At 62.3% G+C, this 57671-nt stretch carries 53 protein-coding genes, 1 tRNA gene, 2 pseudogenes and 1 riboswitch (2 of these 57 cut by a window edge); of the genes and pseudogenes, 35 read left to right on the forward strand and 21 right to left on the reverse strand.

Annotated features, from left to right (window positions below; all coding sequences use genetic code 11):
• The 3 genes from AC1DVN_RS23150 to AC1DVN_RS23160 all read left to right on the forward strand — a co-directional run.
• On the forward strand, positions 1-339 hold the 3' end of the coding sequence (locus AC1DVN_RS23150) for a glutamate synthase subunit beta (RefSeq protein WP_020969747.1). The gene continues 1164 nt to the left of window position 1, outside the view; 339 of the gene's 1503 nt are visible here — the last part of the coding sequence; the start codon falls outside the window, past its left edge; its stop codon occupies positions 337-339.
• 82 nt (positions 340-421) lie between these two features.
• Entirely contained in the window at positions 422-1840 is a 1419-nt protein-coding gene (gene pyk / locus AC1DVN_RS23155; protein ID WP_003944038.1) for a pyruvate kinase, read from the forward strand.
• Positions 1841-2722 (forward strand): acyl-CoA thioesterase, encoded by an 882-nt coding sequence (locus AC1DVN_RS23160; RefSeq protein WP_019748651.1) that lies wholly within the window; start codon positions 1841-1843, stop codon positions 2720-2722.
• A gap of 33 nt (positions 2723-2755) precedes the next feature.
• On the opposite strand, the gene AC1DVN_RS23165 is transcribed toward AC1DVN_RS23160, so the two are convergent.
• Positions 2756-3259 carry an SRPBCC domain-containing protein gene (locus tag AC1DVN_RS23165; protein ID WP_003944006.1) on the reverse strand — a complete coding sequence of 168 codons (504 nt, stop codon included), beginning with the start codon at positions 3257-3259 and terminating at the stop codon, positions 2756-2758.
• 174 nt (positions 3260-3433) lie between these two features.
• Positions 3434-3514: riboswitch (ZMP/ZTP riboswitch) on the forward strand.
• 23 nt (positions 3515-3537) lie between these two features.
• Between AC1DVN_RS23165 and AC1DVN_RS23170 the strand changes: the two genes are divergently transcribed.
• Positions 3538-4443: a bifunctional 5,10-methylenetetrahydrofolate dehydrogenase/5,10-methenyltetrahydrofolate cyclohydrolase gene (locus AC1DVN_RS23170; protein WP_477994253.1), complete on the forward strand. Its 906-nt coding sequence runs from the start codon at positions 3538-3540 to the stop codon at positions 4441-4443.
• A gap of 166 nt (positions 4444-4609) precedes the next feature.
• Here the strand turns inward: AC1DVN_RS23170 and AC1DVN_RS23175 are convergent.
• Positions 4610-5242, reverse strand: a pseudogene (locus tag AC1DVN_RS23175) (AMIN-like domain-containing (lipo)protein).
• Positions 5243-5317: 75 nt separating this feature from the next.
• Positions 5318-5394 (reverse strand) — tRNA-Leu (locus AC1DVN_RS23180).
• Between the two features lie 107 nt (positions 5395-5501).
• On the opposite strand from AC1DVN_RS23180, the gene AC1DVN_RS23185 reads away from it, so the two are divergent.
• Positions 5502-6119, forward strand: coding sequence for an ANTAR domain-containing response regulator (locus tag AC1DVN_RS23185; protein ID WP_003944029.1), 618 nt, complete (start codon positions 5502-5504; stop codon positions 6117-6119).
• A 218-nt stretch (positions 6120-6337) separates the two neighbouring features.
• Positions 6338-7669, forward strand: a complete 1332-nt coding sequence (locus AC1DVN_RS23190; protein ID WP_003944031.1) for an ABC transporter substrate-binding protein — start codon at positions 6338-6340, stop codon at positions 7667-7669.
• Positions 7670-7725: 56 nt separating this feature from the next.
• On the opposite strand, the gene AC1DVN_RS23195 is transcribed toward AC1DVN_RS23190, so the two are convergent.
• Genes AC1DVN_RS23195 through AC1DVN_RS23210 form a run of 4 tightly spaced genes read right to left on the reverse strand, consistent with a single transcriptional unit; the run spans position 7726 to position 11855 of the window.
• The gene (locus tag AC1DVN_RS23195; RefSeq protein ID WP_007728720.1) at positions 7726-8532 is read right to left on the reverse strand and encodes an ABC transporter ATP-binding protein; all 807 of its coding nucleotides are present in this window, start codon (positions 8530-8532) and stop codon (positions 7726-7728) included.
• The gene (locus AC1DVN_RS23200) at positions 8529-9557 is read right to left on the reverse strand and encodes an ABC transporter ATP-binding protein (protein ID WP_029255470.1); all 1029 of its coding nucleotides are present in this window, start codon (positions 9555-9557) and stop codon (positions 8529-8531) included. The genes AC1DVN_RS23195 and AC1DVN_RS23200 overlap by 4 nt, the downstream gene beginning before the upstream one ends.
• A complete protein-coding gene (locus AC1DVN_RS23205; RefSeq protein WP_003944088.1) occupies positions 9550-10539 on the reverse strand; it encodes a branched-chain amino acid ABC transporter permease in 990 nt (329 codons plus the stop codon). The genes AC1DVN_RS23200 and AC1DVN_RS23205 overlap by 8 nt, the downstream gene beginning before the upstream one ends.
• Positions 10540-10544: 5 nt before the next feature.
• On the reverse strand, positions 10545-11855 hold the full coding sequence (locus tag AC1DVN_RS23210) for a branched-chain amino acid ABC transporter permease (protein ID WP_258955518.1): 1311 nt from the start codon (positions 11853-11855) through the stop codon (positions 10545-10547).
• 303 nt (positions 11856-12158) lie between these two features.
• On the opposite strand from AC1DVN_RS23210, the gene polA reads away from it, so the two are divergent.
• Positions 12159-14906 carry a DNA polymerase I gene (gene polA / locus AC1DVN_RS23215; RefSeq protein ID WP_019748643.1) on the forward strand — a complete coding sequence of 916 codons (2748 nt, stop codon included), beginning with the start codon at positions 12159-12161 and terminating at the stop codon, positions 14904-14906.
• A 42-nt stretch (positions 14907-14948) separates the two neighbouring features.
• On the opposite strand, the gene trxA is transcribed toward polA, so the two are convergent.
• Together trxA and AC1DVN_RS23225 are read right to left on the reverse strand one after the other, a co-directional pair.
• Positions 14949-15302 carry a thioredoxin gene (gene trxA, locus AC1DVN_RS23220; RefSeq protein ID WP_477994254.1) on the reverse strand — a complete coding sequence of 118 codons (354 nt, stop codon included), beginning with the start codon at positions 15300-15302 and terminating at the stop codon, positions 14949-14951.
• Positions 15303-15376: 74 nt separating this feature from the next.
• Entirely contained in the window at positions 15377-16372 is a 996-nt protein-coding gene (locus AC1DVN_RS23225) for a helix-turn-helix domain-containing protein (RefSeq protein WP_020969741.1), read from the reverse strand.
• Between the two features lie 213 nt (positions 16373-16585).
• Between AC1DVN_RS23225 and AC1DVN_RS23230 the strand changes: the two genes are divergently transcribed.
• Complete coding sequence (locus AC1DVN_RS23230) at positions 16586-17515, forward strand: DMT family transporter (RefSeq protein ID WP_070387004.1); 930 nt, start codon at positions 16586-16588, stop codon at positions 17513-17515.
• On the opposite strand, the gene AC1DVN_RS23235 is transcribed toward AC1DVN_RS23230, so the two are convergent.
• Positions 17460-18035, reverse strand: coding sequence for a 2'-5' RNA ligase family protein (locus AC1DVN_RS23235; protein ID WP_230544080.1), 576 nt, complete (start codon positions 18033-18035; stop codon positions 17460-17462). The genes AC1DVN_RS23230 and AC1DVN_RS23235 overlap by 56 nt on opposite strands.
• Between AC1DVN_RS23235 and AC1DVN_RS23240 the strand changes: the two genes are divergently transcribed.
• From AC1DVN_RS23240 to AC1DVN_RS23255, 4 genes are all read left to right on the forward strand, one after another.
• On the forward strand, positions 18001-19098 hold the full coding sequence (locus tag AC1DVN_RS23240; protein ID WP_477994255.1) for an isocitrate/isopropylmalate dehydrogenase family protein: 1098 nt from the start codon (positions 18001-18003) through the stop codon (positions 19096-19098). The two genes, AC1DVN_RS23235 and AC1DVN_RS23240, sit on opposite strands and share 35 nt — an antisense overlap.
• 206 nt (positions 19099-19304) lie before the next feature.
• Complete coding sequence (locus AC1DVN_RS23245; protein WP_024487476.1) at positions 19305-20177, forward strand: ABC transporter substrate-binding protein; 873 nt, start codon at positions 19305-19307, stop codon at positions 20175-20177.
• Positions 20177-21133 (forward strand): amino acid ABC transporter permease, encoded by a 957-nt coding sequence (locus AC1DVN_RS23250; RefSeq protein WP_019748635.1) that lies wholly within the window; start codon positions 20177-20179, stop codon positions 21131-21133. Before AC1DVN_RS23245 ends, AC1DVN_RS23250 begins: the two co-directional genes overlap by 1 nt.
• Positions 21130-21891, forward strand: coding sequence for an amino acid ABC transporter ATP-binding protein (locus tag AC1DVN_RS23255; RefSeq protein WP_477994256.1), 762 nt, complete (start codon positions 21130-21132; stop codon positions 21889-21891). The genes AC1DVN_RS23250 and AC1DVN_RS23255 overlap by 4 nt, the downstream gene beginning before the upstream one ends.
• 3 nt (positions 21892-21894) lie before the next feature.
• Here AC1DVN_RS23255 and AC1DVN_RS23260 read toward each other — a convergent pair whose 3' ends face one another.
• The gene (locus AC1DVN_RS23260; protein WP_007728737.1) at positions 21895-22740 is read right to left on the reverse strand and encodes a class I SAM-dependent methyltransferase; all 846 of its coding nucleotides are present in this window, start codon (positions 22738-22740) and stop codon (positions 21895-21897) included.
• A 337-nt stretch (positions 22741-23077) separates the two neighbouring features.
• Between AC1DVN_RS23260 and rpsA the strand changes: the two genes are divergently transcribed.
• Positions 23078-24565, forward strand: a complete 1488-nt coding sequence (gene rpsA, locus AC1DVN_RS23265; protein WP_019748632.1) for a 30S ribosomal protein S1 — start codon at positions 23078-23080, stop codon at positions 24563-24565.
• Positions 24566-24740: 175 nt separating this feature from the next.
• Here the strand turns inward: rpsA and AC1DVN_RS23270 are convergent, their stop codons facing one another.
• On the reverse strand, positions 24741-24956 hold the full coding sequence (locus AC1DVN_RS23270; protein ID WP_003944056.1) for a hypothetical protein: 216 nt from the start codon (positions 24954-24956) through the stop codon (positions 24741-24743).
• 159 nt (positions 24957-25115) lie between these two features.
• Here AC1DVN_RS23270 and coaE point away from each other — a divergent pair, with 159 nt between their 5' ends.
• Positions 25116-26330 (forward strand): dephospho-CoA kinase, encoded by a 1215-nt coding sequence (coaE, locus tag AC1DVN_RS23275; RefSeq protein WP_020969737.1) that lies wholly within the window; start codon positions 25116-25118, stop codon positions 26328-26330.
• A 4-nt stretch (positions 26331-26334) separates the two neighbouring features.
• Here coaE and AC1DVN_RS23280 read toward each other — a convergent pair whose 3' ends face one another.
• Positions 26335-26853, reverse strand: a complete 519-nt coding sequence (locus AC1DVN_RS23280) for a ribonuclease FAU-1 family protein (protein ID WP_477994257.1) — start codon at positions 26851-26853, stop codon at positions 26335-26337.
• A gap of 86 nt (positions 26854-26939) precedes the next feature.
• Here AC1DVN_RS23280 and uvrB point away from each other — a divergent pair, with 86 nt between their 5' ends.
• The 3 genes from uvrB to AC1DVN_RS23295 all read left to right on the forward strand — a co-directional run bounded on the left by uvrB (position 26940) and on the right by AC1DVN_RS23295 (position 30664).
• On the forward strand, positions 26940-29102 hold the full coding sequence (uvrB, locus tag AC1DVN_RS23285; RefSeq protein WP_019748629.1) for an excinuclease ABC subunit UvrB: 2163 nt from the start codon (positions 26940-26942) through the stop codon (positions 29100-29102).
• A gap of 45 nt (positions 29103-29147) precedes the next feature.
• On the forward strand, positions 29148-30023 hold the full coding sequence (locus tag AC1DVN_RS23290) for an SCO6745 family protein (RefSeq protein WP_029538185.1): 876 nt from the start codon (positions 29148-29150) through the stop codon (positions 30021-30023).
• A gap of 188 nt (positions 30024-30211) precedes the next feature.
• Positions 30212-30664, forward strand: a complete 453-nt coding sequence (locus tag AC1DVN_RS23295; RefSeq protein ID WP_019748627.1) for a universal stress protein — start codon at positions 30212-30214, stop codon at positions 30662-30664.
• Between the two features lies 1 nt (position 30665).
• Here the strand turns inward: AC1DVN_RS23295 and AC1DVN_RS23300 are convergent, their stop codons facing one another.
• The 3 genes from AC1DVN_RS23300 to AC1DVN_RS23310 form a co-directional block, all read right to left on the reverse strand.
• Complete coding sequence (locus AC1DVN_RS23300) at positions 30666-31127, reverse strand: DUF732 domain-containing protein (RefSeq protein ID WP_269577975.1); 462 nt, start codon at positions 31125-31127, stop codon at positions 30666-30668.
• 83 nt (positions 31128-31210) lie between these two features.
• Positions 31211-33493 carry a HelD family protein gene (locus tag AC1DVN_RS23305; RefSeq protein ID WP_070797305.1) on the reverse strand — a complete coding sequence of 761 codons (2283 nt, stop codon included), beginning with the start codon at positions 33491-33493 and terminating at the stop codon, positions 31211-31213.
• A 131-nt stretch (positions 33494-33624) separates the two neighbouring features.
• Complete coding sequence (locus tag AC1DVN_RS23310) at positions 33625-34557, reverse strand: DoxX family protein (protein ID WP_477994258.1); 933 nt, start codon at positions 34555-34557, stop codon at positions 33625-33627.
• Positions 34558-34774: 217 nt separating this feature from the next.
• Here AC1DVN_RS23310 and AC1DVN_RS23315 point away from each other — a divergent pair.
• A pseudogene (locus AC1DVN_RS23315) lies at positions 34775-35068 on the forward strand (DUF2716 domain-containing protein); the annotation flags it as partial.
• Positions 35069-35266: 198 nt separating this feature from the next.
• Here AC1DVN_RS23315 and AC1DVN_RS23320 read toward each other — a convergent pair.
• Positions 35267-35953 (reverse strand): MBL fold metallo-hydrolase, encoded by a 687-nt coding sequence (locus tag AC1DVN_RS23320; protein WP_477994259.1) that lies wholly within the window; start codon positions 35951-35953, stop codon positions 35267-35269.
• A gap of 174 nt (positions 35954-36127) precedes the next feature.
• On the opposite strand from AC1DVN_RS23320, the gene uvrA reads away from it, so the two are divergent.
• Positions 36128-39088, forward strand: coding sequence for an excinuclease ABC subunit UvrA (gene uvrA, locus AC1DVN_RS23325; protein WP_477994266.1), 2961 nt, complete (start codon positions 36128-36130; stop codon positions 39086-39088).
• Positions 39089-39160: 72 nt separating this feature from the next.
• Here uvrA and AC1DVN_RS23330 read toward each other — a convergent pair whose 3' ends face one another.
• Positions 39161-39871, reverse strand: coding sequence for an alpha/beta fold hydrolase (locus AC1DVN_RS23330; protein WP_019748620.1), 711 nt, complete (start codon positions 39869-39871; stop codon positions 39161-39163).
• Between the two features lie 80 nt (positions 39872-39951).
• Here AC1DVN_RS23330 and AC1DVN_RS23335 point away from each other — a divergent pair, with 80 nt between their 5' ends.
• Positions 39952-40662 (forward strand): helix-turn-helix transcriptional regulator, encoded by a 711-nt coding sequence (locus AC1DVN_RS23335; RefSeq protein ID WP_019748619.1) that lies wholly within the window; start codon positions 39952-39954, stop codon positions 40660-40662.
• A gap of 5 nt (positions 40663-40667) precedes the next feature.
• Here the strand turns inward: AC1DVN_RS23335 and AC1DVN_RS23340 are convergent, their stop codons facing one another.
• Positions 40668-41084 (reverse strand): DUF1801 domain-containing protein, encoded by a 417-nt coding sequence (locus AC1DVN_RS23340; protein WP_019748618.1) that lies wholly within the window; start codon positions 41082-41084, stop codon positions 40668-40670.
• A gap of 1 nt (position 41085) precedes the next feature.
• On the reverse strand, positions 41086-41454 hold the full coding sequence (locus AC1DVN_RS23345; RefSeq protein WP_020907885.1) for a DUF1844 domain-containing protein: 369 nt from the start codon (positions 41452-41454) through the stop codon (positions 41086-41088).
• Positions 41455-41824: 370 nt separating this feature from the next.
• Here AC1DVN_RS23345 and infC point away from each other — a divergent pair, with 370 nt between their 5' ends.
• The 6 genes from infC to pheT all read left to right on the forward strand — a co-directional run bounded on the left by infC (position 41825) and on the right by pheT (position 47850).
• Positions 41825-42517, forward strand: a complete 693-nt coding sequence (infC, locus tag AC1DVN_RS23350) for a translation initiation factor IF-3 (protein ID WP_003944008.1) — start codon at positions 41825-41827, stop codon at positions 42515-42517.
• A 43-nt stretch (positions 42518-42560) separates the two neighbouring features.
• Entirely contained in the window at positions 42561-42755 is a 195-nt protein-coding gene (gene rpmI / locus AC1DVN_RS23355; protein WP_003944043.1) for a 50S ribosomal protein L35, read from the forward strand.
• Between the two features lie 63 nt (positions 42756-42818).
• Entirely contained in the window at positions 42819-43208 is a 390-nt protein-coding gene (gene rplT, locus AC1DVN_RS23360) for a 50S ribosomal protein L20 (protein ID WP_019748616.1), read from the forward strand.
• 23 nt (positions 43209-43231) lie between these two features.
• Positions 43232-44062: a TrmH family RNA methyltransferase gene (locus tag AC1DVN_RS23365; protein WP_007736261.1), complete on the forward strand. Its 831-nt coding sequence runs from the start codon at positions 43232-43234 to the stop codon at positions 44060-44062.
• Positions 44063-44232: 170 nt separating this feature from the next.
• Entirely contained in the window at positions 44233-45303 is a 1071-nt protein-coding gene (pheS, locus tag AC1DVN_RS23370) for a phenylalanine--tRNA ligase subunit alpha (RefSeq protein ID WP_003944109.1), read from the forward strand.
• Between the two features lie 60 nt (positions 45304-45363).
• Complete coding sequence (gene pheT, locus AC1DVN_RS23375; protein WP_477994260.1) at positions 45364-47850, forward strand: phenylalanine--tRNA ligase subunit beta; 2487 nt, start codon at positions 45364-45366, stop codon at positions 47848-47850.
• 58 nt (positions 47851-47908) lie between these two features.
• Here pheT and AC1DVN_RS23380 read toward each other — a convergent pair whose 3' ends face one another.
• Positions 47909-48973: an Lrp/AsnC family transcriptional regulator gene (locus AC1DVN_RS23380; RefSeq protein ID WP_477994261.1), complete on the reverse strand. Its 1065-nt coding sequence runs from the start codon at positions 48971-48973 to the stop codon at positions 47909-47911.
• Between the two features lie 56 nt (positions 48974-49029).
• Here AC1DVN_RS23380 and AC1DVN_RS23385 point away from each other — a divergent pair, with 56 nt between their 5' ends.
• The 9 genes from AC1DVN_RS23385 to argF all read left to right on the forward strand — a co-directional run.
• Positions 49030-50349, forward strand: a complete 1320-nt coding sequence (locus AC1DVN_RS23385; RefSeq protein WP_477994262.1) for a flavin-containing monooxygenase — start codon at positions 49030-49032, stop codon at positions 50347-50349.
• Positions 50349-51260: a bile acid:sodium symporter family protein gene (locus AC1DVN_RS23390; RefSeq protein WP_477994263.1), complete on the forward strand. Its 912-nt coding sequence runs from the start codon at positions 50349-50351 to the stop codon at positions 51258-51260. Before AC1DVN_RS23385 ends, AC1DVN_RS23390 begins: the two co-directional genes overlap by 1 nt.
• Positions 51257-52192 carry an SDR family oxidoreductase gene (locus tag AC1DVN_RS23395; RefSeq protein WP_477994264.1) on the forward strand — a complete coding sequence of 312 codons (936 nt, stop codon included), beginning with the start codon at positions 51257-51259 and terminating at the stop codon, positions 52190-52192. Before AC1DVN_RS23390 ends, AC1DVN_RS23395 begins: the two co-directional genes overlap by 4 nt.
• A gap of 116 nt (positions 52193-52308) precedes the next feature.
• Positions 52309-52770, forward strand: coding sequence for a hypothetical protein (locus AC1DVN_RS23400; protein ID WP_416315361.1), 462 nt, complete (start codon positions 52309-52311; stop codon positions 52768-52770).
• Positions 52771-52808: 38 nt separating this feature from the next.
• The gene (argC, locus tag AC1DVN_RS23405; RefSeq protein ID WP_019748609.1) at positions 52809-53879 is read left to right on the forward strand and encodes an N-acetyl-gamma-glutamyl-phosphate reductase; all 1071 of its coding nucleotides are present in this window, start codon (positions 52809-52811) and stop codon (positions 53877-53879) included.
• Positions 53880-53899: 20 nt separating this feature from the next.
• Positions 53900-55150, forward strand: coding sequence for a bifunctional glutamate N-acetyltransferase/amino-acid acetyltransferase ArgJ (gene argJ / locus AC1DVN_RS23410; protein WP_051720865.1), 1251 nt, complete (start codon positions 53900-53902; stop codon positions 55148-55150).
• Positions 55147-56070 carry an acetylglutamate kinase gene (argB, locus tag AC1DVN_RS23415; RefSeq protein WP_019748607.1) on the forward strand — a complete coding sequence of 308 codons (924 nt, stop codon included), beginning with the start codon at positions 55147-55149 and terminating at the stop codon, positions 56068-56070. Before argJ ends, argB begins: the two co-directional genes overlap by 4 nt.
• Entirely contained in the window at positions 56067-57266 is a 1200-nt protein-coding gene (locus AC1DVN_RS23420; RefSeq protein ID WP_070797303.1) for an acetylornithine transaminase, read from the forward strand. The genes argB and AC1DVN_RS23420 overlap by 4 nt, the downstream gene beginning before the upstream one ends.
• Positions 57263-57671 carry the 5' portion of an ornithine carbamoyltransferase gene (argF, locus tag AC1DVN_RS23425; RefSeq protein WP_477994265.1) on the forward strand. It continues 542 nt past the right edge of the window, so only the first 409 of its 951 coding nucleotides appear in the window; its start codon is at positions 57263-57265; its stop codon lies beyond the right edge, outside the window. Before AC1DVN_RS23420 ends, argF begins: the two co-directional genes overlap by 4 nt.

The raw sequence follows: 57671 nt of genomic DNA on the forward strand, positions 1-57671 counted from the left end.
AATGGACAACGGACCCTGGTGGAGACCGGCGACACGACGGATCTGGTGTGCGAGATGGTCCTGCTCGCTCTGGGTTTCGACGGCGTCGAAACCGCCCCACTGCTCACCGACCTTGATGTCGGCACCGATCCACTCGGCAGAATCGAGTGTGATGTCGGGTGGCAGACCCGGACACCCGGCGTATTCGTCTGCGGCGACGCGCATCGCGGCGCGTCGCTGGTCGTGTGGGCGATTGCCGAGGGACGGTCGGCCGCACGTGCCGTCGACATGTTTCTCACAGGCGAGTCGGCGCTTCCGGCTCCGGTTCATCCAAAGGCATTTCCGCTGTTCGTGAGCTGACCAACTGAATCGAGTAAGTACAGAAAGTGCAGGTCGCAAATGCCGGATAGAAGTGCGGTGGGGTAGCGACTAGGCTCGAGCCGTGAACCGACGGACAAAAATTGTATGCACACTTGGACCTGCGACAGCTTCTGGCGACCGCATCCGTGAGCTCGTGGAGAGCGGCATGGACGTGGCGCGCCTCAACTTCAGCCACGGCGAGCATGCCGATCACGAAGAAAACTACATTCGCGTCCGCGCCGCGTCGGACGCCACCGGAAAGGCCGTCGGTGTTCTCGCCGACCTTCAGGGGCCCAAGATTCGCCTCGGCCGATTCAAGGACGAGCGGACCACCTGGGCCAACGGTGAAGAGGTTCGTATCACCGTCGACGACGTCGAGGGAACGCACGATCGCGTCGGGACCACGTACAAGGAATTGGCGCGCGACGCCAAGGCCGGCGATCGACTGCTGGTCGACGACGGAAAGGTCGGCCTGGTCGTCACGTCCATCGACGGCAACGACGTCGTCTGTCGGGTCACCGAAGGCGGTCCGGTCAGCAACAACAAGGGCCTCTCACTGCCCGGTATGAACGTCTCCGTTCCAGCCCTGTCGGGCAAGGACATCGCCGACCTCGAGTTCGCTCTCAAGCTGGGTGTCGACTTCATTGCACTCTCCTTCGTTCGCTCACCGGCGGACGTCGAATTGGTTCACGCCATCATGGATCGAGTCGGGCGCCGCGTTCCCGTCATCGCGAAGCTCGAGAAGCCCGAGGCCATCGACAATCTCGAGGCCATCGTGCTCGCGTTCGACGCCGTCATGGTCGCCCGCGGTGACCTCGGTGTCGAGTTGCCGCTCGAGCAGGTCCCGCTCGTTCAGAAGCGCGCAATCCAGATTGCTCGTGAGAACGCGAAGCCGGTCATCGTCGCGACGCAGATGCTCGAGTCGATGATCGAGAACTCACGTCCCACTCGTGCAGAGGCATCCGATGTCGCCAACGCCGTTCTCGACGGCGCCGACGCAGTCATGCTCTCGGGCGAGACTTCGGTGGGCAAGTACGTCATGGAAACCGTTCGCACCATGGCCCGCATCGTCGAGGCCGTCGAGAACGAATCAACCCGTGTCCCACCGTTGACCCACGTCCCGCGCACCAAGCGCGGAGTCATCTCGTACGCAGCACGCGACATCGGCGAACGTCTCGACGCCAAGGCCTTGGTTGCGTTCACTCAGTCCGGTGACACGGTGCGTCGACTGGCTCGTCTGCACACGCCGCTGCCGTTGCTCGCCTTCACACCGCTGCCCGCGGTGCGCAGTCAGCTGACGCTGACGTGGGGAACCGAGACGTTCCTGGTCGATGCGGTGGCCACCACCGACGAGATGGTGCGTCAGGTGGACAGTGCGTTGCTCTCCCTCGGGCGGTACGTCAAGGGCGACCTCGTGGTCATCGTTGCCGGATCCCCTCCGGGAACTGTCGGTTCCACCAACCTCATTCACGTCCACCGTATCGGCGAAGAGGACCACTGAGTGACCCACGCGAACGCGTCCACCGACCTCGGTACTCTTCTCGGTCTGTTGGATCTGGAGCAGATCGGTGACGACGCGTTCCGTGGATACCACCCGAAACAGGTAGGTTCGCGGACGTTCGGCGGCCAATTGGTGTCTCAGGCACTGATGGCCGCCGGACGGACTGTCGATGGTGATCGCCCCATCCATGCCGTGAACGCCCATTTCATTCGGGGCGGAGATGTGAAGGCGCCTATCGAGTACCGGGTGGAGCGTCATCGTGACGGGAGGGCATTCGCCAACCGTCAGGTGACTGCCTATCAGGGTGAGAACGAATTGTTCGTGATGCTCGCGGCGTTCCAGGACTCCGGCAAGGGGCTCGACCATGCTGTCGAGATCCCGGATGTTCCACTTCCGGAGTCGTTGCCTCCCATCGGCGATCATCTGGTGGGGTACGAGGAAAAACTGCCGCATTTCAGTGCGGCGCTCAAGCCGATCGACATGCGGTACGCCAACGATCCGGCGTGGATCCTCAAGGGCACCGGCGAGAAACTCAACCACAATCGGGTGTGGATGCGCCCCGACGGTGATCTGCCGGACGATTCGCTCATTCACGCTGCGACGCTGGCATATTCGTCCGACACCACCGTGCTCGATTCGATTCTGACCACTCATGGTTTGTCCTGGGGTCATGATCGTATCGTCGCGGCGACGGTCAATCATTCGATCTGGTTCCATCGCCCGTTCCGGTTCACCGACTGGGTTCTGTACGCCACCGAATCGCCGGTCGCCGCAGGTTCGCGCGGTCTGGCAACCGGACGGTACTTCTCGGTGGAAGGACTGCTGTTGGCGACGGTGGTCCAAGAAGGAATGATCAGGCATTTCCCGCGTAAAGGGGAATGAGATGCGGGCCCGAGACTGAACTCGGGCCCAGAATCAAGCAGACTTGCGATATTGCGGTGAGAGTTCGTCGGCGCGGTCCCACGGAGACCAGTCGACTTCGCGTCCATCGAGTTGGGCCGCAACAACTTCCAAGCCCGCGTGCCAGCCGGCGGCGTGGGCGTACGCGGACTCTTCGTCTTCCATCGTGTGGGTGAGGGTCAGCCAGCAACCGCCGGTGCCGTCCGGTGCCAGTTCCCAATGCAGAGTATCTGCGTCCCAGAGGAATTCGAGAATTCGGTGCGGGTGGACGCTGATGACCGTCCCGCGTGTCACGTGATCTGCGGGCAGTCCGAATCGCTCGACTTGTTCCGGGGTCACCTTGAACAGCAGATCCGCGCCTGGAGTGAGATTGAAATCGACGTCCGCCGGGAACCAGGCGTCGAGGTACTCGCGTTCCGTTATCACTTTCCAGACCTTGTCCGGTGCGTGCGGAATTGCCAGTTGGAAGCTCAGTGACACCCGACCGTCATAGGTCAGGTTTATCTTGCCGTTGTCCATCGGTGCCTCCAATGCTTGGTGCCCGTGCGGTTGCCCCCATCGTGCCATCTAATTGCTTAGGATGGAATAACTGCAGGTCAGATCGTTACCTATTGATAGGTTATGTCGATTTGTCTCGTTTTGAGAGCGGCGTTCCGGATGTGTTTCGTGGCAGTGAGACAAACGCGCGGTACGCTGACCACGCACGACTGGCGCGGGTGGGAATCACCACCGGGGAGTGCACATCGCGAGGCATCGACCGCCTGGGTGCTTCACACATCTTGTGTGAAGGGGGATTCATGTCTACCGAAAATCTGCCCAGCCAGAACGTGGCCGCTCGAATAATCGACGGACGCGCAATTGCCGATGCTGCGCTCGCGGACCTCTCAGTGCGCACGAGGCAGTTTCGTGATGAGACGGGGCACGTTCCTTGCCTGGCCGCCGTCATCGTGGGAGCGGACCCGGCCTCGAAGGCGTATGTACAGATGAAGGCCAAACGGTCTGTCGTCGTCGGAATGACGTCGCGGACGGTCGAACTCCCGGTGAGTACAACCACCGAAGAACTAGTCGACGTGCTGAGAGCGTCGTCGGCGGACCCTTCGATCGACGGCATACTGCTGCAACACCCGGTGCCAGGCCACATCGACGAACGGGCTGCGTTCGATGCCATCTCGGCCGACAAGGACGTTGACGGCGTTACCTCGGCAGCGTTCGCGGCAATGGCGTTGACCGGTGGGGGATTCGAATCATGTACACCGAGTGGCATCCTGCGCCTGCTCGACGCCACAGGCGTCGAACTCTCCGGAAAGCATGCTGTCGTGGTCGGCCGAAGCCCGATACTCGGATTGCCGATGGGAATGCTCCTCCTGCGTCGAGGCGCAACGGTGACATACTGCCATTCGCGAACCGTCGACCTGGCCGCCCACGTCGCTTCGGCAGACATCGTCATCGCGGCCGTCGGTGTTCCGGAACTGATCAAAGGGGCGTGGATCAAGCCTGGGGCAGTGGTGATCGATGCGGGGTACAACGCGGGCAACGTCGGAGATGTGGAGTACGCCGCCGCGCTCCCACATGCCGGTGCGATCACACCGGTGCCGGGTGGCGTCGGCCCCATGACGGTTGCCGTCCTGCTGGAACAAACACTGGCAGCAGCAGTTCGCGCAGCGGAAGTTCGGGCATGCAGTGAGAGTTCGGGCATGCAGTGAGAATCATGACAGTCGTGTTGGACCGGACCCAGCAATCGCCTCGGATCGATTGTGAGACCTCGGTTTCGAGACGGAGTATTCATCCGCCCCTCGATAACCGAATTACCGCGTCGAGCACCGCTGCGCTGGAATGGCTGAGCTGAGCGCGCAATTGGGTATTCGACAGTCAGCTGTCTGCCGTGGGGATGTCGATCATCAACTGGGACGGTGAATCGGATGTCGATACGGTGTATGCCGGACGGATGTCGACCGTGCCGACAAACGACTGCAGGATCGCACTGTTCCTGGCCGCACTGTCTATGCGCGTGATGTTTTCGCCCTCGTGAGATACGGAGTTGAGCGACGAATCCGATTGGACTCCCATCAGGTCGACTTGAAGTATCGATCGACTTCCGACGTCCACGACTGTGCTGTCACCCGCTCGGATTGCTTCGCTGACGTATTCGGTTTTCCAGAACACTGATCCATTTCCGTCGAATCAGTAGGTGATTCGGGTGAAACCGTCGTGATCGGTTACGTCGATCTCGGTCACGTCGACGCGCGGATTCGGTGAAAAGATCTCCGTGTCGTTCGGGAGCGGAGCAAGCGTGGAGATCTCGGTTGGTAGGGCATCGATCGGGGGAGTGCCGACCTGAAGGGTGCCTGTCTGTGTTGCAGCATCGAGGACGGTCTGGGTGGAAGATTCGCCGGCAGTGTTGGATTCGCCGGCAGTGTCGGATTGGTCGTCAGTCTGACACCCGGGGAGCAGCGCGAAAACAGATATGGCTCCGAGCAGAGCAATCAGGCGACGACCGTTCATGGATCGAATCTAACTGCGGTCGATCTGGGGTACAGCCGAATGCCGAAACCTTGCGGTACGGCCAACTGCGGCAGGTGGTGCCCTCGGTGAGACTCGAACTCACACTGGACGGGTTTTGAATCCGTTTCCTCTGCCAATTGGGATACGAGGGCTTGTTGCGATGACTACATTAGAAGATGCGATTTCAATGTCAAACACCGGTACCCTCTAATCGTTCGCGTCTCGTGTCGGGGCGGTTCGATGGAGGAGGATGGTGGCCATGAATTCGCCGCAGCCGCAAGGCAATCAGCTCGCACCCCGTCGTGTTGTCGTCGCTGAAGACGAGGCGTTGATCCGCATGGATCTGGTCGAGATGCTCCGCGAAGAGGGCTACGACGTCGTCGGTGAGGCCGGTGACGGGCAGGTTGCGGTGGAGTTGGCCGAGTCGCTCAAGCCTGATCTGGTCATCATGGACGTGAAGATGCCCAGGAGAGACGGCATCGACGCCGCTTCGGAGATTGCCGCCAAGCGGATCGCTCCTGTTGTCATTCTCACAGCGTTCAGTCAGCGCGAGTTGGTCGAGCGCGCACGCGATGCCGGCGCCATGGCTTACTTGGTCAAGCCGTTCTCGATCAGTGACCTCGTTCCCGCTGTCGAATTGGCGGTCAGTCGTTTCCGCGAGGTGACGGCGCTCGAGCGTGAGGTCGCTGATCTTTCCGACCGGCTCGAAGCACGCAAGCTGATCGAGCGAGCCAAGAGTGTTCTGATGGTTCGCCAAGCGCTCACCGAACCTGAGGCGTTCAAGTGGATTCAGCGTGCCGCGATGGATCGGCGCTCCACGATGAAGGCGGTCGCACAGGTCGTACTGGAAACTCTGGGCGGTGAACCGGACGCTTGAGCAAAGTGTCCGGGTTATCCGGCTGCACTGAGTGGCTGCGTCGACCGTCGAAACGTCGCGCAGCGCTACAGCCGTGTAAACACTGTGCGCCTTCAGATAACAGTCAGGTCACAGGGCTTTCTTGAAGGATCGCGAAACGGTTCCAAGGTCTAGCGTCTGATCCCACAGCGAGCGCCAGTTCGGGTGGCGCGAGCACCGGCTGATCTTAGGAGCGTGGGATGGCTAGACGAACACTTGTGCGTACTGCTGCAGTTCTCGGCGCGGCATCACTGGCACTTGCAGGCTGTAGCTCGGACAAGTCGGATGACTCGTCTTCGAGTGGCTCTACGTCCGGCGCTTCCGCCGCGACGACATCCGTCACGACTGATTGCACCCCGGAGCAGGCCAAGGCCGGCGCCACCCCGTCCACGGAAGCGCTGCGTATCGGTACGCTTCTTCCTGATACAGGCAGCTTGTCGTTCCTCGGGCCGCCGATGGTCGCGGGCACCCAGCTGGGAGTCAACGACGTCAATGCAGCCGGAGGCGTTCTCGGCCAACCGGTCCAGCTGATTCCCGGCGATTCGGGTGACACCACAACGGACACCGCCAACACCACCGTCGACCGCGAATTGGCTGCAGGCACTCAGGTCATCGTCGGCGCCGCGTCGTCCTCGGTCTCGCTCAAGGTGATCGACAAGATCGCCAGCGCAGGCGTCGTGATGTTCTCGCCTGCCAACACTTCGGACCAATTCGTCTGCTACCCCGACAAGGGCATGTACTTCCGCACCGCTCCGACGGACGTACTACAGGCTCAGGCCGTCGCACAGCTCATTTCGGACGACGGTGGTCAGCGCGTAGCGATCATGGCCCTCAACGACCCGTACGGGACGGGTCTGGCGGACAACATCGAAAAGAATCTGATCGATTCGGGCGTCCCCTCCGATCAGATCGAGAAGATCATCTACGACCCGAACGCGCAGTCGTTCAACTCCGAAGTCGATCAAGTCAAGAACTTCAATCCGGATGCAGTGGCATTGGTGGGCTTCGAGGAGTCGGCGAAGATCATCACGCGCATGCACGAAGTGGGCATCGGCCCGTCGGACGGAATGGCGATGTACGGCGTCGACGGCAACATGGGTAACGCGCTCGGCGAATCCGTGGCGAAGCCGTTGCTCGACACCATGCAGGGAACCACGCCCCTGACGGACGTCGGAGCTGCCTTCCAGGATCGTCTCAAGGCTGTGAACCCCTCTCTGATCGACTTCAACTACGCCGGAGAGTCCTACGACGCGGTGGTGATCTCAGCGCTCGCTGCCGAGCAGGCGAAGTCGACGGCCGGTACCGACATCGCAGCCAACATCAACAGCGTCACCGAAGGTGGCACCAAGTGCACGTCCTACGTCGAGTGCCTGCCGTTGGTGAAGGCGGGAACCGACATCGACTACGACGGCATCACCGGTGAGTTGGACTTCAACGATTCGGGAGAACCGTCCATCGGTTCGTACGGAAAGCTCAAGTTCGGCCCTGAGAACACGCTGACCACAGAAGGATTCGTGGTCGTGGGCAAGTAAGCAGCCAACGAGAATGGGCCAGGGTCGCAAGACCCTGGCCCATTCTCGTGTCTGTTCTACTTCTCTTTGCTTCCGGCGAGCGTTCCCAAGTACAACTCGATCACCTTGGGGTCGTTCATCAGATTGGCGCCGGTGTCGGTGTACGCGTTCTTACCCTGATCGAGTACGTAGCCGCGGTCGCAGATCTGAAGGCAGCGGCGCGCGTTCTGCTCGACCATGATGACCGAGACACCCGCAGCATTGATCTTCTTGCAGCGGATGAACACCTCGTCCTGGAACATGGGGGACAGGCCCGCGGACGGTTCGTCGAGCAGCAGCACCGACGGATCCATCATGAGGGCCCGGCCCATCGCGACCATCTGGCGTTCGCCGCCGGAGAGTGCGCCGGCCTTCACCTTTCGTCGTTCACTCAGAAGAGGGAACAGTTCACTCACGAAGGCGAATCGTTCCGCGAATGCCTTGGGACGCAGATAAATGCCCATTTCGAGGTTTTCTTCGATGGTCAGAGTCTGAAAGACGTTCTGTGTCTGAGGGACGTACCCGACTCCCTTCTGAACGAGGACGTGCGCGGGCGCAGACGTGATGTTGTCCTCGCGTAGGGTGACCGACCCTTCGCGTACCGGTATCAGTCCGAACAGTGATTTCAGGAGTGTCGATTTGCCTGCGCCGTTCGGTCCGATGATCCCGACGATTTCCCCTTCCTTCAGGAAGAAGTTGCATTCACGCAGGATGTTGACGCCGGGAATGTAGCCCGCGACGAGGCTGTCGGCGCGGAGCAGGGCACCTGCCGACAGTCGCTGATGCTCCTCGGCCGTCGCGGCGAACTCTGCAGGCGTGAGTGAACGTGCGTGGTTCTCGCTCATGGCTTCTCGTGCCTTCCGCGCGGTTCCTCGGGACTCGATTCCAGCGTCGCGGCGAGATCGGCCGGAAGGTTGTCGACGTCGGGTTCCGACAGGTCCCCGCCCGACTCGAGGGTTTCGACCTCGGCTTCAGCCAGGGCGGCGGCCAGAACGGCCGTCTCGCCCACCGGATTTCCGTTGTCGTCGAACTCGAGGGCCTGGTCATGGTGGCTGCCCAGATATGCGTCGACGACGGCTGTGTTGGACGAGAGTTCGTCCGGGGTGGATTCGGCGATGACGCTGCCCTGCGCCATGACCACCACCCAATCGCTGATATCTCGGATCACGTCCATGTCGTGCTCGACGAACACGACCGTCATTCCGTCGTCGCGCAATGATTTGATGTGTCCGAGCAGGCTTTGCGTCAGAGCAGGATTGACCCCCGCCATCGGTTCGTCGAGCATCACCACCGAGGGCGAGGTCATGAGTGCGCGAGCCATTTCGAGCAGTTTGCGCTGCCCACCGGAGAGTGAACCGGCGAGGTCGTCTGCCTTGGTGTCGAGTTTGAATCGTGCGAGGAGTTCGTTGGCGCGTTCGGTGATCTCGCGTTCCTGGCCTTTCCAGATCCACGGAACGAGGGATGCAAAAATGCGTTCACCACGTTGGCCGGTGGCACCGAGACGTACGTTGTCCAGCACGGTGAGTTTGGAGAGCGCCTTGGTCAACTGGAACGTCCGTACCACTCCTTTCCTGGCTACCTGGTGGGGATACATGCGGCCCAGCGATTGACCGTCCATCGACCACGTACCGGTGTCCGGCCGGTCGAAACCGGTGAGGAGGTTGAAGAGCGTCGTTTTTCCGGCACCGTTTGGACCGATCAGACCCGTGATGCACCCTCGTTGAATCTCGAGGTGATCGACGTCGACGGCCTTGAGACCGCCGAACGTCCGCGAGACGTTGTCAGCGACCAGTACCGGGTCGGGTTTCGCCGATCCGGGAAGGTGAGGAACGTCGGCAAAGATCTGTGCTCTGGTATCGGCGTCAAGCATTGAGTTGCACCTCCCGCTTGTTACCCAGTATTCCCTGCGGTCTGAAGACCATCAGGAGAGCAATCATCAATCCGAGCAGGACATACCTGGTGGCCCCGACTTGCTGTTCCGTGAGTGAAAGCAGCGGATTTTCGCCGGAGATCGCCTGACGCAGCAAGGCATCAGGGATGGCGAGGAGGAACCAGAACAACATTGCGCCGACCACCGGGCCGAATACCGTTGCCGCCCCGCCCAGAATCAGTGCGCCGAACGCGAAGAACGTCTGCGCGGTCGAGTAGAAGTCCGGGTTGATGGACTTGGTCTGCAGGGCGTTGAACACACCGGCCAGGCCACCGATCACGCCGCCGAGAACCAGAGCCTGCATCTTGTACACGAAGACGTTCTTGCCCAACGATCGCGCTGCGTCCTCGTCTTCGCGTACCGCCTTGAGGACGCGCCCCCACGGACTGTGCGTCAACAGGTAGACAAATCCGCACAAGATCAAGACCAGCGTCCACCCCACGACCATCGACCAGAGGTCGTCTCCGTAGAACTTCACGCCGAGAAACGAGTACTGCTTGGCCGAGTCGAAGGGGCTCAGCGCGGTGAACGGGTCTGCGAAACCGAACAGGCCGTTGGTGGAACCGGTCACCGAATCCGACGCGGTCGAGCGGAAGATCAGACGCAGGATCTCCGAAGCGGCGATGGTGACGATGGCGAGATAGTCGGCGCGCAGACGCAGCGTCGGGATACCGAGCACGAGCGCGAGGAGCCCGGCTGCGGTAAGTCCGACGAGGATGCCGAGCCACAACGGCTGGTCGTAGGTCACGGTCATGATGCCGACCCCGTAGCCGCCGAGGAGGGCAAAACCGATCTGACCGAAGTTGAGCAGTCCGGCGTAGCCGAAGTGCAGGTTCAGCCCGATTGCCAGCAATGCGTAGAAGATTGCCGACGGCCCGATCAACTGGGCGAAGGAAACCTGGAAAGCTCCCATGATGTCCATGTTCGTCACCCGATCCTTTGTCTGGATCCGAGGATGCCCTGGGGGCGAACCACGAGGATCACGATCAAGACGAGAAGTCCGCCGATGTATTTGAGATCGGGGTTGATGATGAGCGTCGAGAGTTGGACCAGAAGTCCCACGATGACGCAGCCGAGTAGCGCCCCGTACGCGGTTCCCAGACCACCGAGGGTGATTCCGGCGAACATGAGCAGCAGCAGTTTGAAGCCCATTTCCCACTGGACGCGTCCGCCGAGTTCGGAGATACCGAACAGCACACCGCCGAGGGCGGCCAATCCGCCGCCGAGACCCCAGACGAACATGATCACGCGCTCGACGTTGATACCGGACGAAGCGGCGAGGTCACGATTGTCGGAGACGGCACGCATGGCCTTTCCGATGCGAGTCTTCTGCAGAAGCAGTGCGACGCCGACCAGGACGACCAGACTGACGATCATGACTATCGCGTTGGCGTCGGTCAGTGCGATCGGGCCCCAGTTCTTCTCGACCTGGCCCTGGTAGTCGTCGAACGGTTCGGCGCGGTCGGAGAAGAAGATCAGGATCAAGTAGCGCAATGAAATCGCGAGACCGATCGAGACCACCAATTGCGCGATCAACCCGGTCTTGCGCTTACGCAGTGGTTTCCAGACGATTCCGTTGGTCAGCAGGCCGATGCCGATGCCGACGATGATCGCGAGGATCGTGGCGGGAATCAGCGGAACGCCGAAGGACGTGTTGATCACCCAGGCAGCAACGGCTCCTAACGTCACCATCTCGCCGTGAGCGAAGTTGGTCAGGCCAGTGGTGCCGTAGATCAGGCTCAAACCCACACCGGCGATCGCGATCACGAGGCCGAACCGCAGACCGTCGACCGTTGTGCGGATCAGCTTCTCGCCGAAGCTGACATTCGAGGCGGTACGTACCTCGCCGAACGAGAAGATCACGGTGTTCGCGCGGCCGGCCACCACCTCGCGTTCGACAGCGGCTTGCACACTGACCCCGTCGGGAAGTGTGTCGGCAACGATCTCGAAGGTGTAGGTGCCCGGTGCCACGGCCAGTACCCAACGGCCGTTCGATGCCGATTCTCCGGTGGCGACTTCCGTACCGGAAGAATCGAGCGCACGGACGGTGACGCCCGCGAGGCGTGTGCCGCCGTTGTTGAGATTGCCGCTGACGGGGACAGCGTTGTCGGAAACCGGTGCTGTCGGTGTTTCGGATGCTGTCGCGGTCGGCGGTGTAGGGGAAGTGGTCGGTTCCTGAGCCGAAGCAGTTCCGGCCAGGCTGAGTAATGCGAAGAACGTCAGTAATGCAAAGGCCAGTAGTCGGCTGAGTGTCGCGAGGGTCTGCCGTTTCACTACGGGTGGGGCCACGTACGTCCTCCGAGCGGGTCGGGAATAGCGCGTCTGGACAAAGGTGCCGCGCAGCACAGGGATTGTTTCGTTGCTGCGATTTCCGGACTCTAACGGCTCCGTTCGCTTCAGATGGGGTTCTGAGATTTCCGGGATGTTTCGGTTCCGTATCGAAGGCCGAAGGCTGCATCAATTGTCTGATTCTTGTGTCTGTTCCTGCGTAAACAACGGCGAAGGCGTCGATGTCGGTCGCGATCCCTAGACTGATGAACCGTGAGCCCCGCAACCACAACTCGGTCCAGCACGTCCACCGCTTCAGCCGGCACCACCGGCAAGGCGGACGATCGCCCTCTTCTGATGCTTCTCGACGGGCATTCGTTGGCATTTCGCGCCTTCTATGCGCTGCCTGCAGAGAACTTCAAGACACACAGTGGGCAGGCCACCAACGCGGTGTACGGCTTCACGTCGATGTTGATCAACCTTCTTCGTGACGAGCAGCCCACCCACTTGGCCGCGGCTTTCGACGTGTCGCGTCAGACGTTTCGCGCCGACCTGTTCCCCGAATACAAGGCGCAGCGCGCGAAGGCTCCGGACGAATTCAAGGGCCAGATCGACATCACCAAGGACGTTCTCGGCGCGCTGGGCATCCCGGTCATGGCCGAGGAAGGTTTCGAGGCCGACGACGTGATTGCCACGTTGACCACGCAGGCGGAGGCACTCGGATACCGGGTTCTCGTCGTGACCGGCGACCGCGACTCGCTGCAGCTGGTGACCGACAACGTCACTGTGCTCTACCCGAAGAAGGGTGTCTCGGAGCTCACCCGATTCACGCCGACGGCCGTCGAGGAGAAGTACAGCCTCACTCCGTCGCAGTATCCGGATTTTGCTGCCCTGCGCGGCGACCCGAGTGACAACCTCCCCGGTATCCCCGGCGTCGGCGAGAAAACCGCTACCAAGTGGATCCGTGAGTACGGTGACCTGCAGGGACTGGTAGACAACGTGGACAAGGTCCGCGGCAAGGTGGGCGACTCACTACGAGAGAACCTCGCAAACGTCCTGCTCAATCGTCAGCTCACCGAGATGGTTCGCGACGTTCCGTTGCCGTACACGCCCGAGCAGTTGGTCTTGGCCCCGTGGGACCGCGAGAAGATTCATGCGTTGTTCGACGATCTCGAGTTCAAGGTTCTCCGCGATCGACTGTTCGCGACCCTGTCGTCGTCCGAGCCCGAAGCAGAGGAAGGGTTCGAGGTCAGCGGCGACGCACTCGCCCCGGGTGCGGTTGCCGCGTGGCTCGACGCCCACGCGCGAACCGGTGAGCGTCACGGCGTCACGGTGCTCGGAACCAGAACTCCGTTTGCCGGCGACGTCACTGCACTCGCGATCGCGGCCTCCGACGGTGAATGTGCGTACATCGCGGCGTCGACGGCAACACCGGAAGACGAAGCAGCTCTCGGTGATTGGCTCGCCGATGCATCGCAGCCGAAGGCGCTGCACGAAGCCAAGTGGGCGATCCATGCTCTGCGTGGGCGTGGTTGGACGCTCGGTGGACTGACCAGCGACACTGCTCTGGCCGCATATCTCGTCCGGCCGGGCCAGCGCAGCTTCAATCTCGACGATCTCTCGCTCCGCTACCTCAAGCGTGAACTGCGCGCCGAAACATCCGGCCAGGAACAGCTTTCACTGCTCGACGACACCGAACAGCTCGATGCCGAAGCAGCCGAGACCGCGATGCTCAGCGCTCAGGCCGTTCTCGACTTGGCAGCTGCACTGGACACCGAGTTGGAGTCGATCGAGTCCAAGTCGCTCCTCTCCGACATGGAACTGCCGTTGACGATCGAGCTCGCTCAGATCGAGGCCACCGGCATCGCCGTCGACAGCGCGCATCTGCACGATCTTCAGAGCCGTTTCGCCTCCCAGGTCGCCGACGCCGCAAACTCCGCGTACGAGGTGATCGACAAGCAGATCAACCTGGGTTCGCCGAAGCAGCTGCAGGTGGTCTTGTTCGAAGAACTCGACATGCCCAAGACGAAGAAGACGAAGACGGGCTACACCACCGACGCCGAGGCGTTGCAGGGTCTGTTCGACAAGACAGGACACCCGTTCCTCGAACACCTTCTCGCGCACCGTGATGCGACGCGTATGAAGGTGACCGTCGACGGTCTTCTCAAGGCCGTGGCCGAAGACGGTCGCATCCACACGACGTTCAACCAGACGGTTGCCGCGACCGGGCGTCTGTCGTCGACCGATCCGAACTTGCAGAACATCCCGGTGCGAAACGACGCGGGGCGCGAGATTCGCGACGGATTCGTAGTCGGGCAGGGGTTCGACGTTCTGCTCACTGCCGACTACAGCCAGATCGAAATGCGCATCATGGCGCACGTGTCAGGCGACGAGGGGCTGATCGAGGCATTCAACACCGGTGAGGACCTGCACAGCTTTGTCGGCTCGCGCGCATTCGGTGTACCGATCGAAGAGGTAACTCCTGAACTGCGTCGCCGGGTCAAGGCGATGTCCTACGGTCTGGCCTACGGGCTCAGTGCCTACGGATTGGCGTCGCAGTTGAAGATTTCGACCGAAGAAGCGAAGCAGCAGATGGATGCGTACTTCGCTCGTTTCGGCGGCGTGCGGGATTACCTCCACGCGGTGGTCGAGCAGGCACGTAAGGACGGCTACACCTCGACGCTCTACGGTCGTCGTCGCTACCTGCCGGACCTCAACAGCGACAACCGTCAGCGTCGTGAGGTGGCCGAACGTGCTGCCCTGAATGCGCCGATCCAGGGCACCGCAGCCGACATCATCAAGGTCGCGATGATCAATGTTCAGAAGGCTCTCGCCGAAGCCGGATTGAAGTCGCGCATGCTGTTGCAGGTGCACGACGAATTGGTGCTCGAAGTGGTCGCCTCCGAGTTGGAGGAAGTCACCGCACTGGTCAAGGACAAGATGGCCACAGCCATCGAGTTGTCGGTACCCCTGGATGTTTCGGTGGGAACCGGTCGAAGCTGGGACAGCGCGGCTCACTGAGTCGGCGTCAAGACAGTCTGGCTACGAAAAGAGGCCGCAACCCTAAGCTTTGATCTGCTTGCGGACCTCGTCCATGTCGAGTGCCTTGACCTGAGTGACGAGCTCTTCGAGCTGAGCGGCGGGAAGAGCGCCGGCCTGGTTGAACACGAGTACGCCTTCGCGGAAGGCCATGATCGTGGGGATGGAGCGGATGTTCGCGGCCGCTGCGATTCCCTGCTCGGCCTCGGTGTCGACCTTGGCGTGAACGACGTCGGCATGCTTCTCCGAAGAGGCTTCGAACGTCGGCGCGAACTGGCGGCACGGGCCGCACCAGGAGGCCCAGAAGTCCACGAGGACGACGTCGCTGCCGTTGATCGTTTCGTCGAAGTTCTGCTGGGTGAGTGTCTGGGTGGCCACAGGGGTCCTTTCCATTGTGCGGGCTGTTGGTGTGTGCAACGCCCCGGAACCGCTGATTCTTCCCTGAGCCGATTTCAGCTTGCGTTCTCGGTCGCCCGAAACGTCCGGCGGTAGGCCTGGGGCGTGGTGCAGCGAAGCCGGATGAAGTGCTGGCGAAGCACGGCGCCGCCGCCGAAACCGACGCGTTCTGCGATGACATCGACGGAGAGGTCCGAATTCTCCAGGAGTTGCTGGGCGGCCAGTACTCGCTGATCGCTGAGCCAGCGGGCGGGAGTTGTTCCCGTTTCCGCTTGGAAACGGCGGGCAAATGTGCGAGCGGACATGTTCGCTCGGGCCGCGACCATTCCGACAGTGAGGTCGAGGGCGAGATTCTCCGTCATCCAGTCGAGGAGTGGGGCAAGGGTTGCACTCGGCGTCGAGGTGAGGGGAGTGGCGACGTACTGGGCCTGCCCACCGTCACGGTGGGGTGGCACCACCATCCTTCTCGCGATGCCGTTGGCGACACGAGAACCCTGTTCCTTTCGCACGATGTGCAGGCACAGATCGATTCCTGCCGCGGTGCCTGCGCTGGTGAACACCGGATCTTCGTCCACGTACAACACGTCCGGATCGACCTTGGCTTCCGGATACGTCTGGGCAAGCCTCTCTGCGTGCCGCCAATGCGTCGTGCATCGCCTTCCGTCCAGTAGTCCAGCCGCGCCGAGGACAAACGCTCCGGTGCACAGGCTCGCCACCTTGGCGCCCCGGGCTACGGCCTCGTTGAGTTTGACCAGCAGGGGATCGACACTCGAGTCGGGACTCGGTGAGCACATGTACGCGTCGCCGGCGTCGTAGGTTCCGCCGGCGGAAACGACGATGAGGTCGGCGTCGTCGAGAGAATCGAGGTTGTACGGAACATCGATGTTGTAACCGAACCGCGTTCGGATCGGGCCCGGAACTGCGGCGATCAGCGAGAAGTCGTACGTGGGGAGGCCGTCGTCGGATCGGTCGAAGCCGAAGACTTCACATGCCACGCCGAGTTCGAACGCCTCGGTCATCGGCATCAGTGGGACCACCACTTTCGCGAGCATCTTTCGAGTGTGACAGAAAAACGGGAAAGTGGCAGAAAATCGTCCAAGTCTGGCTTTTCTGCCACTACTGCCACGTGGGACATTCCGTCAGGCTGGACACATGGCAATCATCGTCGTCAGCCTCTTGGTCCTACTGGTCCTGAACGTACTAGCTCTTGCCGGCCGAACGCCCGACACTCGTCACGACGTCAGTCCGCACGGAGACTTCACCCTTTGAGGGCAAGTCTGGCCTTTCAATACACCGCAGCTGCGGTGGTGTGGGGAGCCAGTTTCCTCTTCATGAAGATCGGGCTCGAAGGTCTGTCCTTCACGCAGGTAGTTCTGTGGCGCTTGGTCTTCGGTGCGCTCGCGCTGGTTCTCGTGTCAGCGGTCAGCCGGATCGGCCTACCGAGGGAATTTCGTGTCTGGAAGCACCTGGCTTTTCTCGCAGCGACGCAATGCATCGTGCCGTGGCTGCTGTTCAGTTGGGCGGAGCAAAACATGTCCTCGGGACTCGCGAGCATCTACAACGCCACCACGCCACTGATGACTATGGCTGTCTCCCTTGCCTTTCTGCCGGGGGAGACGCTGACGCGATACAAGTCGCTGGGGTTGCTTCTCGGATTCGGTGGGGTGCTGATCGTGTTGGCGCCGTGGAATCTCGGCGTTGGCGGAAGTGTGAGTGCTCAGGTCGCTTGCCTAGGAGCGACTGCGTCGTACGGAATTTCGTTTGTCTACCTCAGGCGTTTCGTGCTTCCTCTCGGCGTCGACACTCGTACGGTCGCGCTTGTGCAGATCAGTATCGGTGCTTTCGTGATGGTTCTGGCCTCTCCGGTCGTCGCAAACACGCCGATGCACCTCACGCCGGCAGTTGTCCTGTCGATGATCGCTCTAGGCGCACTGGGGACCGGGCTCGCATTCATCTGGAACACCAACGTCGTTCAGGGGTGGGGGCCGACTGCGGCGTCCACCGTCACTTATCTCAGTCCAGTGGTGGGCGTCGCTCTCGGCGCAATAGTCTTGGACGAAAGCGTTGGCTGGAATCAGCCGGTTGGTGCGCTGGCGGTGATCGCGGGAATCCTGGTGACCCGACGTGCAACCCGCTCTGTCACACCGGCGGTGTCAGTAACCATTCCGTCTTCTGTTCGCCGTCCCAGCGCCTGATCCCGCCGGTGCGCCCGTGAATCACGTCGGTGCCGAGCAGGGCGATGGCTTCACCCAGACGTGCAGGTTCGACGCGTCGGGCGAGCGTCACGTGAGGCGTCCACGCGCCGGGCTCGACGTGGGCGGGAAGTGCCGTCGAGCCAACTGTTGACTCGGCTATTTCTCGGTGCAGGTGAAGGAGTGCACGCGAAGGAACAACCGAGCGCGCCAAGACCATCTGTTTGCCGCCGAACACGACGTAGCCACCCAGCCGGACCTCGAAGTCCGGGGCCGAGAAGCGCCGCACCAACAGTTCGTCGATCTCCGCGGGGATCTCACGGGCGACGAACAGCGTGATGTGTGGACGGTTGGACGGGCTGTGATGAGAGGCCTGACTCGGTAATCCGGCGTCGGCGAGTAGCTGCCATTGTGCTCGCACTGCCGACTCACTCACCGGATCGAGGAGCAATTCCACCGACTGGACCATGGTGAGCAATGATTGCCTGATGACAGGTGCGAGCGCAATCGGTACTCCGGCCATGCGGCTGGGGCTCATGCACGGCGACGGAATCGGCCACGAAATCGTCCCGGCGACACGGCAGATCGTGGATGCGGCGCTGTCATCGGTTCACGCTCCGCCCGTCGAGTGGGTCGAGCTTCCGCTCGGGAGTACGGCCATCGACACTCACGGCACGCCAATTCCCGACGAAACCATCGATGGGTTGGGGCAGCTGCAAGGCTGGATCCTCGGACCCCATGACAGCGCGTCGTATCCCGAGAGGTTTCGCGGACAACTCACCCCCGGCGGCGTCATCCGGAAAAAGTTCGAGTTGTTCGCGAACATCCGACCGGCAGTAGCGTTCCCCGGCGTCAAGGCGATGGTCCCCGTCATGGATCTGGTGATCGTCCGCGAGAACACCGAGGGGTTGTACGCGGATCGGAACATGGCAGTCGGCAGCGGCGAATTCATGCCGACGCCAGACATCGCCCTGGCCGTCGGTGTGTTCACCCGCGCTGCATGCGAACGGATCGCACGCACTGCCTTCGCGTTGGCGTCGCGTCGGCGCAATCACGTCACGATCGTCCACAAGGCCAACGTCCTGACACTGACCACCGGCCTCTTCCGCGACGCCTGCAGAACCGTCGCCGCGGAGTACCCCCACGTAGTCGTCGACGACGAGCACGTCGACGCGATGGCGGCGCACCTCGTTCGACGCGGCGGAGACTTCGACGTCGTGGTGACCGAAAACATGTTCGGCGACATTTTGTCGGATCTGGCGGGCGAGCTGTCCGGTTCACTCGGAACCGCGCCGTCGATCAACGCTTCCGAGACGCAGGTCATGGCTCAGGCTGCGCACGGTGCAGCACCCGACATCGCCGGGAAGAACCGGGCGAACCCGACGGCACTGTTCCTCTCGAGTGCGATGATGCTCGACTGGCTCGGTGATGCGCGGGGAGATCGGTTGTTGTCTGCGGCGGCACGCCGCATTTCAGACGCGGTTCGTACGACCATCGCGTCGGGTATCGCGACCGCGGACCTCGGCGGTTTGGCATCGACCAGCGAATTTTCCGAAGTCGTGTACGCACACACTCTGCGTCGCTGATTCTTGTACGACAGGCCGGAATCTTGCGAAGTCGGCGACGGTGGAACTCCTGCCGTAACCTACCGTTCGACTGAATTTCGGATGGACGTTGCAAGTGCGGCGATCGACGAGTGGAGAGCAGAGTCGTGGTCGATGAAAACGCACGGGCACCAAGGCCACGTGGCGTGGGTTATGGCTCGAGCAGTGGCGGGCGTATCCGCACCAACGTGGTGCGAGTCCTGTTGGTGGGCTTGATCGTCGCACTGTGCGGCGGATGTGTCACCAACAACGAGGGTCTCGTTCCGGAAGGGCCGCCACTTGATGTCCAGAAGGTGCCCGAGATCGCCGCTCTTCTGCCGTCCAAGGTCACGGATTCGGGCAAGCTGCAGGTCGGCGTCAACATTCCGTACGCGCCAAACGAATTCAAGGACGCGGACGGCAACATCGTCGGTTTCGACGTCGACCTGATGAATGCCGTTGCCGCCGTGCTCGGTGTCGAAGCTGTCTTCAACCAAGCCGACTTCGACAAGATCATCCCCGCTATCCAGTCGGGAAGCTACGACCTCGGCATGTCTTCGTTCACCGACTCCAAGGAACGCGAGAAGACGGTCGACTTCGTCACGTACTACAGCGCAGGTATCCAGTGGGCGCAACGGCCGGACAAGCCAGTCGATCCGAACAACGCATGCGGGCTTCGGGTGGCGGTGCAGACCACGACCACCGAGGACATCGACGAGGTGCCTGCCAAGAGCGAGGCATGCGTGGCCGAGGGCAAGCCCCCGATCGACAAGATCAAGTACGACAGCCAGGACGACGCGGCCAACGCGCTCATCCTCGGTCGAGTCGACGCGCTGTCCGCTGATTCGCCAGTGACCGGCTATGCGATCAAGCGGAGCAAGGGCCGGATGGAAGCTGCCGGAGAACCCTTTGATTCGGCGCCGTACGGCTGGCCGATCGTGAAGGGTTCCGCCCTTGGTCCCGCCCTGCAGCAGGCAATGCAGTACCTGATCGACAACGGTGTCTATCAACAGATCGCGCAGACCTGGAGTGTCGAGGCCGGCGTCATCGAAGTATCCAAGATCAACGGCGCGGAAAGCTGATGAACATGACAACAACTGAGACCGGCGATCCGGTGCCGATCAAGGCGATTCCACTACGCAGACCTGGTCGTTGGATTGCCGCGGTCGTCGTCGTGGTCCTCTTCGGACTGTTCGTTTACGGCGCGGCGACCAACGAAGCCTTTGCATGGGGGACTTACGGTCAGTATCTGTTCGACAAACGGATCTCCGCTGGTGCGTGGACAACGATCCAGCTGACGGTGCTGGCAATGGTGATCGCGATCGTCCTCGGTGTGATTTTGGCAGTCATGCGACTTTCTCCCAACCCGGTGCTTCGTGCCGCGGCCTGGGGCTATCTGTGGATCTTTCGAGGAACCCCTGTCTACGTGCAGTTGGTCTTCTGGGGCCTGTTCCCGTCGATCTACAAGAGCATCGATCTCGGTATTCCCTTCGTACATCAGTTTGCGCACATCAATCTCCAGGACTTGCAGGCAGCGTTTCTGTTTGCGGTGATCGGTTTGGCACTGAACGAGGCTGCATACATGGCCGAGATCGTCCGTGCCGGCGTGAGTTCGGTCAACGAGGGCCAGACCGAAGCATCTGTTGCCTTGGGTATGACGTGGAGTCAGACGATGCGCCGAACCGTTCTACCGCAGGCGATGCGCGTGATCATTCCGCCGACCGGTAACGAAGTCATCAGCATGCTCAAGACCACCTCGCTCGTGACGGCGGTCCCTTACAGCTTCGAGTTGTACGGTCGAGCGCGCGATATCTCGGGCGCCAACTTCGAGCCGATTCCCCTGTTGATGGTGGCGGCAACGTGGTACCTCGCGATCACGAGTCTGCTCATGATCGGGCAGTACTACGTCGAGCGTCACTATTCGAAGGGCGCAACCCGAGCACTGACCACACGCCAGCTTCAGGCACTGGCCGACGCGCAAGGAAAAGCTACGGTAGTGGAAACGCTTCCGGATACCCCCGGAGGAGAACGCAAATGACACCCATGGTGAAAGCAGACCGAGTTTGTAAGAACTTCGGCGCACTGGAGGTCCTGAAAGGGATTTCGCTCGAAATCGACCCTGGCCAGGTCCTCTGCCTGGTCGGTCCGTCCGGGTCGGGCAAGTCGACGTTCTTGCGCTGCATCAATCACCTCGAGCAGGTCAACGCCGGCCGACTGTACGTCGACGGCGACCTGGTGGGCTACTCGGAGAAGTACGGCAAACTGTACGAACTCCACCCGCGAGCAGCGGCCAAACAACGCCGCGACATCGGGATGGTGTTTCAGCACTTCAACCTGTTCCCGCACCGCACCGCTCTCGAGAACATCATCGAAGCGCCGACGCAGGTGAAGCGCGTCAGTAAGAAGAAGGCTGTCGAACGAGCGAAGGACCTCCTCGATCAGGTCGGGTTGAGCGCCAAAGCCAACGCCTACCCGGCCCAGTTGTCGGGTGGTCAGCAGCAAAGAGTTGCCATCGCCCGCGCTCTCGCGATGGACCCGAAGCTCATGCTGTTCGACGAGCCGACGTCCGCGCTCGACCCCGAACTCGTCGGTGAAGTTCTCACTGTGATGAAGCAATTGGCCAAAGAAGGCATGACGATGGTGGTCGTCACCCACGAGATGGGTTTCGCCCGCGAGGTCGCAGATCAGTTGGTGTTCATGGACGGGGGAGTTGTGGTCGAGGCAGGCGAGCCCCGGGAACTCCTGGCCAATCCGCAGCACGATCGGACCAAGGCGTTCCTGTCGAAGCTGCTGTAGCCGTCAGGGTTTGACGGCGCTGAAAATTGCAGTGCCCGGAAAGAGTTGGCCGCGCAGGGGACTCCACTGTCCCCATTCGCGGTCCAACCACTCCGGCCATTCGGGCTCGATGATGTCGCGCACCTGAAGTCCGGCCGCGACGATCTCACGAACCCGGTCGCCGATGGTGCGGTGATGCTCGACGTAGGTGGGGACTCCGTTGTCATCGACCTCGACATACGGAGTGCGGTCGAAGTACGGGAGGGTCGCGGTCAAGCCCTTCGGCCCGGGATCGTCGGGGAAGATCCATCGGATCGGATGGTTGACGGCAAAGACCCACGATCCGCCGGGACGCAGAACCCGGGCGACTTCGTTCATCACTCGCTGCGAATCGGCAACGAACGGGACGGCGCCGAACGCGGAACAGACGATGTCGAAACTCTCGTCGGCAAACGGCAGGAGTTCCGCACTTGCCTGAATCAACGGGACTGCCGGTCCGCCGGCATTCATCGCGTCCTGCCCGCGGGCGAGCATCCCCATCGAGATGTCGAGACCGACGGCCCGAGCACCGTGTCCGGCGAGCCATCGGGCACACGGCGCCGAGCCGCAACCCACTTCCAATATGTCTTTGTCGACTATGTCGCCGAGTAAGTGGTGATCGCCCTCGTGCAGCCCTTCGGGGCACCAGACGAATTCACCTTCCGCGCTGTTCACGCCCAGAAACTCGCCGTGGGTTCGGTGGTAATCGTCGGCGTCGGCGTCCCACCACGCACGGCTGGCACGGTCGCTGGCACTGGAATCGACACGGACCCGGCCGACACCGCTGGTGCCGAGAATGGAATTGGCGGCAGCATGGCGCTCGTCAGACATGAACAACACAGTAGAACGGGCGATGCGGGCGCAGGGTACCCGGGTTTGCCCGGCAAGATAGCCGACGCGTAGTCTTACTCACGCGAGTGTCTGTCATCCGACCGATTGTCTATACGGGATCTTTACCAAGGTCTCGAATCAGTTGGACCGAGGGAGCTCGCGGTGCGCTTCCGTGGTGTGGAATGTGATCCGGTATTCGGTTGTTCGTTATTGATGCAGCTGGGTACTTCGATCTAGTACTTCACAAAAGTACTTCCAACATTTGTACGCCACAGTTGCGCATCTCGTCCGACAAAATCCATCAACCGACCACAACTCGTCCGGAGCAATTCAACATATGCCCTCCACAACCGTCACCTCGCCGCAGGTTGCCATTAACGACATTGGCTCCGCCGAGGACTTCCTCGCCGCCATCGATGCCACGATCAAGTACTTCAACGATGGTGACATCGTCGAAGGAACCATCGTCAAGGTCGACCGCGACGAGGTTCTGCTCGACATCGGTTACAAGACCGAAGGTGTCATCCCTTCTCGTGAGCTCTCCATCAAGCACGACGTCGACCCCAACGAGGTCGTCTCCGTGGGAGATGCGGTCGAGGCTCTCGTCCTCACCAAGGAGGACAAAGAAGGTCGACTGATCCTGTCGAAGAAGCGCGCTCAGTACGAGCGTGCCTGGGGCACCATCGAGGAGCTCAAGGAGAAGGACGAGGCCGTCAAGGGCACCGTCATCGAGGTCGTCAAGGGCGGCCTCATCCTTGACATCGGTCTTCGTGGCTTCCTCCCCGCTTCGCTCGTCGAAATGCGTCGCGTCCGCGACCTCCAGCCGTACGTCGGCAAGGAGATCGAGGCCAAGATCATCGAGCTCGACAAGAACCGCAACAACGTGGTCCTGTCGCGCCGCGCATGGCTCGAGCAGACTCAGTCCGAGGTTCGCAGCGAATTCCTGCACCAGCTCCAGAAGGGCCAGGTCCGCAAGGGCGTCGTGTCCTCCATCGTCAACTTCGGTGCATTCGTGGACCTGGGCGGCGTAGACGGTCTGGTTCACGTTTCCGAGCTGTCTTGGAAGCACATCGATCACCCGTCCGAGGTTGTCGAGGTCGGCACCGAGGTCACCGTCGAGGTTCTCGACGTCGACCTGGACCGCGAGCGCGTCTCCCTGTCGCTCAAGGCGACGCAGGAAGATCCGTGGCGTCAGTTCGCCCGCACGCACGCCATCGGCCAGATCGTGCCCGGCAAGGTCACGAAGCTGGTTCCGTTCGGTGCATTCGTGCGCGTCGAAGAGGGAATCGAAGGCCTCGTTCACATCTCGGAGCTCGCTGAGCGCCACGTCGAGGTTCCGGACCAGGTTGTCGGCGTCGGCGACGATGCACTCGTCAAGGTCATCGACATCGACCTCGAGCGTCGTCGTATCTCGCTGTCGCTGAAGCAGGCCAACGAGGATTACAACGCCGAGTTCGATCCGTCCAAGTACGGCATGGCCGACTCGTACGACGAGCAGGGCAACTACATCTTCCCCGAGGGCTTCGATCCCGAGACCAACGAATGGCTCGAGGGCTTCGACAAGCAGCGCGAAGAGTGGGAGAACCGCTACGCCGAGGCTGAGCGTCGCCACAAGATGCACACCACTCAGATGGAGAAGACCGCTGCAGACGAGGCCGCTGAGGCTGCCACCGCTGCTGCCGGCTACTCCTCGGAGACGGCTGCTGCAGACGATGCTGAGGCTCCGGCTGCTGCCGGCTCCGCTCCGGCAGAGTCCGCTGGCGGATCGCTTGCCAGCGATGCGCAGCTCGCCGCACTTCGCGAGAAGCTGTCGGGCAACGCATAAGGATTACCGCTTGATCTGATCAAGCGAGATCTGTGAAGAACCCCGTCCCTGCACTTGCAGGGGCGGGGTTCTTTCTAGGTCACGTATCACTGGCACGCGAAGAATTCAGTGAGTGAACGCAAAAATGACCGGCACCGAAGGGTTGCCGGTCATTTTTGTACGTCGTGAAGAGAACTCAGTTTGCGGGAGCAGGCACCCAGTAGGTGGCGGTCGCTTCGGCTGTGCGCTTACGCATCGATGCGAAGCTGTGTCGGCCTTGGCTCACGAGCATCGTGAACCACGTACGACGGTGCTCTGCCAGGGCAAAAGCAACTTCGGGAAACTCTATGCAGTGCACGCCGTTCGGCATTCCGAGGCGGTGCTGACCGTGATGGTCGCGATCTGCTCGCATGGCGTCCACTTTCTCGAGAAGGTGCAGGTACAGGTGCGTTCGCTAGAACATAACCGCACGGTCACCGAAATTGTGGTATTTGAGCCTCGAACGCCTCGGCGTGTTCGATCGGTAGGCGTGTCTCAATCTCTCGGGCGCGGAGATGAGAGACTGTCGAGTGTGTTGAGAGTAGGCCTCACTGGAGGCATCGGAGCCGGTAAGTCGACAGTGTCGAAAATCCTCAGCGAACTGGGAGCCGTCATCGTCGACGCCGACCTGATCGCCCGAGAAGTGGTCGAGCCCGGTACTCCTGGCCTGGCCGCTCTGGTCGATGCATTCGGCGACGGGATTCTGTCCGAGGACGGCAGCCTCAACCGCCCCGCGCTGGCCTCGTTGGCGTTTGCCGACGACACGTCACGCGGAACTCTCAATGGCATCCTCCATCCACTTATCGGTGCGCGGACGATGGAGCAGATCTCGTCTGCGCCGTCGGATGGAGTGCTCGTTCAAGACATTCCGCTGTTGGTCGAGGGTTCGATGGCGCCGGCGTTCAACCTGGTCGTCATCGTCTACGTCGACGAGGAGGAACGAGTTCGACGCTTGGTGGGCTCACGCGGTATGCCGGAATCCGACGCTCGTGCGCGCATCGCAGCGCAGGCACATGACGATCAGCGTCGTGCGGTTGCCGACGTGTGGCTCGACAACAGCGGAGAGCCGGGTTCACTCGACGACGTGGTCCGCGACCTGTGGGCGAATCGACTTGTACCTTTCGAGAAGAACCTCCGCGAGCGCACGGTAGTACGTGCACTGCCGGAGCTGGCTCCAGCTGACCCGTCGTGGCCGGCACAGGCCGAACGGATCATCGGCCGGTTGTCGCTGGCGTCCGGCGACCGCGCGCGCCGTATCGATCACATCGGATCGACCGCGGTGCCTGGTCTCGATGCCAAGGACGTGATCGACATTCAGATCACTGTCGAGCACCTCGGCGTTGCCGACGACCTCGCGGAAGATCTGGCCGCTGCCGGGTTCCCCCGGATCGAGCACATCGTCGCCGACGACCCGAAACCGTCGTACCTCGGTGGTGAAACTGATCCGGCGGTGTGGGCAAAGCGGATTCACGGCAGTGCCGATCCAGGGCGCCGCGCGAATATTCACATTCGGGTGGACGGTTGGCCCGGTCAGCAGTTCGCGATCCTCTTCCGCGACTGGCTTCGCGCCGATGCGTCGGCGCGTGCCGAGTATGCCGAACTCAAGGTCAAGGCAGCCGAGAGTGCCGCAGGCATCGACGACTACGCCGCTGCGATCGACGCCTACCTGGGAGTCAAGACGCCGTGGTTCGACGCCGCTTTCCACCGGGCGTGGGAGTGGGCCGAGAAATCAGGCTGGTCCCTCTAACCGCTCAGCGCCACGTGACCGGCATGCCCACCGAGGTGAGCCAGGCGTCGAGATAGTGACCGTGGGCGGCGATGCCGTCGATAGCACGGGCGGCGTTCAGCATCGCGCGCTCTGACGTCTTCGGGTCGAGAATCCCGGCGGTGTWCGCCTCGAGCAATTCGTCGACGTCGAGCAATTCGACGCTGCGTCCGGTCTGCACGATCAGGTCGAGGTAGTGGTCCTCGGAGGTCCAGACATGCTCGCCGCGGATGAAGTCGCCGATGTCGACATAGAAATCCCAGTCGCGGACATGCTCTGGTGTGAAGTGGAAAATCGATGCTCGAATTCCGAGTTCGGGAATGATCCAGGACTCCAGGTAGTGAAACCGGGGATGGTCGGCGTGGCGCGCCATGTACAGCCCCCACGGTTCTTCGCGGTAGTGCTCGACCGGGCGAACGAAACCCTTGGGATCGACGTTGGTGCGAGCTGCGATGTCGAAGGTTTCGACCTTCGGCCGGTGAATGTGGGGACGTTCCTCGCTCATGGTCGAAGAACCTACCGCCGAACTGCATTTTCGGCTGAACGCGGACGAGCAGGCATTGTGTCGGTGGGTGCGCCTACCCTGGTTTCATGGCGTTTGCTTCCGAACATCCCGTGGTCGCGCATTCCGAGTTTCGGCCGGTTGGTGACATCGAGCGCTCAGACGCGCGCTTCGAGGTCGTCAGCCCGTACGAACCGGCAGGCGATCAGCCGGCAGCTATCGCCGAGCTTGAAAAACGGATCAATGAGGGAGAGAAGGACGTTGTCCTCCTCGGTGCGACCGGTACCGGTAAGTCCGCGACAACAGCGTGGTTGATCGAAAAGCTGCAGCGCCCGGCTTTGGTGATGGCTCCGAACAAGACCTTGGCGGCTCAGCTCGCGAACGAGCTTCGGGAAATGCTTCCCAACAACGCGGTCGAGTACTTCGTCTCGTACTACGACTACTACCAACCCGAGGCGTACATCGCCCAGACGGACACTTACATCGAGAAGGATTCGTCGGTCAATGACGACGTCGAGCGGCTTCGCCACTCGGCAACGTCCAGCCTTCTGTCACGACGGGATGTGGTCGTGGTGGCCTCGGTGTCGTGCATCTACGGCCTCGGTACACCGCAGTCGTATCTCGATCGCTCGATTCAGCTCGACGTCGGTGTCGAGGTACCGCGCGATGCGTTCCTCCGTCTGCTCGTCGACGTTCAGTACAACCGCAACGACATGGCGTTCACGCGAGGTTCGTTCCGCGTGCGCGGCGACACGGTCGAGATCATTCCTTCCTACGAAGAGCTGGCGGTCCGCATCGAATTCTTCGGTGACGAGATCGAGGCGCTGTACTACCTACATCCACTGACCGGGGACATCGTTCGCCAGGTCGACACGGTTCGCATCTTCCCGGCGACGCACTACGTCGCCGGTCCTGAACGCATGGAGCGTGCAGCCAAGGACATCGAGGCGGAACTGGAAGAGCGGCTCGCGGAACTCGAGGGCAAGGGCAAGCTTCTCGAAGCTCAGCGTCTGCGCATGCGAACGCAGTACGACCTAGAGATGATCAAGCAGGTCGGATTCTGCTCCGGCATCGAGAACTACTCGCGCCACATCGACGGCCGTGGCCCCGGAACTGCCCCCGCAACTTTGATCGACTATTTCCCCGAAGATTTCCTACTGGTCATCGACGAGTCACATGTGACCGTTCCGCAGATCGGCGCCATGTACGAGGGTGATATGTCGCGCAAGCGCAACCTGGTCGAATTCGGATTCCGGCTACCGTCGGCAACCGATAACCGCCCTCTGACTTGGGAAGAATTCAGTAAGCGGATCGGTCAGACCGTCTACCTGTCGGCGACGCCCGGTAAGTACGAGTTGGGTCAGTCCGGCGGTGAGTTCGTCGAGCAGGTGATTCGCCCGACCGGATTGATCGATCCCGAGGTCATCGTCAAACCCACCAAGGGGCAGATCGACGATCTCGTTCACGAGATCCGCGAGCGTGCCGAACGTGACGAGCGTGTGCTGGTCACGACGTTGACCAAGAAGATGTCGGAAGACCTGACCGACTACCTTCTCGAACTCGGAATTCGCGTCCGGTATCTGCACTCGGATATCGATACACTCCGGCGAGTCGAGCTGCTCCGGCAGCTCCGCCTGGGTGAGTACGACGTGTTGGTCGGCATCAACCTCCTGCGTGAGGGACTCGACCTCCCCGAGGTGTCGCTGGTCGCGATCCTCGATGCCGACAAGGAAGGCTTCCTCCGTAGCTCCACCAGCCTCATTCAGACGATCGGTCGAGCGGCTCGAAATGTGTCCGGTCAAGTGCACATGTATGCGGACAAGATCACCGCATCCATGGCGCAGGCCATCGAGGAAACCGAGCGGCGGCGCGAGAAGCAGGTCGCCTACAACGAGAAGATGGGCGTCGACCCACAACCTCTACGCAAGAAGATCGCGGACATTCTCGATCAGGTGTACGAGGAGGCAGAGGACACTGCGGCGTCCGTGGACGTCGGTGGTTCGGGCCGCAATGCGACGCGTGGTCGGCGTGCGCAGGGTGAGGCCGGTCGTGCGGTCAGTGCCGGTGTGTACGAGGGGCGCGACACCAAATCGATGCCTCGGGCCGAATTGGCAGATCTGGTGAAGGAACTCACCGATCAGATGATGAACGCTGCACGCGATCTTCAGTTCGAGTTGGCTGGGCGATTGCGAGACGAAATCTCGGATTTGAAGAAGGAGCTCCGAGGGATGGACGCCGCGGGTCTCAAGTAGGTCGCCTCGCGTGGGTTCGTGCTCTCGACCGCTACGGTTTCAGGTATGGATGCACAGACTGCAGGCAAGACCGCGCGGACGCTCGAACTTCTCCACTCGTTGGCGTACTTCGTCCCGGAGACGGAGAAGGAGCTTGTCGGCGTCGGGTTGGAGCCCGGCCGAATGGTGTACTTCGCAGGGCGATCAGCACCGCTCGGCGCTCCACCGGCGACTGTCGTCACGGCCACCTTCTTCAACTTCAATCCCGAACTGATCGCCAGCGTCATCCCACGTGCCTGGGAATTGGCAAGGCCCACAGAGGTTGTCGCCGCGCGGTATCGGGCAATCGACGCGGCGTACGTCCGCCTGTTCGGTGCGGACGTGACAGGATCGGCAGACATGGCCGAGGCCGCCGAACTCGTGTCGATCGCGGCTCAGAACATCCCCGGAGTGGACGGCCGCCCCCTGTATGCGGGTTGGGCGTCGCTCGACTGGCCGACCGAACCGCACCTGCGTTTCTGGCACGCGCTGACACTGCTGCGTGAGTATCGCGGCGACGGCCACATTGCGGCTCTTCAGACCGCGGGATTGAACGGCCTGGACGCGTTGATCACGCACACCGCGACGGGAATCGGGTTTCAGCGCAAGTTCGCGCAGACTCGCCGCGGATGGTCGCAGGAACAGTGGGACGAGGCCGTCGAGAGTTTGAAGGACCGCGAACTGCTGGATCGTTCGTCCGGTGCACTGACCGAGGACGGGCAGGAACTGCGTGACGTCGTCGAAGACCTGACGGACGACCTCGCTTTGGCTCCGTGGGATGCGCTGGGTGAGGAGGGTGCCAAGCGGTTGCTGGAATTGGCGACGCCGTGGCGTACCGCCCTGGTCGAGCAGGAAGTTTTTCCGGCGGCGCTGTTCGGGCCCCGCTTCGGCAAACTTCGCTGAGTGGTCACCGCCGCACAAATGTGTCTGTGACGAAGAATCACATTCATTGTGGGCTTGTGGCGTGTACTGCAAATAACACTATCCGCGGCACAATCCCGCTAATGTCAGCGCAGCGGTTGTCGAGCGGGCGCAACAGCGTTGCGCCCGGTGCCGGCCGTACCGTCCGTCCCGTAACCATGGAGGAATGAATGAGTGCCTACCGGACCGTTGTCGTAGGAACCGATGGCTCCGAGTCGTCACTGAAGGCAGTCGACAGAGCTGCCGCCATTGCCAGTGGCTCGGACGCTCAGCTCGTCATCGCGTGTGCGTACTACCCGGCTGATCCCAAGGACGTGAGCGCTGCCGCTGATGCGTTGGGTAACGAGGCCTACCAGGTCACCGGTTCCGCTCCGACCTACGAGATCCTTCGCACCGCTCGTGAGCGCGCACATGCCCAGGGTGCCAAGGATGTTGTCGAGCGCGCTATCGTCGGCGCTCCCGTCGAATCGCTTCTCGCTTTGCTCGACGAGGTCAAGGGCGACTTGCTGGTCGTCGGAAATCGCGGATTGAACACACTGACCGGGCGTCTGCTCGGATCGGTGCCTTCCGATGCGGCGCGCAAGGCGACATCCGATGTCCTGATCGTGCACACCGTTCGCTGACCTACCGGCAGTAGTCGGCCTCGGCCGCATCGACGAACACTTCAGCCAGCTGATCGGCGCTGGGGGGCGTTGTCGATGCGGCCGAGTCGTTTCCGGTGGTGACCATCGGTTCGCTCGCGCCGTTCAGCGATACCGTCCGCAGATTCGCGATGATCATCGCTCGATCCGTGCCGGCCGCGAGCTGCTGGCAGACACCGTCACCGAGCGCCTGCAACATGTCGTCGGAAAAGGCTGGCTTGACCCCGGTAGATGCAAGCGCCGCCCGCAGCCGTTCTGCATCGTCTACCGGTTTTTCGGTCGGTGCGGCAGCAACGGCAGCGATGTCGTCGTTGCCTGCAGCAGCCGTTGAACTCGAATCATCCTCTGAACAACCGGCTGTCACCGCCGCAAGCATCCCGACACCGATCACCACGCGAGCGATCTTGCGGAAGGGTGCGGCGGAACTTGCGGGCAGGCCAAGCACGAGGGGTCATTCCTTCAGTCGTCGACACAAATTGGGGTGACACCACGATTCGTGGTGTCACGCACGAACCTACTCCGTGAGGCTCACGAATCGAAGGCCAACTCTGCTGCCGCGACGCCGTCGAGAACCGCGGGGAGCGACTCGACGTGAATGATGCCGAGCCTCTGGGTAGCGCGGGTCAACGCGACGTAGAGGTCGTTCATTCCGCGTGGTGACTCGTCGAGAATGTCGGCAGGTTCGACGATCAACACGGTGTCGAACTCGAGTCCCTTGACGTCCTTGACCGACAGGACACTTACGGTCTCACTCGCAATGCCCGCCAGATCGGCAACGACCTCGGAACCGGCGATCACTGCGGTGATACCGGGATGCGACTCGGACTCGATGCAACGGCGCACGGTCGATTCCAATTCTTCGGCCGTGGTCTTGAGTGCCCACGGCGCGAATCCGCTGTCGCGTACCGACCGGGGCACGGATTGCTCCGGGTCGATCTCTTCGAGCACACGGTGCGCGACATCCATGATCTCCGAGGGAGTTCGGTAGTTGACGGTCAGTTCGGTGAGCTTCCAGCGCTTGGCGACGTAAGGCTCGAGAATCTTCTGCCAGGACGAGGTTCCCGCGGGATCACCGGTCTGAGCTGTATCGCCGACCAACGTCATCCAGCGATTCGGTATGCGCCGCATCAGCATTCGCCACGCCATTTCGGAGAGCTCTTGGGCTTCGTCGACGATCACGTGACCGTAGGTCCAGGTTCGGTCGCCGGCAGCGCGTTCTGCCGTGGTCTGGCGCTGGCCCTGATCGTGGCGCTGGGCGAGTTGGCTGGCGTCGATCAAGTCGTACGCCATCAAGATCTCGGGGTCCATCTCGTCTTCGAGATCCTGTGGTGCAGAGCCGGTGAGGATGTCGAGGGCGCCCTGGGCGTCGGCGATCTGCGCGCGCCATTCACGTTGTGCGCGTTCGCGTTCGGCGGCATCGTCGACTCCGAGGATCTCGGCCAGTTCATCGAGTAGGGGAGCGTCTGCCGCACTGAAACCCGGTCCGACGCTCTGCAGAAGCTCGTCGCGTTGGGCGTCGTCGAGTTGCGGCGCTGCCTTGGCCAACCTTGCCGGAGAGGTCCACAGTTCCGCGAGGATTTGCTGCGGCGACAATTCAGGCCACAGCTTTCCGATGGCGGACATGATGTCCGCGTCCTCACGCATCTCGTCGCGAATGTCGGCGATGTCGTCGCGACTGAGGAGTGAGCCGCCGTCGATGAGGTTGCCGCCGATGAGTTCGGCCATCTGCAGTGCCAACGCCTCGATGACTGCTGCCACGAAGATCGGGCGCGCCAGGTTGTGTGGGCGACGCGACGACCGAGCACGTCCGCGAGCCTTCGTGACAGTCTTGCGATCCAGCTTCAAGTCGTACGTGTCGAATCGAAGGGTGATCGGCTTCGACGGGACTTCCTGCCGATCCCGGACGGCGTTCTTGAGTACGTCGAGGATCGCGAGGGAACCCTTGATCTCACCGGCGGCGAGGGAATCCGTACGAGTCGCACGCACTCCGGGGTACAGGTCCCCGATCGTCGAGAGCAGAACTCCGGTCTCACCGAGTGAAGGAAGGACCTGGCTGATGTAGTCGAGGAACGTCGCGTTCGGCCCGATGATGAGAACACCGGCTTTGGCCAGTTGCTGGCGGTAGGTGTAGAGCAGGAACGCGGCACGGTGAAGGGCGACTGCGGTTTTGCCGGTACCCGGACCGCCCTGGACCACCAGAACGCTTTTGTGCTCGGAGCGGATGATGGCATCCTGCTCACTCTGAATGGTCTCGACGATGTCGTTCATCTGACCCGTACGCGCTGCGTTCAGAGCGTCCAGGAGTGCGCTCTCACCGGCGACGCCACCGGCTTCGGTCACCACGCCGGCGGCTCGGGCAGCGTCGAGGTCCAGGTATTCGTCGTTGATTCCGGTGACTGTTCGGCTCCGACTGCGGATATGGCGTCGTCGCTTGACGCCCTCAGGTGCCGCGGGCGTCGCCAGATAGAACGGGCGTGCCATCGGAGCTCGCCAGTCGAGCAGTAGCGTTTCGTAGTCGTTGTCGGTGTCCAGAATTCCGAGTCGGCCGACGTAGCGTCGCTCGTCGTCGAAGTCGATGCGTCCGAAACACATTCCGTTCTCGGCTGCGTCGTACTTGGCGAGATCCTCGGTGTACATGGCATTGAAGGATTCGCGTTCACTGCGTGCTTGCGGGGTTCCGCCGGTCTCGAGGAGGACCGTGCTCAAGCGAGTTTGGGCATACTTTCGAAGATCGTCGAGACGGGAGTACAACATCGTCACGTACTGCTGCTCGAGCTCTTGCTCGTTCAGTGACGGGTCCGCGTCGGGCAAAGGATCTCCTAGGCTTGATGAGAAATTCACGCGCTGCAAAAGCGCCAAGACAGTCTAGTTCCCCCAGATGAACTGCCGCATAGATACAGGTCAGGCCACCCGAAGGTGGCCTGACCGTGTTTTCGGTGCACTCAGTGCGTCAATTCGTCCTTCTTGGCGCGAGCCTTTTCGAGCGCCTTCTCGGCGCGCTTTCGGGCACGCTTACCCAGCACCTCGGTCTGCTCCGACGCCGTTTCGGCCCACTCGTTGCTCTTTTCGAGCGCGAGTTCGGCGAACTCGGAGCTGCGCTTGCTCGCCAGCTCTGCCAGTTCGGCGCTGCGCTCGCGTGCGGTCTCGGCCAGTTCGGAGCCGCGCTTCTGCGCGACTTCGAGGATGTCCGGGCCGCGTTCTTTGGCGATCTCTCCGAATTCAGCGGCACGCTTGCTCGCGATCTCCGCGAACTCGGAGCTGCGCTCCTTGGCAAGTTCGAGCCAATCCGTGCCGTGCGCCTTCGCGGTTTCGGCAAGTTCGGAACCGCGTTCGGACGCCACCGACAGAGCGTGTTCGACGCGATCGCTCGTGTGATCGGTCTGCGATGCGACCAACGGAAGTGCCGCGGCGATAGACGCCTGAGCCTTCTTCGCGGCGCGGCGGCCACGCCAGCCGAGCGACGGCTTGCCCTCTGTGTCGACGGACGCGATCATCAGTCCGCCGAGCAGGCTGACGTTCTTGATGAAGTTGGTCCGCTGCATCGCTCGCAGTGACGGATCGGTTTCGTTCCAGAAGTCGTGACCGGCAAGCGTGGTCGGTACCAGGCTCCCCGCGAGGACCAACGACGCGAGACGCGGCGCCTTGCCGGTGGCCAGCAGGGCGCCGCCACCGATCTGGACGGCGGCGTTGATCTTGACGAGTGTTTCCGGATCAGCAGGCACCTTCTGCGTCACTGCTCCTGGCAGCGTCTCGACGGATTTGTCGATCAGCGGTGACGCTTTGGCTGCTCGCTGAGTGGGGTTGCGCAAAGCATCGATTCCCCCGGCGATGAAGATCGTGGAAAGCAGTGGACGAGCAATTCGACGTACCAGCATGTTTCAAGCCTCCCGATGTAGGTTCGTTTTCCACCCTAGCGATCTCACAAGGAATTGGTCCGGTTCGGCGATCCCGCGACGCCTGACCCGGTTGACGGATTCCTGGTCGCCGAAGCGCGCTGTACTGCGTCGATGACTTCTCCACCGATCCGGACACGCCGTTCTGAAGTATCCGTTACCGCGTATCCGCATACGGCGTGTTCGAAGGTGTCACACAATGCACACCGATCAACCACCATGGTGCGGTGACCACGAAGGTATCGCTGAGCCGACGCCGTCCGTGGTCTTCGATTTGGGTGCGGTGCCAGCTGCGACTCCAGGGGCGTGGGCCGCTCGAGTTGATGCGATAAACGCCGAAGCGTTGCGCTGTTTTGTCATCGATTGGAACGACGATCCCAACTTTGTCGTCCTGGACTGGCAGCATCCGGGCTACACCTTCGACGCGGAGGCGCATGCTGCCGCGAAAGAGTTGGCGGAGTGGCGTGTCCCGATCTATCCGAACGGCGACTACTACATATTCAGTCGAGACGACTTCACGGAAGGGACCTTCGGCCATCCGTGGGACGCACGCTGTGTGTGTTCGGGGAACGGATGGTCGAAGGACTCGGCCGGACTCTGTCGACCTGGCTTCCGCGACTTCGCGTCGACGGTGAACAGGTCGATAGTCAGGAAGTCGGTTAGCGGGGTCCAGTACGGAACAGGTGAAACGTCACCAACCGCGCTCGCGCCATTCCGCCAGGTGCGGGCGCTCGGTACCCAGCGTCGTGTCCTTGCCGTGCCCGGGGTAGACGACAGTCGCGTCGGCGTACCTTCCGAACAGCTTGTTTTCCACATCGTCGAGCAGGGAAGTGAACTTCTCGGGGTCGGCGGTCTTGCCTACGCCGCCGGGGAAGAGTGAGTCCCCGGTGAAGAGGTGAACCTGCCCGTTCGGTTCGGTCAGAGCCAACGCAATGGAACCGGGCGTGTGGCCGGACAGGTGGATGACGTCGAGGCTCAGATTGCCTACTGTCACCTTGTCGCCGTCTTCGAGGAGTACGTCCGGGGTGACGGGAAGGACCTCCGCGTCGAGAGGGTGAGCGGCGGTCGGCACCTTGGTGGCAGCGTGGACGTCCTGCAGAGCCAACCAGTGATCACCGTGTTGGTGGGTGGTGACGATGGAATCGAAAACAGGTGCTTCCTGTTCGATGAGCGCAATGATCTTCTCGGCCTCGTTGGCCGCATCGATCAGGAGAGATTTCCCGGTCGCGGAACAGACGACGAGGTAAGTGTTGTTGTCCATGGGGCCGACCGACATCTTCGTGATGACGGCACCGTCGACTGTGCGCCGCTGAGGGGCAGAATCGGGGGAGACCTGACCGGTGTAGGAGTCGTCGATCACGATGGGCTGATTCGTCATGAAACGCAGGCTACCTTCGAATAGGGGCAGGTAGAGCGATGGGCTCGCCTGGTGAGAAAAACGTGTCGGTGGCTCGGCCTACGATGACGATCGCTCGAGGACTCGCGTTTGCGAGGCCACTCGAGACTTCTCCGGGGGGACGGCCCCGGACGATTGACAATGAAGGGAATTGGTGTGGCGGATCGCCTGATCGTGCGGGGTGCGCGTGAGCACAATCTGCGAGGAGTCGATCTCGACCTCCCGCGAGACAGCCTGATCGTCTTCACCGGGTTGTCCGGCTCCGGCAAGTCCAGCCTCGCGTTCGACACGATCTTCGCCGAAGGGCAGCGCCGTTACGTCGAGTCACTCTCGGCGTACGCGCGTCAGTTCCTCGGTCAGATGGACAAGCCCGATGTCGATTTCATCGAGGGATTGTCGCCGGCGGTGTCCATCGACCAGAAGTCGACCAACCGCAACCCCCGTTCGACAGTGGGCACGATCACCGAGGTCTACGACTACCTCCGGCTCCTTTATGCCCGCGCAGGTTCGGCGCACTGCCCGGTCTGTGGTGAGAAGATCGCACGTCAGACCCCGCAGCAGATCGTCGACCAGGTGCTCGAGATGGAGGAGGGCCTCAAGTTCCAGGTCCTCGCACCAGTGGTCCGTACTCGTAAGGGCGAGTTCGTCGATCTCTTCGATCAGCTCAACACCCAGGGCTACTCGCGTGTGCGCGTCGACGGAGTCGTCCATTCGCTGGCCGATCCGCCGAAGCTCAAGAAGCAGGAAAAGCACGACATCGAAGTAGTGGTCGACCGATTGCAGGTCAAGGCGAGCTCGAAGCAGCGCCTGACCGACTCGGTCGAGACCGCACTTCGATTGGCCGAAGGCATCGTGGTCCTCGACTTCGTCGACCGCGAGGAAAATGCACCTGATCGCGAGCGTCGTTTCTCCGAGAAACTGGCCTGCCCGAATGGCCACGCACTCGCGATCGACGATCTCGAACCGCGCTCGTTCTCCTTCAACTCGCCCTACGGCGCCTGCCCGGAATGCACCGGCCTCGGTATCCGCAAGGAGGTCGACCCGGATCTGGTGGTTCCCGATCCTGACCTGAGTCTCGAAGACGGTGCAATCGCGCCGTGGTCGATGGGCCAGAGTTCCGAGTACTTCGGACGGTTGCTGTCCGGCCTCGGCGACATTCTCGGATTCGACATGAAGACGCCGTGGAACAAGTTGCCGGCGAAGGCCCGCAAAGCGATCCTCGAAGGCAGTGAGGAGCAGGTTCACGTCCGGTACAAGAATCGGTACGGCCGTACCCGTTCTTACTACGCGGAGTTCGAAGGTGTGATGCCGTTCTTGCACCGCCGGCTCGAACAGACCGAATCCGATCAGATGAAGGAACGCTACGACGGGTACATGCGCGACACCCCGTGCCCGGCGTGTGGTGGTGCTCGCCTGCGCCCCGAAATCCTGTCGGTAACTATCGCGGCGGGAGACTTCGGCAGTAAGTCCATCGCCGAGGTCTGTGAACTGTCGATCTCCGATTGCGCGGATTTCCTGAACAGCCTCACTCTCGGCTCGCGTGAAGAGGCCATCGCGGGTCAGGTCCTCAAGGAAGTTCAGGCGCGCCTCGGCTTCCTGCTCGACGTCGGCCTGGAATACCTTTCCCTCTCGCGAGCCGCGGGCACGTTGTCCGGTGGCGAAGCCCAGCGAATTCGCTTGGCAACACAGATCGGATCCGGACTGGTCGGCGTGCTTTACGTACTCGACGAGCCGTCCATCGGGCTGCACCAGCGCGACAACCGGCGACTGATCGAAACCCTGACGCGCCTGCGCGACCTCGGCAACACGCTGATCGTCGTCGAACACGACGAAGACACGATCCGTACATCCGACTGGGTGGTCGACATCGGACCGTACGCCGGCGAGCACGGCGGCAAGGTCGTCCACAGCGGACCGTACGAAGAACTGCTGACGTGTGAAGAGTCTTTGACCGGGGCCTACCTGTCGGGTCGCAGCTTCATCGAGGTTCCGGCCATTCGTCGGCCGGTGGATCGCAAACGCCAGGTCACGGTCGTCGGAGCTCGCGAGCACAATCTCGACGGCATCGACGTAAGTTTCCCGCTGGGTGTTCTCACCGCTGTCACCGGTGTCTCCGGTTCGGGCAAGTCGACGTTGGTCAACGACATTCTCGCGACCGTCATGGCGAACAAGCTCAACGGTGCACGCCAGGTGCCTGGCCGTCACACACGAATCAACGGTCTCGATCAGCTGGACAAGCTCGTGCAGGTCGATCAGTCTCCGATCGGCCGGACTCCGCGATCGAATGCGGCGACGTACACCGGTGTGTTCGACAAGATCCGAACCCTGTTCGCGGCCACCACGGAAGCGAAAGTCCGCGGTTACCAGCCCGGCCGATTCTCGTTCAATGTCAAGGGTGGACGCTGCGAAGCGTGCTCCGGCGACGGAACCTTGAAGATCGAGATGAACTTCCTGCCGGACGTGTACGTGCCCTGCGAGGTATGCCACGGCGCTCGGTACAACCGCGAAACGCTCGAGGTCCACTACAAGGGCAAGTCGATCGCCGAGGTACTCGACATGCCCATCGAGGAAGCCGCCGAGTTCTTCCAGCCGGTCACCTCTATTCACCGGTACCTCAAGACGCTGGTCGACGTCGGACTGGGCTATGTCCGACTGGGTCAGCCGGCACCGACCCTGTCCGGTGGTGAGGCGCAGCGCGTCAAGCTGGCCGCCGAGTTGCAGAAGCGGTCCACCGGTCGCACGGTGTACATCCTCGACGAGCCCACCACGGGTCTGCATTTCGAGGACATCCGCAAGCTCCTGATCGTGATCAACGGTCTGGTCGACAAGGGCAACAGCGTGATCGTGATCGAGCACAACCTCGACGTGATCAAGACGTCGGACTGGGTCGTCGACATGGGGCCCGAAGGTGGATCCGGCGGCGGAACCGTTGTGGCGCAAGGTACCCCGGAGGACGTTGCCGCGGTCCCCGAGAGCTACACGGGCAAGTTCCTCAGTGAGGTTCTCACCGCACAGCACGCGCCCGCCAAGGCCAAGCCGATCACCAAGAAGCGTGCAACGAAGGCAGTTGCCGCAAAGAAGGCGGCGCCACGGAAGAAAGCTGCTTCCGTGAGCTAGTAGAAGGTGAGCAAGTAGAAGTCGGTCAGTGATGCCGGGTCGGAATCCGATCCGGCATCACTGCTTTGTCGATCAGGAAGCGGCGGCCTCGAGGATCACCTGGGCGACGTCTTCGGGGCGCGACCACATCGGCCAATGACCGGTCGGGAGGTCGACGTACGTCACGGGGAGTTTCGCCAGTTCTGCGGCCATCGGATGACCTCCGTCGGCCATCTGGGCAATCACCGCGGACGGGAACGTGCTGCAAACGACGGTTGACGGCACCTGGTAGCGCTTTTCGTTCGTCAGGACAATCGGCTCACGCGCCGGCCCGGCCGGTTCGGGGACGGCGTTGGCGCGAAACGCCTCGAGAGCCTTCTCGTCGAGTCCTTCGAGGCTGCTGCCGTCTGCTTCAAGTTCTGCCCACGTCGGCAGCGGTATCTCGACGACGTCAGCGGCCAGATCCGGTCGCAGCGCCGCGCCGTCGGGCATGGGACCTGAATCGACGTAGACGATCCGCGCGACCCGATCCGGGATGCGATCGGTTACCGCGTATCCCACCGGGCCGGCGCCGCTGTGCACGACCAGGACCGTACGTTCGTCTGAATCCGATACAGCGTCGATGACTGCGCGGACGTGGGCGTCGAAGGTGACCGCTGATCTATCTGCATCGACGGCGTCGAGTCCGGGCAGCGTCAGGCTGGTCACGCGGGTGGTGTCGGAGCGCTCGAGGTGGGGGAGGACTGCGTCCCAAGCCCATGAGCCGAGCCAGAATCCGGGAACAAGAACGATGTGAGTTTTCATGGACTCACTGTGCAATCAGGTTGGTGACAACAGAGTGTCACCAATTATGTCACTGTTTGGTATCGAAATCTGCGACACTGGTGAACGTGAATCGAGCTGCGAGATTGCACGCTCTCGTCGAAGAGCTTCGGCGACAGGGCGATCGAGGGGCTACGTGTTCCCGATTGTCCGAGGAATTCGGTGTCACCACCCGGACGATCAAGCGGGATATCGAGACTCTGATGATGTCGGGCGCGGCGATCGAGGCGCGCTCGGGCCCCGGGGGTGGATACCGACTCGTAGGTCGCGCCACGCTACCGCCGGTCAATTTCACTGTTCCGCAAGCAGTTTCAATCGCGTTGGCCTTGACGGCGGCCGGTGACGCCCCGTTTGCGCCGGACGGACGAGCAGCTCTGGCGAAACTGCTCGACGTGATGGACGAGGAGAGTCGTCGTAAGGTCGCCGAACTCGGTGGCCGTGTGTGGATTCGCGGCGACGGCGGGGTAGTAGCGGATTCGCGCACGAACCGGCGGGCCGTCGAGCAGGGGCTCGAACAGAGTCGCGTCGTGTCGTTGCACTACGTGGATGGGGACGGTGCGGAGACGGTGCGGGCAGTTGAGCCGCACATTCTGGCGCAGGACCGTGGGCAGTGGTTTCTCATCGGCTGGTGTCGCCAGCGCGACGCGGTGCGGTGGTTTCGACTCGATCGAATGCGTCGGGCCACGCTCACGAACGATCACTTCACACCACGGGATTCGACCCTGTTCGGCCAACCGCCCGAAGACGCTCGGCCTGTAGCCCCACGAAGGTGACCTGTTCAGTCGATCATGTTGCGGGCTGCGGCAACGGAATCCGCGATCAGTTCGGTCAGGACTGCCATGTCGACGTCGCTCAGCCGTTTGACGTACAGGCAGCCCTTGCCGATCTTGTGCTTGCCGAGGCGCGCCAGTGTGTCGGTGTAGTCGTCGAAGTTCAGCGACAAATACAACGTGAGCGCGGTGGCCCTGGGGGAGAACCCGATCAGTGGGGTGTCACCTTCGTGGCCACTCGCATACCGGTAGTGCCGTGCCCCGAAACCGATGATGCTCGAGCCCCACATGACGGCAGGCTCGCCGGTCGCGGCCGACAGCAAGGAGATCAACTCCACGCTGTCGGCACGCTTGCGGTCGTCGACGCGTGAAATGAATGCGTCGACGTCCTCGGGCGTCGGTTGAGTCTTGTTGGCGGTTGCCAACTCAGTAGACCGGACCGGTGAACTTCTCGCCCGGTCCCTTTCCTGGCTCGTCCGGGTGCGAGGAGGCCTCACGGAATGCGCGCTGCAGGGCTTGAAGGCCTTCACGGATGGGTCCGGCGTGGGGGCCGAGGTATTCGACCGACGCAGTCACGAGTCCGGCAAGCGCCGTGATGACTCGACGAGCTTCGTCGAGGTCCAGATAGGGACTGGAAGACGGATCGGCGTCGGAGAGGCCGAGTTTTTCGGCAGCCGAACTCATCAGCATCACTGCGGCGCGGCTGATGACCTCGACCGCGGGAACTTCGGAGAGTTCGCGGACGTCGGGGTTCGCGCCGTCGGTGTTCTGATCTGCCTCGAAGTTCTCACTCATGGTTGTAAGGATTCCATCAGGCTGTGGTCGTGTTGAATCGGGCCTCTCCCGGCAGCACTGGGAGCGGCACCGATTTCTTTCATCTGTGGCGACCTGTTACTCTTGTTGCAACGACCGCCTCCGACTTGTTCGGGGGCAGCAAGTGGAGTCCGACTCCCACCTCTGCGCGGCAGGTAAAACTGCGGTTCAGTGGTTCCGGTCACCTGTTATCGGAGATCAATTCTTCGTCAGGTTCCTCGCTCAGTCGAGGAGATAGGTTTCGGCGTGAGCTGGATCTTATGTGATCGGTCGACATCGGGCCCCGCGGATGAGCAATCATCACAGCGGGGCTTTTTTGTTGGGGTGCGGGCGGTACGGGCTGCGTGCGGTCATGAAGACCGCACCGTTCAACCTAGGAGGCCCCATCAGCACTGAGACCCGCATCAACGATCGTATCCGCGTTCCCGAGGTTCGTTTGGTCGGACCTGGCGGGGAACAGGTAGGCATCGTGCGTGTTGAAGATGCACTCCGCTTGGCCCTTGAGGCCGACCTCGACCTGGTCGAGGTAGCTCCTGATGCCCGTCCACCGGTCTGCAAGATCATGGACTACGGCAAGTTCAAGTACGAGGCTGCACAGAAGGCACGTGAGTCACGTAAGAACCAGCAGCTGACGGTCATCAAGGAGCAGAAGCTCCGACCCAAGATCGACGACCACGACTACGAGACCAAGAAGCGCAACGTCGTTCGCTTCCTCGAAGCCGGTTCCAAGGTCAAGGTCACGATCATGTTCCGCGGACGTGAGCAGTCACGCCCCGAACTCGGCTACCGCCTTCTGCAGCGTCTGGGAGCAGACGTCGCAGATCTCGGATTCGTCGAAACCTCGGCAAAGCAGGACGGCCGAAACATGACGATGGTCCTGGCACCGCACAAGGGCGCCAAGACTCGCGTCAAGGCGCAGGAGAGCGCTCAGGCGCCAGTGGCTCAGGCTGCTCCGCGTCCGGCTCCGGCCGCACCGGCTTCCAGTGAAGCAGCTCCGGAAGCACCGGCGACCGGCGATGCCGCTCCCGAGGCTCCGGCCAGCTAGTCGATTTCCCAAGATCCACCACGTAACAAGAACTGAGGACTCCATGCCCAAGATGAAGAGCCACAGCGGCGCCTCGAAGCGATTCAAGGTGTCCGGCAGCGGAAAGCTCATGCGCCAGAAGGCCGGCCGTCGCCACCTTCTCGAGCACAAGTCCAGCAGGGTTACCCGTCGTCTCGACGGTGTCGCTGTTGTCAGCCCTGACGACGCTCCGCGCATCAAGCGCATGCTCGGCATCTGAGTCGCCCCCTTACTGACCACCCGGGGCCGTACTTTCAGCCCCTAGATTGACAGGATTTTTCAAGTGGCACGCGTAAAGAGGGCGGTCAACGCCCAGAAGAAGCGTCGTTCAATTCTTGCTGCATCCAGCGGCTACCGTGGACAGCGTTCGCGTCTGTACACCAAGGCCAAGGAGCAGCAGCTCCACTCGCTCACCTACGCGTACCGCGACCGTCGTGCGCGCAAGGGCGAGTTCCGCAAGCTGTGGATCACGCGTATCAACGCTGCAGCTCGCGCAAACGACATCACGTACAACCGCCTCATCCAGGGCCTGCGTCTGGCAGAGGTCGAGGTCGACCGCAAGATCCTGGCCGAGCTCGCTGTCTCCGATGCCGAGGCCTTTGCCGGCCTGGTCGCACTCGCGAAGGCCGCTCTGCCGGCTGACGTGAACGCTCCTGCCGGAGAAGCAGCCTGATTCACGCATCACAGCAACGGCCCGTGGACCCGCTCACCGAGCGGACTCCGCGGGTCGTTTCTGCTGTCAAGCTCCTGCGCACAGCAGAACGACGCAAAGCAGGACGTTTCCTCGTCGAGGGCGAGAACTCGGTCACCGAACTGTTGAACGGTGCACTGTCGAACGGCGAGGCCCGCCCGGTACACGACCTCTTCTACACCGAGGACGCAGCCGAGCGCTATCAGCACGTCATCGATCGGGCGCTGACCGCTGGAGTTCGTGTTGCTCTTGTGACCGATCGAGCAATCAAAGCACTGAGCGATACCGTCACGCCGCCCGGTCTCGTTGCCGTCAGCGATCTACTGGATGTACCGCTGAGCGCAGCCGTCCATCAGGAGACCCGCCTGCTCGCAGTGCCGGTCGAGGTCAACGAACCAGGTAACGCGGGCACCGTCATTCGCATCGCCGACGCAGTGGGTGCCGATGCGGCAATCCTCGCCGGTGACAGCGTCGATCCGCACAACGGCAAGGTCGTTCGTTCGTCGGCGGGCAGCCTCTTTCACCTGCCAGTCGTCCGCGATCGAGACACGGTGTCGGTGATCGAGCAGATTCGCGCAGCCGGCATTCAGATTCTCGCGACTGCAGCTGACGGCGAGGTCGATCTCGACGAGGCCGACGAGTTGCTGAGCAAGCCGACGGCCTGGCTGTTCGGTAACGAAGCTCACGGTCTCGATCCGGCGATCGCCGCACAGGCTGATCATCGGGTCAGGATTCCGATCCATGGCCGCGCCGAAAGCTTGAACCTCGCGACAGCGGCGGCAATTTGCCTGTACGCAAGCGCGCGGGTGCAAAATCGCGCCACCGATCACGGCTGAAAACGCACGCGAAGACCTCACGGAATCCCATTTGCGGAAGCCTGAGACAATACAAGAGCAGAGACAATGCTCGAGCGAGTTCGAATGCTCGCTCGCAGTACAAGAAGTAAGCAGTACAAGAAGCACGCAGTACGAGAAGTAAACCGAGAAGCGACAGGAGCGTCACAGCCGTGGCCAAAAATGAGGGCGCGACACCGCCGGAGGTCGACGCGAGTGTACTCACCGAAGAGGCGTTGACCGCTGCGGCTGAGAACGCCGAGAAGGCGCTGGCGGACGCCGCTGACCTGGACGCGCTGGCGCACGTCAAGGTGGAGCACCTGGGGGACAAGTCCCCGATCGCCCTCGCGCGCCGGGGACTCGGCAGCCTTCCGGGCAAGGAAAAGGCGGACGCCGGTAAGCGCGTCAACATCTTCCGCACTCGGATCAACAACGCGTACGACGCTCGTCGTGAGGTCCTCCTCGCCGAGCGTGACGCCGCGGTGTTGGTTGCCGAGGCAATCGACGTCACTCTGCCCTCCGATCGCCACCCCGTCGGGGCGCGTCACCCGATCAGCCTGATTTCCGAGCAGGTCGCCGACGTATTCGTCGCGATGGGTTGGGAAGTTGCCGAGGGTCCGGAGGTGGAGACCGAGCACTTCAACTTCGACGCACTCAACTTCTTGCCGGATCACCCTGCGCGCACGATGCAGGACACCTTCCACCTGGCACCCGAGAACTCGCGCCAGGTGCTGCGTACCCACACCTCGCCGGTGCAGGTCCGCACCATGCTCTCGCGTGAGGTGCCGATCTACGTGGTGTGCCCGGGCCGCACGTTCCGCACCGATGAACTCGATGCGACCCACACGCCTGTCTTCTCGCAGGTCGAAGGCCTGGCCGTCGACAAGGGCCTGACCATGGCCAACCTGCGCGGGACTCTCGACGCGTTCGCTCGTGCCCTTTTCGGCCCCGAGACGCGTACCCGTATGCGCCCCAACTACTTCCCGTTCACGGAACCGTCGGCCGAGGTCGACGTCTGGTTCGCGAACAAGAAGGGCGGCGCAGGCTGGGTCGAGTGGGGCGGCTGCGGCATGGTCAACCCGAACGTTCTGCGCGCCAGCGGTATCGATCCCGACGAGTACTCGGGTTTCGCATTCGGCATGGGCCTCGAGCGGACCCTGCAGTTCCGCAACGGTATCCCGGACATGCGCGACATCGTCGAAGGTGACGTGCGTTTCACGCTGCCCTTCGGTGTCGCAGGCTGACCGATCCGGTCCGCGGAACCTTCACAAAGACTTATCGACAAACGAGAGAGCTGAGCAGACGTGCGAGTAGCGCAATCCTGGCTGACCGAGATCCTGCAGCGGGCAACTCCGGACTGGGAGGTGACCCCGGAAGAGTTGGACGCCGGGTTCGTCCGGGTGGGACTCGAAGTCGAGGAACTCGACACACTCGAGGCGATCGACGGCCCGTTGGTCGTCGGCAAGGTCGTCTCCATCACCGAACTGACCGAGTTCAAGAAGCCGATCCGCTTCTGCCAGGTCGAGGTCGGCGAACCCGAGCCTCGCGGCATCGTCTGTGGCGCGCGCAATTTCAACGAGGGTGACCTCGTCGTCGTTGCGCTGCCCGGCGCGGTGCTGCCCGGCGGATTCGAAATCGCCACTCGCAAGACGTACGGCCAGGTGTCCGACGGCATGATCTGCTCCGTCTCGGAACTCGGTATCGGCAAAGACCATTCGGGCATCTTGGTGCTCGAGCCTGGTACCGCCGAACCCGGCGCCGACGGCAACGAGTTGCTCGGTCTCGGTGACACGATCATCGAACTGAACATCACCCCGGACCGTGGCTACTGCTTCTCGGTCCGCGGTCTCACGCGAGAGCTCGCGTGCGGCTTCGATCTCGAATATGCCGATCCCGCTTCGGTTCCCGCGCACCCGGCTGAGGGTGAAGCCTGGCCGGTGCGCCTCGAACCGGAGTCCAAGGCTTCGCGTTTCGTGATGCGGAAGATCACGGGTATTGATCCGCAGGCAGTGAGCCCGTGGTGGCTGCAGCGTCGACTTCTGCTCTCGGGTGTTCGCCCGATCTCGCCGGCCGTCGACGTCACCAACTACGTGATGCTCGAACTCGGCCAGCCTCTGCACGCGTTCGATGCGACCTCGGTGCAGGGCGACCTGGTGGTCCGTCGCGCCAAGGCGGGGGAGAAGCTGACGACGCTCGACGACGTCGAACGCACGCTCGATCCCGAAGACGTTGTCATCGCCGACGATTCCGGAGTCATCTCGCTGGCTGCCGTCATGGGCGGCGCAACCACCGAGGTGGGAACGGCAACGACGGACATCCTCCTCGAAGGAGCTACTTGGGATCCGCTCGCAGTCTTCAAGACGGCGCGCCGGCACAAGCTGCCGAGTGAGGCGAGTAAGCGTTTCGAGCGCGTCGTCGATCCGGCGATTCCGCTCGCGGCCGTCGACCGCGCAGCCGCTCTGCTGGTCGAGATTGCCGGCGGACGGATCGAGCCGGTCCTGACCGACGTGGGGGATGTTGCCCCTCGCGCTGCCATTCGCATGGATATCGACCTGCCCGATCGTGTCGCCGGAGTCACGTACCCCAACGGCACCGGAGCTCGCCGCCTCACCCAGGTTGGCTGCAACGTCGAGGTCGGCGTCAGCGAAGAGGGACACGGCCAGTTGGTCGCGACGCCGCCGTCGTGGCGTCCGGACCTGGTGCAGCCTGCGGACCTCGTCGAGGAAGTTCTTCGCCTCGAAGGTCTCGAGCAGATCCCGTCGGTGCTTCCCGCCGCTCCGGCCGGACGCGGATTGACTCCGTCGCAGCGGCGTAAGCGCACGGTGTCGAAGGCCGTGGCTCACGCCGGTTACGTCGAGGTACTTCCTCCGGTCTTCCTGCCCACCAACGTCTTCGACGTCTGGGGCCTCGACGCGGATGATCCGCGCCGCAACACCAGCAAGGTCCTCAACCCGCTCGAAGCCGATCGTCCGGAGTTGGCGACCACGCTGCTCCCGGGTCTGCTGGAGATCCTGGCTCGCAACGCTTCTCGCGGTCAGCGTGATCTTTCGCTGTACGGCATCGCGCAGGTTGTCCTGCCGGGCCCCGATACCAAGCCGGTGGATGCATTGCCGGTGGATCGTCGCCCGACGGACGAGCAGATCGCGAACCTGATCGCGTCGTTGCCGGCTCAGCCCGTGCACATCGCTGCAGTGTTGAGTGGTTTGCGTGAGCCGAGCGGCCCCTGGGGTCCTGGCCGTCAGGCCGAGGCTTCGGACACTTTTGCAGCAGTGCGGGTCATTGCAGCTGCAGCAGGCGTCGAGGTGGAACTGCGTGCGGCGCAGTACCTGCCGTGGCATCCCGGCCGTTGCGCCGAGGTTGTCGTTGACGGCAACGTAGTCGGTCATGCGGGCGAACTGCATCCGGCTGTTCTCGAGCGTGCGGGATTGCCTGCGCGCACTTGTGCACTGGAGATCGACCTCGACGCTTTGCCGTTGGTCGAGAACCTGCCGGCGCCGCGCATTTCGCCCTTCCCCGCAGTGCTCCAGGACGTGGCGGTTGTTGTCGATCGCGATATTCCTGCGGCGAAGGTCCAGGAAGCTCTGCGTTCCGGCGGCGGCGAACTTCTCGAAGACATTCGCCTCTTCGACGTCTTCGAGGGCGAGCAGGTCGGTGAAGGCCGCAAGTCGCTCGCGTTCGCGTTGCGATTCCGTGGTGTCGACCGGACACTGACCGAGGACGAGGCAAGCGCGGCTCGCGATGCCGCGGTCGAGGCTGCCTCCAAGGCCGTCGGTGCGCAGATGCGCGGCTGATCTACTCAACTGATCACAGAGCCCACGTCCACTCCCGGTGGTCGTGGGCTCTGTTGTGTTATCGGTTTTCCGGTGAATCGGTGCGGCTCGGCAACCACACATCCGGGGCGATAGTCGAGGTTCTGCGCCCGTTCTGATCGAGTACGTGACCGAGCAGTTTGCGCAGGTGCAGCACGATGGATCGTTCGGTGACGTAAAGCCCCGAAATCTCCTTGCGCAGACGAATTTCGAATGCATCGAGTTCGGCAGGAGAATGCAGCCACAACTGAACCACCAGGTTGTCGGCGCCCACCACCGCGAAACAGTTTCGGACTTCCGGCGCTCGGCTCAGTAATCGGCCCGCAGTATCGAGAAGTTCGGGTTCGACGCGGCACCACAGTGTGGCGAGCACGGGAAGCCCGGCCAGCGGCCGGGCAAATTCACACCGCAGCGCCACAAACCCCGAAGACGTGAGCCGGTCGATCTGGCGTTTGCATGCAGCCGGACTGACACCGATCGCGTCGGCCAACTCCTTCATGGGAGTGCGCCCGTCGTAGGCGAGGATCGTGAGAACCTTGCGATCCTGTTCGGAAATGCCGGTCGACCGAGCGCGCACGGCAGTACGGCTTTCGCTGGTGGTCAGCACACCCTTCTCGGACGGTGCCAGCGCATTGAGTCTCCATCGCCCACCTTCGGTGAACCAGCGTGTGATGATCGAGGTTCGTGTCGCGAGTACGCCGTCGATCGTTGCGATCTCTTCCGAGATGAAGCGCGACATCGACGCCAAGTCCGCAGTACCGGCTGTGACGAGCAGATCGGCTCTACCTGTTGATACTTCGATGGTCACGGCGTGGGCCAAGACGGTGAGACGTGCCGCGACGGTGTCGAGAAGTTCTGGTGAGCAATCGATTTCGATGATCGCTGTGACGATGGTGCCCAGCACCTGTGGCCCCGGAGTAACCGTGACCCAGGCCAACGACGATTCGGACAGTCGATTCCAACGCCGGGCGAGAGTCGCGGCGTCGAGTTCGAGTGGGCCGGCCAACGAAAGCCACTTCGATCGCGGTGCGAGCTGCAGCGCATTGATTATCCTCAGATCGATTTCATCTATCCCGCGATCGTTGTCGGCATCGAGTGCGCTCATAACGTCATTATCCTGCACATTGCCGCAAGATTCGAACTATCTGCGACGCTCGACCCATGAGCACAGAGGGCAAGTACGCGCTGATCGGAGCGGGTCCGTCTGGATTGGCCGGCGCGCGAAACCTCGATCGAGCCGGCATAGCGTTCGACGGCTTCGAGAGCCACGACGACGTCGGTGGGCTCTGGGACATCGACAACCCGCACAGCACCGTCTACGAGTCGGCGCACCTCATTTCGTCGAAGGGCACCACCGCATTCGCGGAGTTCCCGATGGCGGATTCGGTTGCCGACTACCCGAGCCACATCGAACTTGCCGAGTATTTCCGCGACTACGCCGATACCCACGATCTTCGCAGGCACTTTGCCTTCGGCACTACCGTCATCGACGTTTCGCCGGTCGATTCGCTGTGGCAGGTCACCACGCGTAGTCGCAGCGGTGAGACTTCAGTCGCGCGGTATCGAGGCGTGATCATCGCGAACGGAACGCTGTCGAAGCCGAACATACCGACGTTCCGGGGCGACTTCACCGGCACGTTGATGCACACGAGCGAGTACCGCAGCGCCGAGATCTTCCGCGAAAAGAGAGTGCTGGTCATCGGAGCGGGCAACAGTGGATGCGACATCGCCGTCGATGCCGTCCACCAGGCCGAGTGCGTCGATTTGAGCGTTCGGCGAGGCTACTACTTCGTCCCCAAGTATCTGTTCGGGCGACCCTCGGACACCTTGAATCAGGGAAAGCCGTTGCCGCCGTGGATCAAACAACGCGTCGACACCTTGGTACTCAAGCAGTTCACGGGAGATCCGGTGCGGTTCGGATTTCCGGCACCGGACTACAAGATCTACGAATCGCATCCGGTTGTGAACTCGTTGATCCTGCACCACATCGGGCACGGTGACGTGCACGTGCGCGCCGACGTCGACCGGTTCGAGGGGAAGACGGTGCGGTTTGTCGACGGATCGTCTGCCGACTACGACCTCGTTCTCTGCGCCACGGGGTATCACCTCGACTATCCCTTCATCGCGCGCGAGGACCTGGACTGGTCGGGTGCTGCCCCGGACTTGTTCCTCAACGTCGCGAGTCGCCGCCACGACAATCTCTTTGTTCTCGGCATGGTCGAAGCATCCGGTCTCGGGTGGCAGGGCCGTTTCGAGCAGGCCGAGTTGTTGGCCAAATTGATCATGGCACGTACCGAAGCCCCCGCCGCGGCACGGGAATTCTCGGCGGCGGCGGCCGGTCCTCCTCCCGATCTGTCCGGGGGATACAAGTACCTGAAGCTGGGACGAATGGCCTACTACGTGAACAAGGACGCCTACCGATCGGCGATCAGACGGCACATCGGACTGCTCGATGCCGCTCTGACGAAGGGAGGACAGTGATGCCGATCGACGACGTGGTGCTCAACTTCAACCCGGGATCGTTGATGATCCTCAACGTGGTGCTGGGCGCGATCATGCTGGGGATCGCCCTCGACACCTCGGTCGACGACTTCCGTCGTGCGCTCACCAAACCCAAGGCGATGGCGGTGGGTATCGCTGCCCAGTTCCTGCTGCTGCCGGCAGTGACTTTTCTGCTGACGCTGATCCTCTCGCCCGCTCCCTCGGTAGCGCTCGGCATGATCCTGGTGGCGTGCTGCCCGCCGGGCAATATCTCGAATGTCCTGACTCACCGGGCGGGCGGCGACGTCGCACTCTCGGTGTCCATGACGGCGGTGTCGAACGTCCTCGCGATCTTCCTCATGCCGCTCAATCTCGCGTTCTGGGGGAGCCGACGCCCGGAGACCGACGCTCTGTTGCAGTCCGTGAACCTGAATGCGCTCGAGATGGTCGCGCAAATCGCCCTGATCATCGGCGTGCCGTTCGTTCTCGGCATCTGGGTGGCACAAAAGTTCCCGGAGATCGCCGCGAAAGCGCAGCCGTGGGTGAAAAACGGTTCGTTGGTGGCGTTGTTGATCTTCATCGTCGCGGGTGTGTCAGGGAATGCGTCGTACTTCGTCGACTACATCGGGGTGGTACTGCTCGCGGTCTTCCTGCACGACACGGTTGCCCTCGCACTGGGATACTTCTGCGGCGCCGTCACCGGGTTGAACGAATACAGCCGTCGCGCCGTCTCTTTCGAGGTCGGCATCCGCAATGCCGGACTGGGGCTTGGCCTGGTGTTCACGTTCTTCGACGGGCTCGGTGGCATGGCCGTCGTGGCCGGCTGGTGGGGGATCTGGGACATCATCGCCGGGCTGGCTCTGGCGACGATCTGGTCCAAGCGACGCGCCCGAAAGGCGGTACCGGCATGACCGTCGCACTCGTCACGGGCGGGAACGGGTTCCTGGGTACCGCTGTCATCGACGCACTGATCGCGCAGGGCATCACCGTCGTCTGTGTCGACCTCACCGTCAAGGACACGCCGGACGATCGCATCCGCCGCGTTAGGGCGGACGTCTGCGACCCCACAGAATTGGGGCGGGTGTTCGGTCAGTACCGACCGAACGTCGTGATCCACCTTGCGTCCATCGTGAATCCCGGCAAGAACACGACAGCAGAGCAGGAGTACCGCGTCGACGTCGACGGGACACGAAACGTGCTCGCGGCCTGCGTCGAACACGGGGTTGGACGGCTCGTCGTGTCTTCGTCCGGAGCGGCGTACGGCTACCACTCCGACAACCCACCGTGGATCACCGAGGACGTACCTGTCCGAGGCAACGACGAATTCACTTACAGTCGCCACAAACGCCTGGTCGAAGAGATGCTCGCCGAATATCGCGTCGAACACCCGGAGTTGGAACAAGTTGTCTTCCGGATCGGCACGATCTTGGGTGAGAGCGTCGACAATCAGATCACCGCGTTGTTCGATCGCCGCAAGCTGCTCAAGGTTGCCGGGAGCGACAGCCCCTTCGTGTTCGTCTGGCACACCGATGTCGCGGGCGCTTTTGCGGAGGCCGTGACCGGAAACCAAGTGGGCATCTTCAACGTCGCGGGCGACGGCTCGTTGACCGTCGACGAGTTGGCTTCCCGGATGGGCAAGCGCACGGTGACGCTTCCTGCATGGCTGTTGCGAGGCGTTCTACGCGTCGGACGGCGATTGGGCGTAACGGAACACGGTCCGGAGCGCGTCGGATTTCTCCAGTACCGACCCGTTCTCGACAATCGGCGGCTCAAGGAACAGTTCGGGTACGTCCCCGAATATTCGAGCGAGGACGCGTTTGCCGCTTACCTCGCCTCACGCTGACCCCTTCGGCAGACAGTCGTGGAAGGATCGGAGTTGTCCGTCGGCATTTCGAGAAGGGACTGACAGTGTCACGAAATGATGGGCCCGAACATGATGGGTCCGAGCACGATGGTTCCGTGCACCAGGTAGTCGAGGCCGCCAGTGCACTCGACGACAAGGACTTCCTCGCGGTCGTCCGCGCAGTGGTCGAGCGTCGTCCGAGCTTGTCGGTCCTTCTTTCCGTGGTGGACACCGATGCCGCGAGCCTCGAGCCGCACCGTGTAGAGGACGACAACACGATCACCGACGCCGAAGAAGTCGAACTGCCCGACACCGTTGTGGAGGTCGACGAGATCATCGACGTCCCGGTGGTACTTGCGACCGACCCGAGAATTCCCGAACCCGACTACACCGAAGGGGGAGTCCCCACTTTCGACCGTGTTCGGGAGAAGATAGAGGGGCGCTTCGGTACTTCCATAGGTTCGGCCGAATTGGCACACGAGAGTCCTGCCGGAAAGTCCGTGGACGAGCAGTGGGACGAGCGCCAGAAGGCCGCAAAAGCCAAGCTCGAGGAGATCCGGCGATCCATGGGTAAGTAATTATGCATTCCGATGCACAATGATGCATACTGTGTGACATGACTGAAGGTGGTACGACCGAGAACGCACGCAAGCCGATCAGAGTCGCCGTTGCCGGCGCCAGTGGGTACGCCGGTGGTGAGGTTCTGCGTCTGCTCCTCGGGCACCCGTCCTACGCCGACGGCAGTCTGGTGATCGGTTCGCTGACCGCCGGTGGCAACGCTGGTTCGACGCTTGGTGAGCATCATCCGCACTTGCTCCCACTCTCTTCGCGGGTACTCGAAGAGACCACTGTCGAAATCCTCTCGGGTCACGACGTCGTCTTCCTCGGTCTCCCACATGGAAATTCGGCTCAGTACGCCAAGTTGCTGCCCGAGTCGACGGTCATCATCGACTGCGGCGCGGACTTCCGGCTGCAGGATCCCGCAGCCTGGGAGAAGTACTACAAGAGCACTCACGCCGGTACCTGGCCATACGGTCTTCCTGAATTGCCCGGTGCCCGTGAGAAATTGGTAGGCGCAACCCGCATTGCCGTTCCGGGCTGCTACCCGACGGCAGCGAGCCTCGCGCTGGCCCCCGCCGTTGCCGCGGGGATCGTGGACTCACACGTGAACGTGGTTGCGGTCAGTGGCACTTCGGGCGCCGGCCGGGCGCCGAAGGCCGATCTGCTGGGTTCCGAGGTCATGGGCTCCGTCCGCGCATACGGTGTCGGAGGTGTCCATCGCCACACCCCTGAGATCATTCAGAATCTTTCGGCCGCAGGCGGCAAGGACATCAGTGTTTCTTTCACTCCAGTCCTCGCGCCCATGCCGCGCGGCATCCTCGCGACCTGCACGGCAGCCACCACGGCCACCGAAGAGCAAGCGCGCGAAATCTACGAAAAGGCATACAACGACGAGCCGTTCATCCACGTGCTGCCTGCCGGAGTCTTCCCGCAGACCGGTGCCGTGATCGGATCCAATGCCGTGCAGATCGGGGTCACCGTTGACGCCGACGCCGGTCAGCTCGTTGTCATCTCGGCAATCGACAATCTCACCAAGGGCACCGCCGGTGGCGCGGTGCAATCGATGAATCTCGCCCTTGGCCTACCCGAGACCGCAGGTCTCTCTACCGTGGGAGTAGCTCCGTGAGCACCGACAATCCGCAGCAGATCGACAACGCAACCGAGCCTGACGCGACAGTTGCAGACGTGGTTCACGTCGCCGGGGGACGTCTGCTCCGCACACAGGGCGTTACCGCACCTGCCGGATTCCGCGGTGCCGGAATTGCTGCCGGTATCAAGAAGAGTGGCAAGTCGGACCTCGCATTGGTGCTCAACGAGGGACCCGATCTGGCCGCTGCCGGCGTCTTCACCCTGAACAAGGTCAAGGCTGCTCCGGTGCTGTGGTCTCAGCAGGTTTTGACGACGGGCAAGCTGCGCGCGGTCGTGCTCAACTCGGGCGGCGCAAACGCGTGTACCGGCGCGGGTGGATTCCAGGATGCGCACAAGACTGCCGAGGAAGTTGCCTCGGCACTGAGCAACTGGGGAACCGAGACGGGCGCGATCGAGGTCGCCGTCTGTTCGACCGGCCTGATCGGTGACCGCTTGCCCATGGACAAGCTGATCCCCGGTGTCACCGAGGTAGTGCACGAACTCGCCGGCGGAATCTCCGGCGGTACCGACGCGGCGTACGCGATCATGACCACCGATACCGTGCCGAAGCAGGCGTCGCTGCACCACGCGAACAAGTGGAACGTCGGCGGAATGGCCAAGGGTGCAGGCATGCTCGCGCCCGCACTGGCGACGATGCTGTGCGTCGTCACGACCGATGCTGTCGCAACGGCCGAGCAGCTCGATACCGCTCTGCGCGCCGCCACCCACCTGAGCTTCGATCGCCTCGACGTCGACGGCGCCACGTCCACCAACGACACGGTGCTCCTGTTGGCCTCCGGCGCCAGCGGTGTCACACCGACCCAGGACGAACTCAACGCCGCGGTCTTGGCAGTGTGCGACGATCTCGCGGATCAGTTGATGGCAGACGCCGAGGGCGTCACCAAGCGGGTCAAGGTGACGGTTCGCGGCGCAGCGTCCGAGTCCGATGCGTTGATCGGCGCCCGGACCATCGCCCGCGACAGCCTGGTCAAGACGGCACTGTTCGGATCCGATCCGAACTGGGGCCGCGTCCTCGCAGCAGTGGGTATCGCTCCCATCGAGCTCGATCCCGATCGAATCAGTGTGTCCTTCAACGGGAGTCCCGTCTGCATCGACGGCGTCGGCGCTCCGGGAGCGCGTGAGGTGGACCTGAGCGGGATCGACATCGAACTCGACATCGACCTGGGAATCGGCAACGAGTCCGTGAGCATTCGCACCACGGACCTCTCGCACGCGTACGTCGAAGAGAACTCGGCGTACTCGTCATGACCGAGACGTATCCCGTGATCAGCGAGCATCAGAAGGCGCATGTCCTCGCCGACGCGCTGCCGTGGCTGCAGCGATTCCGAGACAAGGTGGTCGTGGTCAAGTACGGCGGAAACGCCATGATCGACGAGACACTCAAGACCGCCTTCGCCGCGGACATGGCGTTCCTGCGGACTGTCGGCATCCACCCCGTCGTCGTGCACGGCGGCGGCCCGCAGATCAACGCGATGCTGGCACGCCTTGGCATGAAGGGTGAGTTCCGCGGTGGTTTCCGGGTCACGACGCCCGAGGTGATGGACGTCGTCCGGATGGTGCTCTTCGGTCAGGTGGGCCGTGAACTCGTCGGCCTGATCAACGCGCACGGTCCGTACGCGGTCGGTATCTCCGGTGAAGATGCGCACCTGTTCACCGCTACTCGACGCACTGTTGCGGTCGAGGGGGAGCAGACCGACATCGGCCTGGTCGGAGACGTCACCACCGTGAACCCAGACGCGGTACTCGATCTCATTGCGGCAGGACGCATTCCGGTGGTCTCGACCATCGCGCCCGATGCCGACGGCGTCGTCCACAACATCAACGCCGATACCGCCGCTGCCGCACTGGCCGAGGCGATCGGTGCCGAGAAGCTCGTTGTCCTCACCGACGTCGAAGGCCTGTACACCGATTGGCCGGACCGATCCTCGCTGGCCACCGAAATCGACACTGACGCCCTTGCCCAGTTGTTGCCGAGTCTCGATGCCGGCATGGTGCCCAAGATGGAGGCCTGCCTTCGCGCGGTGCGCGGAGGTGTGCCGTCGGCGCACGTGATCGACGGCCGGCTCGAACATTCAGTCCTACTCGAACTTTTCACCGGTGAAGGAATCGGCACGATGGTCGTGCCCGGCTCCTCGGTCGCCGGTCCCCAGCAGGGAGCTACTTCATGAGCACGATCGATCTGCAGCAGCGGTGGTCCGCTTCGCTGATGAACAATTACGGCGTACCCCGGGTTGCTCTCGTCCGCGGTGACGGCGCCGTACTCACCGACGCCGACGGCAAGCAGTACGTCGACTTCCTTGCTGGAATCGCCGTCAACATCCTCGGACACGGACATCCGGCCGTCGTCGAAGCCGTCACTACTCAGTTGTCGACACTCGGCCATGTTTCCAACCTGTACGCCAGCGAGCCGGTCGTCGAGTTGGCCGAGCAGTTGCTCGCTCATCTCGGCAACGTCACCGGGCGCGCGTTCTTCTGCAACTCCGGTACCGAGGCGAACGAGGCTGCCTTCAAGCTCGCTCGCGCTACTGGCCGGAAGAAGATCATCGCGGCCGAGGGCTCTTTCCACGGTCGCACGATGGGGGCACTCGCTCTGACGGGTCAGCCGGCCAAGCGGGCGCCGTTCGAACCGATGCCCGCCGGTGTCGAGTTCGTGCCGTACGGCGATGTCGAGGCACTGGAGCGGGCAGTCGATTCCGACACCGCTGCTGTGTTCCTCGAACCGATCATGGGTGAGGGCGGCGTCGTGGTGCCACCCGAGGGATACCTAGTCGAGGCTCGGCGGATCACCGCCGAACGCGGGGCGCTGCTCGTACTCGACGAAGTTCAGACCGGCATCGGCCGGACCGGCTGGTTCTACGCACATCAGGCAGTCGGCATCGTGCCGGACGTCATCACTCTTGCGAAGGGACTCGGCGGCGGAATGCCGATCGGCGCCTGCATCGCGACCGGAGCAACGGCAGAGTTCTTCGGACCGGGCAAGCACGGTACGACGTTCGGTGGCAATCCGGTGTGCGCTGCGGCGGCGCTTGCCGTGCTGAAAACCATTGCAGCGGAAGACCTGATCTCACGCGCCGACAGCTTGGGCAAATCGATCTCGGCGGGCATCGAAGATCTGGGCCATCCGTTGGTCGACTACGTACGGGGATCGGGACTGTTGCTGGGTGTCGTGCTGACCGAGGACGTCGCGCCGGCGGTGGAAAATGCCGCGCGCGAAGCCGGGTACCTTGTGAATGCAGCGCAACCCGGAGTGATCCGGTTGGCGCCGCCGCTCATCCTCACGGATGAGCAGGCCGAGACCTTCGTGGCAGCACTACCTGCCATCTTCGACAGTGCACTATCGGCTGACCAGCCGGGGGAGAAGTGACTACCGTGGTGAAACACTTTCTCAGGGACGACGATCTGACTCCGGCGCAGCAGGCCGAAGTTCTGGAACTCGCTGCGATTCTCAAGAAGGACCCGTTCGCTCGGCGTCCACTCGAGGGTCCTCGCGGAGTCGGCGTCATCTTCGAGAAGAACTCGACGCGTACACGTTTCTCGTTCGAGATGGGCATCGCGCAGATGGGCGGCCACGCCGTCGTCGTCGACGGGCGCAGTACCCAACTCGGTCGTGAAGAGACGTTGGCGGACACCGGACGCGTACTCTCCCGCTATGTCGACGCCGTCGTGTGGCGCACGTTCGGCCAGAAGCGCTTGGAGCAAATGGCAACGGGTGCAACGATTCCCATCGTCAATGCGTTGTCCGACGAATTTCATCCCTGTCAGGTTCTGG

It is taken from the genome of Rhodococcus sp. P4_E4, assembly GCF_056401575.1.

Bases quoted from the DNA above. Each gene is read 5' to 3' on its own strand.
- AC1DVN_RS23385 (WP_477994262.1), top strand. From the start codon at position 49,030: ATGAGCACAGAGGGCAAGTACGCGCTGATCGGAGCGGGTCCGTCTGGA.
- AC1DVN_RS23205 (WP_003944088.1), bottom strand. From the start codon at position 10,539: ATGGACATCATGGGAGCTTTCCAGGTTTCCTTCGCCCAGTTGATCGGG.
- AC1DVN_RS23390 (WP_477994263.1), top strand. From the start codon at position 50,349: ATGCCGATCGACGACGTGGTGCTCAACTTCAACCCGGGATCGTTGATG.
- AC1DVN_RS23345 (WP_020907885.1), bottom strand. From the start codon at position 41,454: ATGAGTGAGAACTTCGAGGCAGATCAGAACACCGACGGCGCGAACCCC.
- AC1DVN_RS23240 (WP_477994255.1), top strand. From the start codon at position 18,001: ATGACAGGTGCGAGCGCAATCGGTACTCCGGCCATGCGGCTGGGGCTC.
- rpmI (WP_003944043.1), top strand. From the start codon at position 42,561: ATGCCCAAGATGAAGAGCCACAGCGGCGCCTCGAAGCGATTCAAGGTG.
- AC1DVN_RS23260 (WP_007728737.1), bottom strand. From the start codon at position 22,740: ATGTCTGACGAGCGCCATGCTGCCGCCAATTCCATTCTCGGCACCAGC.
- AC1DVN_RS23380 (WP_477994261.1), bottom strand. From the start codon at position 48,973: ATGAGCGCACTCGATGCCGACAACGATCGCGGGATAGATGAAATCGAT.
- argC (WP_019748609.1), top strand. From the start codon at position 52,809: ATGACTGAAGGTGGTACGACCGAGAACGCACGCAAGCCGATCAGAGTC.
- AC1DVN_RS23200 (WP_029255470.1), bottom strand. From the start codon at position 9,557: ATGCTTGACGCCGATACCAGAGCACAGATCTTTGCCGACGTTCCTCAC.
- AC1DVN_RS23190 (WP_003944031.1), top strand. From the start codon at position 6,338: ATGGCTAGACGAACACTTGTGCGTACTGCTGCAGTTCTCGGCGCGGCA.
- rpsA (WP_019748632.1), top strand. From the start codon at position 23,078: ATGCCCTCCACAACCGTCACCTCGCCGCAGGTTGCCATTAACGACATT.
- argB (WP_019748607.1), top strand. From the start codon at position 55,147: ATGACCGAGACGTATCCCGTGATCAGCGAGCATCAGAAGGCGCATGTC.
- AC1DVN_RS23165 (WP_003944006.1), bottom strand. From the start codon at position 3,259: ATGGACAACGGCAAGATAAACCTGACCTATGACGGTCGGGTGTCACTG.
- AC1DVN_RS23235 (WP_230544080.1), bottom strand. From the start codon at position 18,035: ATGGCCGGAGTACCGATTGCGCTCGCACCTGTCATCAGGCAATCATTG.
- AC1DVN_RS23330 (WP_019748620.1), bottom strand. From the start codon at position 39,871: ATGAAAACTCACATCGTTCTTGTTCCCGGATTCTGGCTCGGCTCATGG.
- AC1DVN_RS23250 (WP_019748635.1), top strand. From the start codon at position 20,177: ATGAACATGACAACAACTGAGACCGGCGATCCGGTGCCGATCAAGGCG.
- AC1DVN_RS23170 (WP_477994253.1), top strand. From the start codon at position 3,538: ATGTCTACCGAAAATCTGCCCAGCCAGAACGTGGCCGCTCGAATAATC.
- AC1DVN_RS23195 (WP_007728720.1), bottom strand. From the start codon at position 8,532: ATGAGCGAGAACCACGCACGTTCACTCACGCCTGCAGAGTTCGCCGCG.
- AC1DVN_RS23310 (WP_477994258.1), bottom strand. From the start codon at position 34,557: ATGCTGGTACGTCGAATTGCTCGTCCACTGCTTTCCACGATCTTCATC.
- AC1DVN_RS23270 (WP_003944056.1), bottom strand. From the start codon at position 24,956: ATGCGAGCAGATCGCGACCATCACGGTCAGCACCGCCTCGGAATGCCG.
- AC1DVN_RS23295 (WP_019748627.1), top strand. From the start codon at position 30,212: ATGAGTGCCTACCGGACCGTTGTCGTAGGAACCGATGGCTCCGAGTCG.
- AC1DVN_RS23255 (WP_477994256.1), top strand. From the start codon at position 21,130: ATGACACCCATGGTGAAAGCAGACCGAGTTTGTAAGAACTTCGGCGCA.
- AC1DVN_RS23225 (WP_020969741.1), bottom strand. From the start codon at position 16,372: ATGCTCGCGAAAGTGGTGGTCCCACTGATGCCGATGACCGAGGCGTTC.
- AC1DVN_RS23290 (WP_029538185.1), top strand. From the start codon at position 29,148: ATGGATGCACAGACTGCAGGCAAGACCGCGCGGACGCTCGAACTTCTC.
- AC1DVN_RS23320 (WP_477994259.1), bottom strand. From the start codon at position 35,953: ATGACGAATCAGCCCATCGTGATCGACGACTCCTACACCGGTCAGGTC.
- infC (WP_003944008.1), top strand. From the start codon at position 41,825: ATGAAGACCGCACCGTTCAACCTAGGAGGCCCCATCAGCACTGAGACC.
- AC1DVN_RS23420 (WP_070797303.1), top strand. From the start codon at position 56,067: ATGAGCACGATCGATCTGCAGCAGCGGTGGTCCGCTTCGCTGATGAAC.
- AC1DVN_RS23185 (WP_003944029.1), top strand. From the start codon at position 5,502: ATGAATTCGCCGCAGCCGCAAGGCAATCAGCTCGCACCCCGTCGTGTT.
- uvrB (WP_019748629.1), top strand. From the start codon at position 26,940: ATGGCGTTTGCTTCCGAACATCCCGTGGTCGCGCATTCCGAGTTTCGG.
- AC1DVN_RS23395 (WP_477994264.1), top strand. From the start codon at position 51,257: ATGACCGTCGCACTCGTCACGGGCGGGAACGGGTTCCTGGGTACCGCT.